43 protein-coding genes (2 of these 43 running past the window's edge) are annotated in these 57,671 nt (G+C 53.9%); 29 read left to right on the forward strand and 14 right to left on the reverse strand.

The features are described from left to right. Nucleotides 1–280, forward strand: the 3' end of a protein-coding gene (locus tag R3C20_08070; protein ID MEZ6040446.1) for a hypothetical protein. Its footprint begins 1,091 nt before the window's first position; the window shows 280 of its 1,371 coding nt (coding positions 1,092–1,371); its start codon lies beyond the left edge, outside the window; it ends in the stop codon at nucleotides 278–280. Between the two features lie 202 nt (nucleotides 281–482). Here the strand turns inward: R3C20_08070 and R3C20_08075 are convergent, their stop codons facing one another. Continuing rightward, complete coding sequence (locus tag R3C20_08075; protein MEZ6040447.1) at nucleotides 483–1,406, reverse strand: DUF1080 domain-containing protein; 924 nt, start codon at nucleotides 1,404–1,406, stop codon at nucleotides 483–485. A 191-nt stretch (nucleotides 1,407–1,597) separates the two neighbouring features. Between R3C20_08075 and R3C20_08080 the strand changes: the two genes are divergently transcribed. Further along, nucleotides 1,598–2,884, forward strand: a complete 1,287-nt coding sequence (locus R3C20_08080) for a hypothetical protein (protein MEZ6040448.1) — start codon at nucleotides 1,598–1,600, stop codon at nucleotides 2,882–2,884. 115 nt (nucleotides 2,885–2,999) lie between these two features. Here R3C20_08080 and R3C20_08085 read toward each other — a convergent pair whose 3' ends face one another. Next, the gene (locus R3C20_08085) at nucleotides 3,000–3,878 is read right to left on the reverse strand and encodes a ThuA domain-containing protein (GenBank protein ID MEZ6040449.1); all 879 of its coding nucleotides are present in this window, start codon (nucleotides 3,876–3,878) and stop codon (nucleotides 3,000–3,002) included. A 326-nt stretch (nucleotides 3,879–4,204) separates the two neighbouring features. On the opposite strand from R3C20_08085, the gene R3C20_08090 reads away from it, so the two are divergent. Further along, on the forward strand, nucleotides 4,205–5,533 hold the full coding sequence (locus tag R3C20_08090; protein MEZ6040450.1) for an alpha/beta hydrolase: 1,329 nt from the start codon (nucleotides 4,205–4,207) through the stop codon (nucleotides 5,531–5,533). A gap of 41 nt (nucleotides 5,534–5,574) precedes the next feature. Here R3C20_08090 and R3C20_08095 read toward each other — a convergent pair whose 3' ends face one another. The 4 genes from R3C20_08095 to R3C20_08110 all read right to left on the reverse strand — a co-directional run bounded on the left by R3C20_08095 (nucleotide 5,575) and on the right by R3C20_08110 (nucleotide 9,338). Next, on the reverse strand, nucleotides 5,575–5,946 hold the full coding sequence (locus R3C20_08095; protein ID MEZ6040451.1) for a hypothetical protein: 372 nt from the start codon (nucleotides 5,944–5,946) through the stop codon (nucleotides 5,575–5,577). A 257-nt stretch (nucleotides 5,947–6,203) separates the two neighbouring features. Next, complete coding sequence (locus R3C20_08100; GenBank protein ID MEZ6040452.1) at nucleotides 6,204–6,743, reverse strand: type 1 glutamine amidotransferase domain-containing protein; 540 nt, start codon at nucleotides 6,741–6,743, stop codon at nucleotides 6,204–6,206. A 377-nt stretch (nucleotides 6,744–7,120) separates the two neighbouring features. Continuing rightward, the gene (locus tag R3C20_08105) at nucleotides 7,121–7,987 is read right to left on the reverse strand and encodes a hypothetical protein (protein MEZ6040453.1); all 867 of its coding nucleotides are present in this window, start codon (nucleotides 7,985–7,987) and stop codon (nucleotides 7,121–7,123) included. A 217-nt stretch (nucleotides 7,988–8,204) separates the two neighbouring features. Further along, entirely contained in the window at nucleotides 8,205–9,338 is a 1,134-nt protein-coding gene (locus R3C20_08110) for a glycosyltransferase family 4 protein (GenBank protein ID MEZ6040454.1), read from the reverse strand. A 290-nt stretch (nucleotides 9,339–9,628) separates the two neighbouring features. Here R3C20_08110 and R3C20_08115 point away from each other — a divergent pair, with 290 nt between their 5' ends. The 4 genes from R3C20_08115 to R3C20_08130 all read left to right on the forward strand — a co-directional run bounded on the left by R3C20_08115 (nucleotide 9,629) and on the right by R3C20_08130 (nucleotide 14,565). Further along, complete coding sequence (locus R3C20_08115; protein MEZ6040455.1) at nucleotides 9,629–11,620, forward strand: ABC transporter ATP-binding protein; 1,992 nt, start codon at nucleotides 9,629–9,631, stop codon at nucleotides 11,618–11,620. A gap of 130 nt (nucleotides 11,621–11,750) precedes the next feature. Beyond that, entirely contained in the window at nucleotides 11,751–12,785 is a 1,035-nt protein-coding gene (locus R3C20_08120; protein MEZ6040456.1) for an ELM1/GtrOC1 family putative glycosyltransferase, read from the forward strand. Then, nucleotides 12,755–13,687, forward strand: a complete 933-nt coding sequence (locus R3C20_08125) for a PmoA family protein (protein ID MEZ6040457.1) — start codon at nucleotides 12,755–12,757, stop codon at nucleotides 13,685–13,687. The genes R3C20_08120 and R3C20_08125 overlap by 31 nt, the downstream gene beginning before the upstream one ends. Then, on the forward strand, nucleotides 13,684–14,565 hold the full coding sequence (locus tag R3C20_08130; protein ID MEZ6040458.1) for an alpha-1,2-fucosyltransferase: 882 nt from the start codon (nucleotides 13,684–13,686) through the stop codon (nucleotides 14,563–14,565). The genes R3C20_08125 and R3C20_08130 overlap by 4 nt, the downstream gene beginning before the upstream one ends. A 40-nt stretch (nucleotides 14,566–14,605) precedes the next feature. On the opposite strand, the gene R3C20_08135 is transcribed toward R3C20_08130, so the two are convergent. Then, nucleotides 14,606–15,829: a class I SAM-dependent RNA methyltransferase gene (locus R3C20_08135; GenBank protein MEZ6040459.1), complete on the reverse strand. Its 1,224-nt coding sequence runs from the start codon at nucleotides 15,827–15,829 to the stop codon at nucleotides 14,606–14,608. 211 nt (nucleotides 15,830–16,040) lie between these two features. Here R3C20_08135 and R3C20_08140 point away from each other — a divergent pair, with 211 nt between their 5' ends. The 15 genes from R3C20_08140 to R3C20_08210 all read left to right on the forward strand — a co-directional run bounded on the left by R3C20_08140 (nucleotide 16,041) and on the right by R3C20_08210 (nucleotide 36,296). Then, nucleotides 16,041–17,522, forward strand: a complete 1,482-nt coding sequence (locus R3C20_08140; GenBank protein ID MEZ6040460.1) for an efflux RND transporter periplasmic adaptor subunit — start codon at nucleotides 16,041–16,043, stop codon at nucleotides 17,520–17,522. After that, nucleotides 17,519–21,013 (forward strand): efflux RND transporter permease subunit, encoded by a 3,495-nt coding sequence (locus R3C20_08145; protein MEZ6040461.1) that lies wholly within the window; start codon nucleotides 17,519–17,521, stop codon nucleotides 21,011–21,013. The genes R3C20_08140 and R3C20_08145 overlap by 4 nt, the downstream gene beginning before the upstream one ends. Before the next feature lie 386 nt (nucleotides 21,014–21,399). Continuing rightward, nucleotides 21,400–21,777 (forward strand): ribosome-associated translation inhibitor RaiA, encoded by a 378-nt coding sequence (gene raiA / locus R3C20_08150; GenBank protein ID MEZ6040462.1) that lies wholly within the window; start codon nucleotides 21,400–21,402, stop codon nucleotides 21,775–21,777. Between the two features lie 205 nt (nucleotides 21,778–21,982). Continuing rightward, nucleotides 21,983–22,456, forward strand: coding sequence for a PTS sugar transporter subunit IIA (locus R3C20_08155; GenBank protein ID MEZ6040463.1), 474 nt, complete (start codon nucleotides 21,983–21,985; stop codon nucleotides 22,454–22,456). A 72-nt stretch (nucleotides 22,457–22,528) separates the two neighbouring features. Beyond that, nucleotides 22,529–22,843, forward strand: coding sequence for an HPr family phosphocarrier protein (locus R3C20_08160; protein MEZ6040464.1), 315 nt, complete (start codon nucleotides 22,529–22,531; stop codon nucleotides 22,841–22,843). Nucleotides 22,844–23,065: 222 nt separating this feature from the next. Continuing rightward, nucleotides 23,066–24,814 (forward strand): phosphoenolpyruvate--protein phosphotransferase, encoded by a 1,749-nt coding sequence (gene ptsP / locus R3C20_08165; GenBank protein MEZ6040465.1) that lies wholly within the window; start codon nucleotides 23,066–23,068, stop codon nucleotides 24,812–24,814. Between the two features lie 103 nt (nucleotides 24,815–24,917). Then, nucleotides 24,918–26,501 carry an Rne/Rng family ribonuclease gene (locus tag R3C20_08170; protein ID MEZ6040466.1) on the forward strand — a complete coding sequence of 528 codons (1,584 nt, stop codon included), beginning with the start codon at nucleotides 24,918–24,920 and terminating at the stop codon, nucleotides 26,499–26,501. Between the two features lie 199 nt (nucleotides 26,502–26,700). Beyond that, a complete protein-coding gene (gene rplU / locus R3C20_08175) occupies nucleotides 26,701–27,054 on the forward strand; it encodes a 50S ribosomal protein L21 (protein ID MEZ6040467.1) in 354 nt (117 codons plus the stop codon). A gap of 198 nt (nucleotides 27,055–27,252) precedes the next feature. Beyond that, nucleotides 27,253–28,002: a glycosyltransferase family 2 protein gene (locus R3C20_08180; protein MEZ6040468.1), complete on the forward strand. Its 750-nt coding sequence runs from the start codon at nucleotides 27,253–27,255 to the stop codon at nucleotides 28,000–28,002. 212 nt (nucleotides 28,003–28,214) lie between these two features. Continuing rightward, a complete protein-coding gene (locus R3C20_08185) occupies nucleotides 28,215–29,270 on the forward strand; it encodes a DUF1559 domain-containing protein (GenBank protein ID MEZ6040469.1) in 1,056 nt (351 codons plus the stop codon). 87 nt (nucleotides 29,271–29,357) lie between these two features. Further along, nucleotides 29,358–29,840 (forward strand): hypothetical protein, encoded by a 483-nt coding sequence (locus tag R3C20_08190; protein MEZ6040470.1) that lies wholly within the window; start codon nucleotides 29,358–29,360, stop codon nucleotides 29,838–29,840. Between the two features lie 107 nt (nucleotides 29,841–29,947). Further along, the gene (locus R3C20_08195; protein ID MEZ6040471.1) at nucleotides 29,948–31,615 is read left to right on the forward strand and encodes a CRTAC1 family protein; all 1,668 of its coding nucleotides are present in this window, start codon (nucleotides 29,948–29,950) and stop codon (nucleotides 31,613–31,615) included. Next, nucleotides 31,612–32,931, forward strand: coding sequence for a tetratricopeptide repeat protein (locus tag R3C20_08200; GenBank protein MEZ6040472.1), 1,320 nt, complete (start codon nucleotides 31,612–31,614; stop codon nucleotides 32,929–32,931). Before R3C20_08195 ends, R3C20_08200 begins: the two co-directional genes overlap by 4 nt. A gap of 106 nt (nucleotides 32,932–33,037) precedes the next feature. Next, nucleotides 33,038–34,921 (forward strand): CRTAC1 family protein, encoded by a 1,884-nt coding sequence (locus R3C20_08205; protein MEZ6040473.1) that lies wholly within the window; start codon nucleotides 33,038–33,040, stop codon nucleotides 34,919–34,921. A 58-nt stretch (nucleotides 34,922–34,979) separates the two neighbouring features. Further along, on the forward strand, nucleotides 34,980–36,296 hold the full coding sequence (locus R3C20_08210) for a hypothetical protein (protein ID MEZ6040474.1): 1,317 nt from the start codon (nucleotides 34,980–34,982) through the stop codon (nucleotides 36,294–36,296). Between the two features lie 100 nt (nucleotides 36,297–36,396). On the opposite strand, the gene R3C20_08215 is transcribed toward R3C20_08210, so the two are convergent. The 7 genes from R3C20_08215 to R3C20_08245 all read right to left on the reverse strand — a co-directional run bounded on the left by R3C20_08215 (nucleotide 36,397) and on the right by R3C20_08245 (nucleotide 51,492). After that, complete coding sequence (locus R3C20_08215) at nucleotides 36,397–39,372, reverse strand: FG-GAP-like repeat-containing protein (GenBank protein ID MEZ6040475.1); 2,976 nt, start codon at nucleotides 39,370–39,372, stop codon at nucleotides 36,397–36,399. Between the two features lie 68 nt (nucleotides 39,373–39,440). Next, nucleotides 39,441–41,882, reverse strand: coding sequence for a prenyltransferase/squalene oxidase repeat-containing protein (locus R3C20_08220; GenBank protein MEZ6040476.1), 2,442 nt, complete (start codon nucleotides 41,880–41,882; stop codon nucleotides 39,441–39,443). Further along, nucleotides 41,879–42,304, reverse strand: coding sequence for a biopolymer transporter ExbD (locus R3C20_08225; GenBank protein ID MEZ6040477.1), 426 nt, complete (start codon nucleotides 42,302–42,304; stop codon nucleotides 41,879–41,881). Before R3C20_08225 ends, R3C20_08220 begins: the two co-directional genes overlap by 4 nt. A gap of 4 nt (nucleotides 42,305–42,308) precedes the next feature. Beyond that, nucleotides 42,309–42,542, reverse strand: a complete 234-nt coding sequence (locus tag R3C20_08230) for a hypothetical protein (GenBank protein MEZ6040478.1) — start codon at nucleotides 42,540–42,542, stop codon at nucleotides 42,309–42,311. Between the two features lie 72 nt (nucleotides 42,543–42,614). Then, nucleotides 42,615–43,448 (reverse strand): YebC/PmpR family DNA-binding transcriptional regulator, encoded by an 834-nt coding sequence (locus tag R3C20_08235; protein MEZ6040479.1) that lies wholly within the window; start codon nucleotides 43,446–43,448, stop codon nucleotides 42,615–42,617. Between the two features lie 136 nt (nucleotides 43,449–43,584). After that, on the reverse strand, nucleotides 43,585–46,398 hold the full coding sequence (locus R3C20_08240; GenBank protein ID MEZ6040480.1) for a PQQ-dependent sugar dehydrogenase: 2,814 nt from the start codon (nucleotides 46,396–46,398) through the stop codon (nucleotides 43,585–43,587). 243 nt (nucleotides 46,399–46,641) lie between these two features. Further along, nucleotides 46,642–51,492 (reverse strand): sulfatase-like hydrolase/transferase, encoded by a 4,851-nt coding sequence (locus tag R3C20_08245; GenBank protein MEZ6040481.1) that lies wholly within the window; start codon nucleotides 51,490–51,492, stop codon nucleotides 46,642–46,644. A 313-nt stretch (nucleotides 51,493–51,805) separates the two neighbouring features. Between R3C20_08245 and R3C20_08250 the strand changes: the two genes are divergently transcribed. The 7 genes from R3C20_08250 to rfbC all read left to right on the forward strand — a co-directional run. Next, nucleotides 51,806–52,345, forward strand: coding sequence for an FkbM family methyltransferase (locus R3C20_08250; protein ID MEZ6040482.1), 540 nt, complete (start codon nucleotides 51,806–51,808; stop codon nucleotides 52,343–52,345). Next, on the forward strand, nucleotides 52,332–53,264 hold the full coding sequence (locus R3C20_08255) for a glycosyltransferase family 10 (protein MEZ6040483.1): 933 nt from the start codon (nucleotides 52,332–52,334) through the stop codon (nucleotides 53,262–53,264). Before R3C20_08250 ends, R3C20_08255 begins: the two co-directional genes overlap by 14 nt. A 29-nt stretch (nucleotides 53,265–53,293) precedes the next feature. Then, complete coding sequence (locus tag R3C20_08260; GenBank protein MEZ6040484.1) at nucleotides 53,294–54,055, forward strand: glycosyltransferase family 25 protein; 762 nt, start codon at nucleotides 53,294–53,296, stop codon at nucleotides 54,053–54,055. 314 nt (nucleotides 54,056–54,369) lie between these two features. After that, nucleotides 54,370–55,188, forward strand: coding sequence for a glucose-1-phosphate cytidylyltransferase (gene rfbF / locus R3C20_08265; GenBank protein ID MEZ6040485.1), 819 nt, complete (start codon nucleotides 54,370–54,372; stop codon nucleotides 55,186–55,188). A 100-nt stretch (nucleotides 55,189–55,288) separates the two neighbouring features. After that, nucleotides 55,289–56,329, forward strand: a complete 1,041-nt coding sequence (locus R3C20_08270) for a GDP-mannose 4,6-dehydratase (protein MEZ6040486.1) — start codon at nucleotides 55,289–55,291, stop codon at nucleotides 56,327–56,329. Beyond that, the gene (locus tag R3C20_08275) at nucleotides 56,251–57,513 is read left to right on the forward strand and encodes a class I SAM-dependent methyltransferase (GenBank protein MEZ6040487.1); all 1,263 of its coding nucleotides are present in this window, start codon (nucleotides 56,251–56,253) and stop codon (nucleotides 57,511–57,513) included. Before R3C20_08270 ends, R3C20_08275 begins: the two co-directional genes overlap by 79 nt. An 11-nt stretch (nucleotides 57,514–57,524) precedes the next feature. Further along, nucleotides 57,525–57,671, forward strand: partial view of a dTDP-4-dehydrorhamnose 3,5-epimerase gene (gene rfbC / locus R3C20_08280; protein MEZ6040488.1) — the 5' portion only. Its footprint extends 399 nt past the window's final position; 147 of the gene's 546 nt are visible here — the first part of the coding sequence; its start codon is at nucleotides 57,525–57,527; its stop codon lies off the right edge, out of view.

Genomic DNA, 57,671 nt, shown 5'->3' on the forward strand with positions numbered 1-57,671 from the left:
TGTGCGTTCGGCTGAGGTTGCAGAATTGCTTCCTTCTGTTGTTGGCATTCGTCCGGAGGACGCCACAGAGATTCTTCAGCAGCTGTCTGACATGAAGGAGTGGCTGGACGTCGTTGGCGGACAGACGGAGCGAAATTCCGGCCGACCAACGTACGAATCCACATCCGAAAACAAGGTCGAATGCTATGTGGATCAGGATGGTTTCATCATCAGCTGGCCACCGGAGACGAATGCTCGCAGGGTGATTCGGGAAGAGCTCGAACGACGTACCGCCGTGTGAATTCAGGCCGTGTCGCAACTGAAACCAGAAACCTCAGCCGGGTGTACTTTGGTGGTGTACGGAGGTTGGGATTCAACGTGTCTTCGAATTCGGTGGCTCCAGGGGCAGGCGAGCAGCGAAGTGATTATGTCCCGCTGCTCGCTGAGCCCTGACTTTACCATTCCTGTTGACGACTGCCATGACGACAGCCATGGTCGCCGAATTATGGTGCTGGCGCGTCCGCTTTTTTCGCTTCAGTCCTGGGAGCTTCGGCCGGCTTGATCTCCGGGTTCTTTGCTTCTGGTTTGTCGGCAGGTTCTTCTTTGGTGTCGTCCTTCTTTTCCTCAGTCTTCTTTTCTTCAGCCTTTGGTTTGTCCCTTTTCTTCGGCTGGATGTTGAATGGTGGTCCCATTCGCTTGCCGACTGGTGGTTTGAGTTCCCGCACCCAGATGTTGCGGAATTTCACAGGATCGCCATGGAACTGAAGACTGATGGGGCCTTCTTCTGCATGGGGAGTGTATTGTGGCGCAGTGGTGTATCCGGTTGGCCCCATGAGTTCGAAGTGGTTCAGCGCGAGGACGCCGTTGTGCACGACGGTCACGTAACCTGGTGTCTCAAGTTGGCCGTTGCCTTTAAATTTGGGGACGGTGAAGAAGATGTCGTAGTAGTTCCATTCGCCTGGCTTGCGCATAGCATTGGCCATGGGAGGAGTCTGTTTGTAGATCGAAGCGGCCTGGCCGTCGAAGTATGTTTTGTTTTCGTATGAGTCCAGGACCTGCACTTCGTACAGGTTCATCAGAAAGATTCCGCTGTTGCCACGCCCCTGACCTTCACCCCGTATTTCGGTGGGTGCGGACCATTCGACGTGAAGTTGCATGTCGCCGAAGTGCTGCTTTGAGACAATCTGGGTCTGCCGAGGAATCGCGACCCCGTCCTGAATCAGCCATTTGTCTCCGCCTTCCCAGGCTTCGAGGCTGGTTCCATCGAACAGCACTGTTGCATCGGATGGTGGAGCATTGTTGGTTTCGCCCGGAGTTACGACGGGCGGTTCCTGCCATTCCACGCCGCTCTTCCATTCCTGAGCGGAAGATGCAGAGATTGAAAAGGCCACAACCGTGGCAGTCAGGCTGGCAAATCTTTGGACCATGCCTGAATAATTCTGACTGAAAGGCATAAGAATCTGACTCCGACAAACGAATGAGTTCAAACGACCAGATTTCTGGCGGCGACACTGTCGAGTTGCTTGCGAAAGCGTCGCGACCACTGGAAATTAACGAATGGATCATCTTATCGAGGTCTTTGGGCCAGCGAAATCATTCGTTCCGGACAAATCGAATCATGAAACGTATTGCTGTTCAGTTGCTGATTACGGCGAGTTTCCTCGCACTGTTCTGCGCCATGAATCCGGTGAAGACGGAAGCTTCCATGCAGTCTGCGGAAGCTGATTCCGTCGAACAAGTTGACGGCAATGGACACGCTGCATCGGGGCGGTCTGACCTGATCACCGGGTTGGGGAACGTATTACAGGGGGCTGTCGATGATCCCGCCGTTTCGCCTGATGGAAAGACGTGGACAAACGGTGATATTGTTGCCGCTCAACAATTCGGGAGTCATCTTTCGATTGCTGAATGGCTTGGCCCTATGGCTCCGGTAGCGTTGTCGCCGTTTTTCGGAATCACATGCCTGAGCGCAATGGCGTTGTTCGGTGGTGACTGGCTCTCGAACACAAATCCTTTGCTGGGCGATCATTCACCTCTTCATAACTCCGCCGTGTTCTGGACCTTTCTGGGGCTGACACTTCTGACCTCACTGCCGCGGTTGACCAAAGTGAGTAAACCGTTTGCACAGGCGGTCGATCAACTGGAAGCATGGTCCGGGATCGTCACGATGATTCTGATGCGGGTACTGATGTCATCCGGTGATATCCCGGCGGAAGCAGAGGTTGTTCAACTGGGAATCCTGAGTGCATCTGCAGACGTGTTGATGATGATTGCCGCCGCAGTGAACATTCTGGTGATCAATACGGTCAAGTTCTTTTTTGAAATGCTGATCTGGATTACGCCCGTACCATTTCTGGACGCTGCTTTTGAGTTTGCAAACAAGTCTGTATGCGCTTTATTGATGGCGATCTATGCGTGGAGTCCGTTTGTGGCGACAACGATCAATCTGGCATTGTTTCTTGTGTGTGCTCTGGCGTTTGGATGGATCTATCGACGCGAGGTCTTCTTTCGCACGATGCTGGTTGATGCGATTTGCGCGACGCTTTGGAAACAGACCGCTTGTTCTCCGATAGTCGTGTTTCCCCGAAATGCCATTAACGCTATCAAGGTTCGCAGTCGGTGTTTGCTGACTCCCACGGATGGCGGCTGGAGACTGGTTCAGCCCCGAATGTTTCGCAGTGACCTGGTTGTTGAGATTCCTCGTCAGGGTGCGATCATCAGGAAAGGGCTGTTCTGCAATTCCATGACATTTGAAGTGCTGAAAGCGGATGTCACTTTCAGTCGAAGATTCAACGACGACCTGATGACTCTGGCAGATGCTTTCTGCGCGAAGGTGGCTTCAGAAGAAGCCTCAACCAGCCAGGCTGAAAAGAGGACGACGATTCTACGTTCCGAATTGAGTTGAGTGGTGCAGGAATTCGGGGTGGTTCCTTTGAAAGCAGAAACGCGAGCCCGTGGTTGTCGAGCTCGCGTTTCGTGATGACATACTGATGGAGGGCAGACGCCCCGGACCCTGTGAATCAATTTGCTGGTTTGCGACTGCGGGTTTGGTCGGCTGTCGGAAAGTCGTCCGGAATTGGAATCGTGACTTTGCCGGTCGCAGCCCATTCGGTCCCACGCAGCAGCGTGGTGATGAAGCCGACACATTCCTGCGAATACTCGGCATGGCCCATGGGTGTGTGAAAGATTCGGCCATTGCCGTAGCGAATGGTGAACATCATGGGTTCGTGGCGGTGCGTGACCTGTGATTCGGCGGTGGCGAGAATCTGCATGTTCACGGCGGGCCCGCGCAGCTGGTCGTATAGCTCATCCTTTGTGTGCAACCATTCGCGAGGCATCCCTTTGGTGATGGGATGTTCGGTGTCGCGAATGACCACTGGAAATTCCCATTGCGCGCCGTGGTTGCCGCCTTTCCCTTCGGTTGTGTCGCGAACCAGGTCGCCATTGTCATTGACATAGACGTACGGACCACTCTTTTGATTTCGTCCGCCCCAGCCACCAAGGCCAATCATTTCGTTGTATGCGGGCCATTCCGGAAATGAATTGTCTGCCGCATGGATCACGACGAAACCACCGCCGTTCTGAACGAATTGTTCAAAGGACTTCTGAGTTTCCGCAGGCCAGGGGGCTGCTCCGTGTCCGAAGTTACTGATCACAACGTTGAACTTTGAGAAGTCCGGATGGAAATTCGGGTCGGTTCCCCTGGGAGCAGCGGTGGCGATTTCAACCGTGAACAGTTTCGATTCTTCCAGATAGGACTTCATCATTTGAGTCGTCTGTGGCCACACAGCGTGGTTATTCTGCCCGTCAACGATCAGTGCCCTGATGGGTTCGGCTGCGGGTGAAGAAGGCGTGAGCAGTAACAGGAAGGAGAAGAGTGCCGCTGTTATTCGGTTCATTGTTTGGGGCTCTCAGTGAGAAAAGTTCCGGTGGAGTGTGGGACCTGGAATCCAGAGCAATTGAGACCGAACTTCCAGGGTGCGAACGGTCGAGCTTTGTTCACAACGTAACCGCGGTAGCAGCGTGTTGTCTATCGTTCGGCAGATTTGGCCACCCGGCACCCCCGGCAACGCGTTTCATTCTTTGGTGAGGCCCTGGGGGTTCGATTGGACGACGTTCCCCTCTGGAAACGAATGTCCCGATTCCGGAAACTTCTACGCAGATCAATGGCAACAGTAGCGAAGCGATTTGCCGCATGTGAACTGGAAACGGAGTGTCCAACGACATGGGCCATCAGCGATTTGTTTTGTCTTCCCGGATCCCGGTCTTGTTCCGGCTCTGCGGTGCTCTTGTCCTGGCCGGGTGCAACATGCCGGATGCCCCGATACTCACGGAACCGAGGATTGGCATTCATTACGATACCAGCTACGAAAAGATGGCCTCTTCCGGCAGGACGTTGCCACTTCTGGAAGGTGTCTGGGAGCCATATTACGAGACGCTGGCGGAACCGGTTTGCGTTCAGTCATGGAAGGATTCGCATTCGACATGGGAGATTCTGTTCGCGACGAATCGAGGCAGGGCGAGGTCCCAGGCAACTGGTCATTATGGCAATGATGTTCTGACACGCCCGGACTTTGGCGTATCGTCAGTTCAGCTTCCTCATCGGAAGCGTGGAAAAGAGCCAGCGAGAAACCCCGGGAAGCTGAGTTTCGCATCTTTAATTCGTAAGGATGCGAAGCGGGAGGAGCATTTGGCGGTTGTGGAGCGAGCAGAATCAATTTCCAGTTCGGAATTCGATCGGAAACTCCATGAACAAATCGCTCGATCACGTCAGAAGGACGTTCTTTTATTTGTGCATGGTTTCAATGTCGATTTTGATTCCAGCCTGATTCGAACCGCGCAGTTGGGACTGGATATCCCTTTCAACGGCGCTTTGGTTGCTTACAGCTGGCCGACGCAGGGCGGTGTCCTGAATTATGAAGGCGATGAAAGTATTAACGAAGCGTCTGTCGCGCCGTTCACAGAGTTCCTGTCCCGAATGATTGAACGACTGCCGGAAGATGCTCGGCTGAAGATCATCGTCCACAGCATGGGGAATCGGATTGTTCTGAAGGGAGTGAGCCAGCTGGCGGCAGCGAACAGATCGTCTGGCCGGCGTAAGCCAATCCAGACATTGTGTCTTTGTGCTCCGGATGTCGGTGTTTCAGACTACCGCGATCTGATCCCTGCTGTGAATCAATGTTGCGACCGCGTCGTACTCTACGCCAATGGTGGTGATGGCGCGCTGAAGATCTCTCGAAGTCTGCATCTCGAACAGCGGTCAGGGGATGCTGAAGTTCCCGCTGCCATCAGCGGAGTTGATCTGATCGATTGTTCGGCCGTGGATTTCAGTTTTCTTGGCCACAGTTACTTCAGCGGCAACGTGAGTGTGCTGGCGGATCTGTTCTGTGTTCTGAAGGAGAACAAGTCTCCATCACAATGTCCGCATCTGAAACAAAAACAAACCAGCAGCGGTGATGAATACTGGGTGTTTGACCAACATCCGCACCGCGTCCTGTGGTCGTGGCACTTTGAAGATCCGGCGGAAGATCCGTTTAAGGATCAGGCGGAATAGTTGGCCAGTGGTCCCGGGGCTTGTTGCCCGAGGGCTGCGGGTCATTCACCGGGTAGTGTTTCCCGCGAAGGCCGTGTTTCCCGAAAAGACGCTGGTTCCTGAATCGAAGGCCCAATGCGGTGATGCAGGGTGTAGATGGTTGCGCCGATGATGATTCCGGGTGGACCCTCTGTGAAGGTCCATGCGTATGGCATTCCTGCATGCCAGTCGATTCCGAACAGTACGATGCCCGCGATTCCTGCCGCCTGACCCCATATTCCGACAAGGGGTTTGTATTGCCGAAGGTTTCCGGCGATCCCCAGTGTGAACAAGGCAAAGATAAAGTACAGCAACGACAGGGATCGCGTCAGGTAGCTGACGATCGGGGCCTCCGGCAACGTGCCTAACCCCAGCCAGTCGTGCGCTGAATTCATCCACGCATGCGGGAGGAACACTGCGAAACCTGCGAAGCAGGCTGAGATACCCACGAAGCGCAGAATGAAGAGGATGATCTTTTCAGCTTGATTGAATGGTGGTGAGCAATGGGATTTCCGAGCATCCGTGTGCAAGGCGACAGGCTCCCCCTCAGGCGGACTGATGAAATGCTGGACGACGGACCTGCATCGCAGTTTTTGTACTGCAACAAACTGATGTTCGCATGCCCGTCGCCGCTATGAAGTTGAATGATGCGTCACGATGCAAAATGCTGGATGATTGCCCGGCAGAAATCCGGAAGGTCATCCGGACGTCGGCTACTGATGAAATGCCGATCAATGACAACGCTGGCATCTTCAAAAATCGCTCCGGCGTTGATCAGGTCATCTTTAATTCCAGGCGAACCTGTGACTTTGATACCCTGATAGACCTTTGCAGAAATCGGCATCCACCCGCCGTGACAAACGGCCGCGACGACTTTGTCTGCTTCAGCGAACTCGCGGACAATTCGCAGCACTTCCTGGTCACGCCGAAGTTTGTCCGGCATCCATCCACCGGCACAAATGAGTCCGTCATAGAAGGACGTGTCGATGCCATGGATTGCGATGTCAGAACGGCAGGGATATCCGTGTTTGCCATGGTAAACATGATCTGCCTCATGGCCGGCACAGATGAATTGCGCACCTGCTTCGATAAGGCGAAGTTTTGGATACCAGACTTCCAGGTCTTCGTAGTCGTCGCCAACGAAACAGAGAAATGATCGATTTGAAAGTGGGAGCGCTGGTTGACCGGACATGTGCGGGACTTTCGTGAGACGATATCTGGAAGTGTCGATGGAATGCCTGTGGAGTGTTCGTTGGTGAAAACGAACAAAGAGACAGCGCCGTGAGTTTAGCGGGCCTTGTCACCGGACTGCAGCCACCCGTCATCGATTTGTATGGGCGCCGGATGATATTTGCCCACGGATCGAACAGTTCCCCTGATATTCGATGCGGCATGGTCGTCCCTGGCAACGTCGCTCAGACGGCACGCAAGCTGGCATCAGCGCATCCGGAGGAATGCGATGAGCAAATCCCCGGCTTAACCTGGAACATTTCCGACCCATGCGATTGGGATCATGCGCTGGACACGACCATGATGGTTGGGCAGAGCAGTGGGCGTCCGATGCTTTGCTCAGGCGACTCGTTTTGACTCGGTCGGCTGAGGTTGTTCTGCATGGGGCGCGGCTGGGGCTTTCGCTGCGCTGTCGGTCTTTCCTGCGTAACGATTCCAGTATTCCTGAACCCAGCGAATGGGCCCGAAGCCATATCGCCATTTTGTTCCCCATCGATAATGACCGTCAGCGACCACGTCGGTCGGATTCGGGCAACCATGGAATGCCAGCAGTTTTCCGCGTCGCGGTTTGCGGATCGTTCGGCTCAGCAGGTTTAATGGCCAGTGGGGGACGCAGGACCGTCGAAAGCTCAGGCACCACGTGTGTGGCCAATAGCGTCTCCTGTTTGCTGTTTCTGTGATATAGACCTGGTCGATCCGGTAATCACTGTCGACTTCGTATGGGTTCTGTTCGAAAGTATCGAACAGGTTGTATTGCTCTTTCGCGATGAAACCAATCGCAGAACCGTTACCGCCACGGTCGGGCCGAGCCCAGATGGGAAGCAGGTTCCAGATGTCCGGATTCCATTCGCGAATGATGCGGAGTCCGCCGTCTGTGTTCAGGATTTCGATGAATGGATCGAGTGACTGCGTGACCATCAGGTCAACGTCCAGATACAGCACAATGGTCTCGGGATCGAACATACCCTGTTTGAAGATGGCAAGCTTGGGCCAGAATCCTGTATTCCACTTCGCTCGCTCGATAGGGATTTCCGGAAGTGGCATCACTTCAACGTCTGAGGACAATCCCTCCGGGGCGTCGGTGATGCAGACGAACCGATGGTTGAAGGACAGGTTGTCCTTGACGGCAGCCGCAAGCACGTTGACATATTCTGGCGGGTAAGGGTGTCCCCATTTCAGGCAGGCAACAACAACGGGACGATTCATCGGAAGGGAACCCTGATTGGCGGTAAGGACCTGATAAGACGGATTGGAAGATCGCTGATTCTGCGGCGTCGGTGATTCTTTCACTTCGCTGACTGATTGACTTCAAAGATTTGATCACTCGGGAGTCGTCCTTCTGCTTTCCTGATTGCAGAATGTGTGCTGTGTGTGAATTGCAGCAGCCGAGTCGCTTTGAACAACCGATTTGTACGAATAATTTCTATGCTGCATTCTCCCACAGCTGGCGGTAGACCTCGTTAATTCGTGCCGCCTCCAGTTTTGCGGAGTAGTTCTGTTCCACTTGAATTCGACCCACCTGGCCCATTTGGTCGAGTCGGTCAGGATTTGCCATCAATGAATTCAGTGCCTGAATCAGTGCGGGAAGATCGTCGCAGGGGACGAGCTCTCCCGTTACCTGCGGTACGATCACGTCACTGTAGCAACCCGTTCGTGAAGCAACGACTGGCACACCACAGGCCATGGCTTCAAGCGGTACCAGTCCGAAACCTTCGTAGCGGGCCGGCGCGACACAAAGCGACATGGCGGAGTGAAATCCAGCCATCTGGTCGTAGGGCACTTCTCCTGCCCAGACGAATCGATCTGTCAGACCAGCTTTTTCGATTCGCGATTTCAGATGACGCAGAAAGGCTTCGTGTTCCACTGTCGCTCGACCTGCGATACACGCCGTAAAGTCCGGGAATTGAGGTAGCAGCGCGATCATCGCATCGACAAACAGGTCGGTTCCTTTTTCCGGCCGAATCCTTCCGGCAATCGAAATACCGCGCTGACCGGGGAAGTTCAACTGTCGAAAGGCCGCGAGTCGATCTTCGGCTGGTTGAAACCGATCACAGTCGACTCCGTGGGGGATTGTTGCGACAACGTTGCGAACGTAGCTGGCTGCCTCATCGCTGGTTGCAATAATTGCGTCCATGGAACCCAGTAACTGGCGGGGAAACCAGGAATGTCGCCGCAGGGCGCATGACGTCATTACCAGACGAATTCTTCCTCGAAACAAATGCTTGATCAGAAGGCCCAGCAGCATTTCCTTGTTTCTGCGGGCGTGCCAGATGCGGAATGGTCGATCCACTGGTTTCTTCAGACACGCGGCGATCGCTCCAATGATTCCGGTTCTTGGAATGCCACTGACTGTTCGCGGGGAGACCATCATCATGGGTTCGAGCGAATGAATGTGCGGGGCAAGTGTTCTGATTGTGGATCCGACGCCGGTAATCCGTGGATGAATATCCGTCACAATCAGGTTGGCATCATCATTCGACCGGACGGCAACAGGTTGCTGGTCCGAATCGGAATGGATTTTGAGATGCGTGGCTAAGCTGGATCCATCCTGGCTCAAAAGTTTTCTCCGGGTGTCCTTCCGTTGAGATTCTGACGGGAAATTCAGTTCCAGGCGGAAACGCTGCCGTCGCTCGTTGCTTTCCATTGCTTTGTTCAGCTGCCACGGACTTTAGATTCGAAAGTGAATTTGCGTCAACACCAGAAATGGCATGAGTTTACGCCGTCGCATACCAGGTCTCCGAAGCGCGAGAGCAATTTGACTGACCTTGACCTCAGCGGCAATTCTGGCCTATCAACCGGGGAGTTTCCGGGGAGTGTCGTTGTTGTCTGTTCTGGACAGGTTTCGAAATGCAGCAGTTGATTCGCATCAGCGCTTATGCGTGGCCATATCGTCGTCGCGTTGTTTTGTCGATTTTGTGCGCGCTATTCGTTTCCGCATTCTGGTCCCTGAACCTGTCGATCACCTTTCCGATTGTCCGGGTCCTGTTTGAGGGAGACAATCTGCATGAAAACGTCGACAAAGAGATCGCGGAGTTGAAGACAGAGATTTCCGGATATGAAGGTATCCTGGGAAATCTTTCCGAGAGCCAGATTGCAGAACGCGCCAGGTATCAGCGGAAACTGAACGATGCCTCGCAGGTGCTTCTGATGCGGCAATGGGTGAAGGATCTGATCCTTCCGTTCGTCCCCAGCGACCGATTTCAGACAGTGATGCTGATTCTCGCGTTGATTGTCTTTGCCTCGCTGATGAAAGGGGTCTTCGTCTACATACAGGAGATTCTGGTTGGTGGCCTGGTGAATGCAGCCAGTAACGACATCCGGTCCGATGTGTTCTCCAGCGCGGTGCGACTGGACACGCAAACGCTGGGGGCGTTGGGGACGGCAAACTTAACATCGCGTTTGACCAACGATGTGACGGAAGTCAGCCTTGGGCTGCGGTTATTCGGTGCCGATCTGATCCGTGAACCATTGAAGGCACTTGTTTGTGTTGCGGTCGCTTTCTACTTCAACTGGCGATTGACTCTGGTTGGAATGCTGGTACTTCCGTTGATTGGGGTCCTGTTTCATAAGTCGGGCAAGTCTCTTCGCAAATCTTCAAAGCAATCGCTGGAAACGATGTCGGGAATCTATCGCTGCATCAGCGAAACATTCGATTCCATTCGTGTGGTACTGGCGTTTGGCGGCGAAAAGAAACACATCGATCAACTGCATGAGGCAAACACAGAGTATTACGACCGGTCCATGAAACTGGTACGGGTTACGGCTCTTGTGCGCCCTGCGACGGAGTTGCTTGGAATCATCGCGTTTATTTCCATTCTGATCCCCGGTGCCTATATGGTGCTGAATCAGACCGACGAAATTGCCGGCGTCAAACTGGCATCACGTCCGCTGGAACTTGCTGAACTTGCAACGCTTTATGCGCTCCTGGCCGGGATTCTGGATCCGCTTCGAAAGATGTCCGGCATTTTGCCTATCATGCGACGTTCGATTGCGGCTTCAGAACGGGTGTTTGAAGTGATCGACATGAAGACGAACGTGCCGGAACCCCAGTCTCCGCTGGTTGCGGTTCGTCATTCCGAATCCATTTCGTTTGAAGACCTGTCATTCCACTATCAGACCGCGGATCTCTCTTCACCACATGCACTGGCTCTGCAGGCTGTCAATCTGAAAGTCCGGTTTGGTGAGGTGGTTGCTGTTGTCGGAAGCAATGGCTGTGGCAAATCGACTCTCACCAGCCTGATTCCCCGACTCATGGATCCCACCGAAGGTGCTGTCCGTATCGATGGTGTGGATGTTCGTCAGTTTTCGCTGCATGACCTGCGAGCACAGATTGGTGTCGTGACTCAGGATACGATGCTGTTCGACGATACGGTCTACAACAATATTCGCTACGGAAATCCGGATGCGGATCATCATGCCATTGAAGATGCGATTCGGCTTTCGCACGCCGCAGATTTTCTTTCTCTGCTGCCGGAAGGCATGAATACGCGCGTTGGAGCAAAGGGCCAGCGACTTTCTGGTGGGCAAAAGCAGCGTATTTCGCTGGCTCGTGCGATCGTGCGGGATCCTTCGATCCTCATTCTTGACGAAGCGACATCTGCGATTGATGCTGAAAGTGAAACACTGATCTACAAAGCCCTTCGTCAGTTCACTCGAGGTCGAACGACCTTCATTATTTCACACGTTCTGAATCACCATTTTCTGGATCTGATTGATCGAGTTGTCGTGATGGACAAGGGGCGAATTGTTGCCGTGGGATCTCACGAAGAACTTTCTGATTCGTGTCCCGAATACAGTCGGCTCCTTCAGGATAAACCCACGGGCAGGCGCGCTGCCTGACGGTTGGAAATTTCGCTGCCATTAACTGTTGATGATTTCGAACTGACTTCCCGGACATTATGGTCAGATAACGAAACGCGTTTCGTTTGACGTGCCTGTCTTCCTTACTTCCGACACCGCGAGCAAAGTCATGTCTGACTCCAGGCCGATTGTCATCTGGAAGATTGGTGATGGCCGACCAGGGCACGAAAACCAGGTGGCTGGTTTGGTTGATGCGCTGGCTCGACGAATTTCGTGTGTGGACTATCGCATCGATGTCGACAATGGTTTACGAGGACTGCGCAGTCTGCTGCCAGGTTCCCTGACAAAGCTGGCGGATCTGCCAGCTCCCGATGTTCTGATCGGTGCCGGGCATGCAACACATCTGACCATACTGGCCTGCCAGCGACGGTTTGGCGGCCGATCGGTAGTCGTGATGAAACCCAGTCTTCCAGTGGGCATCTTCGATTGCTGTCTGATTCCTGCTCACGATCATGTGCGCGTCACTTCAAGGCGCGTCATTCGATTCGAAGGGGCTTTGAATCGAATACAGCCGGAGAAGTTGCAGGATGATGGCCGCGGACTGATACTGATCGGCGGACATTCGAGACATTTTCGCTGGGCTCAGAATCATCTGTTCGGGCAGCTGGATCGAATTCTTGCCGGGGATTCACAGATCTGCTGGACCATTGCAACGTCACAGAGGACGCCACCGGATTTCGTTCGCAATTGCCGGCTCAGGTATCCTTCGCATGCCGTTGTTGCCCCGGACGAACGCGTGGGTACGTGGCTTTCGGTTCAGCTTCAGACGGCGGGGACAGTCTGGGTGACCTGCGACAGTGTTTCGATGCTGTACGAGGCCGCGACAGCAGGTGCGCGTGTTGGTATGCTGGAGCTTCCGGCCAACGGTCGGAACAGAGTTGCTGCAGAAATGCGGCGAGTCTGCCAGAGGGGCAGGGCAACGGCCTGGAGCGAATGGATACGCGGTGTGGAACTGAAAAAGCCGGAGCAGTCATTTTGCGAAGCAGATCGCTGTGCGGAAGAATTGATTGGTCGTCTGCTTCCGCATGCACAACGGTCCTGTCGATTCGAACGTTCGCCTGTCCTGCTTCAAAAAGACGTACCGGTTGATACTTTGACAGAAGAGATCGCAGAATGGCAACTCCACCCGCTCGATGTCAGGTGATACCTCAGGCTGGTCGTCAGGTTAGTTTTTGTGTTGACGATCGTGAAGTCCTGCGGTGGCATGAAGGTCTAGACTATCCGCGGCCTTATTTCTTTCCACTAGTCGCACCATCCGGCAGATCGTTGACAAGGATGGGGCATCCGGGCGCCCCGAATCACGATCACCATCAATCGATCTGGTTTGCTCATCACAAAGTGATGGGGATTGATTTCTGGGGCAATGCTTCCGGTGCAACGATTCGCCAGTTGCAATGGCTGGCCTACGAGGATGGTGACGATGCCTGCCGCATGGCTGTCCTGCTGGGTTGGTATGATGGTCATGATCCGGCGGCGTTGATGCAGCAGGAAATGGTTTGCGAGGTTCGACCTGTCGGAAGCGAGCGTGAGTTTGTTGTTGAGGTTCAGTCTCGCTTTACGCCATCAGCAGATTCACTGGAATTGCAGCAGACAAACTTTGGTGTGCTGGCGGTTCGAGTTGCTCGCGGCATTTCCGGGCACTTTGGTGGCGGGACGTTGACCAACAGCGAATCAGCGATTGGAGAGCGGGCGATTTTCGGAAAACCTGCCACCTGGGTGGACTACAGTGGAGCCACAGATCGAAACGCACAACAAATCGAAGGTATTACTTACATGGATCATCCTTCGAATCCGGGGCAGCCAACGGGTTGGCATGTTCGCGAAGATGGCTGGATGTGTGCGTCGCCGACGATGAATGCTTCGATTGTGATTGAAAAAAGTCAACCGTTGATTCTGCGGTATCAGTTGTTCGTGCATAGTGGTGGCGTCGCACCCGATCGAATCGCAGAACTCGCTAAGACATTTGATGGGTCTTCTGGCTGGGTTGTCAGCAAGAGTAAGCGACCGCATATTGCCTGGACAATTGATCGAATGGAAGCAAAGTGATCATCTGCAGGTTTCTGGGTGGATTAGGAAATCAACTTTTTCAGTATGCGGCAGCAAGAAGTCTGGCGAACCGATGCCGCAGTGAAGTTGTTGCGGACAGTCGATTGTTTGCCAGCTACAAACTGCATTCCTATCTGATTGATCGGTTTCCGGTGCGGATGGTTGATGCGTCTTCGGCTGACCTCAGGGGAATGATACTTCCGCCGGAAAAGCGAGGACCGGTGAACTGGTTGTACTGGTCTGTTCGGAATCGTGGCCGATTAAACGTGTTTCGGGAAAAGAGCCTGCGATATCAGCCACAGTTCGAAGACTTAGCCGACAACACATACTTATGGGGATACTGGCAGTCGGAGAAGTATTTTCGGTCGATTGAACCATTGCTGCGTGAAGAGCTTGCCATTCCTGAGCCTGCAGATGAAGCGAATCAGGAGGCCCTGAAGCAGATTCGATCGGAATGGTCTGTTTCGTTGCACATTCGCCGCGGTGACTATGTTTCGAATTCAAAGACCAATCAAATCCATGGAACGTGCTCGCTCGACTATTATCAGGAAGCCGCTCGTTTCATGGCGGATCAAGCCGGTGAACCTCCGGTGTTCTTTGTGTTTTCGGATGACTCCGTCTGGACGCGGGAGAATCTGAAGCTGCCGTTCCCGATGAAGTTCATGTCGCACAATCCGGTCGATGTCCCACTGGCGGATTTAAAACTGATGAGCAGTTGCAGGCACCACGTGATCGCCAACAGCAGCTTCAGCTGGTGGGGAGCGTGGCTGAATCCATCGCCCGAAAAAACAGTCGTTGCGTGTCGGACCTGGTTTGCTGATCCCGGACGGGATGATCGCGACATTGTGCCGGATTCCTGGCACAGAATCGGCCCGTAAGGCTCTTCAGGAGCGTTTGACTGGAGGGTTGCAGGTTGAGTCAGTCAGGATTCGTTGAGCCGGGAGCCTCGGATTCGGGGCGGGCGGATTCGGGTTCTGAAGTGCCGACGGCATCCGATTCGGGCCTCGGGTCCTGTCCTGGCGGTGGACCAGGATACTGGTAATACTGACATTCCAGTCGGCCGTTGTAGAGTTTTCGCCGTCGAGGTGCGCGACGTCCGAAGTGTTTTTCGAACCATCGGTTGGACGTCAGCACGTAGATACTCCACGTTTCAAGTGGCGCGAAGACTCGCCCCATCTCCCGATAAACGGCTTCAACTTCCTGCGCGTCTCCCAGACGTTCGCCGTAGGGAGGGTTACAAATGATGCAGCCAAATTCACGGGTAAACGAAAGGTCGCTGATTTCCTGTTCCCTGAATCGAATGTCTCCCAGCACACCTGCTTCGCTTGCGTGACGTTCAGCCAGGCGGATGGCTCCGGGATCGTGATCGAACGCGATCACGGGATCGGGCATACGTGGCTGACGCAGGGCTTTGGCTTCGTTGCGACATTCTCTCCAGAGGCTTCTGGGCATCCAGGGGAATTCTTCTGAAATGAAGGATCTGCTCAGGCCGGGAGCAATATTGCGTCCGATCATCGCGGCTTCGATCGGAATCGTTCCGCTCCCGCAAAACGGGTCAACCAGAAGTCGTTCGCGATTCCAGTAGCTCAGCTGGATTAGTCCGGCGGCCATCGTTTCCCGGAGAGGTGCTGCACCAACTACCGCTCGGTAGCCTCGTTTATGCAGACCATCGCCGCTTGTATCGATCGTGAGCGTTGCGACGTCGTGGTGCAAAGAAACCTCAATCGGGAACTCTGCGCCCGTTTCATCAAACCGAAAGCGGTTATACTTTCGCTTCATGTTCTCGACAATGGCCTTTTTTACCGCTCCCTGAACTTTGGGAACTGCTGTCAGCCTGGATCGAACGCTACGTCCTGCAACCGGGAATTTTGCGTCGACCGGAAGCAGCTCGTTCCAGGGTAATTCCATCGTCTGGTCGAACAGCTGATCAAAATTCTCAGCGTGAAATTCTCCTAAACGGATGAGCAGTCGATCGGCCGTGCGGAGCCACAAATTGAGGCGGGCGATGTCTTTTTCGTCACCAGAGAAGTCGACACGGCCGTCTGATGTTCTAAGGTCCACATAGCCCAGCGAAGAAAGTTCGCGGGCGACGACGGATTCCATTCCGAAGGTCGTAGTGGCAATCAGATCAAAACAGGGCATCGTGGAAGACTGTTTCTGGCGAGATGTCAAAGGGCAATGGTATTGTTTCGGGTGGGCGGATTGAACGGTGGATGTCCGTCAGTGTCAATCATCTGTCTTATCAGATGTCAGGTTTTAGTAATCAGTGTAATCCATTCGATTTACTGGTAATTTATTTTTCTTTGCGACGTCAGGCGGACAGTCCCTGCCTTGTATTCTTCTGAGGAACATCGTGGCCAGAATCAACAGCTCTCCTTCATTTCGCTCCGTTTGGTTGGCGATTTCCGCTTGTCTGGCGTTTTGTTCTGCGGTGCTGAGCGGCTGTGCGAAGTCCGGCGATCCTGTGGACGGTGATTTGCAGGCCGCGAAACCGCCGGCTCAGCCCCCCGCACTTGTGGTGGTGCAGCCGGCGGAACAGCGAGACATCCGGCCAAAACTGGTCGCAATCGGTACTGTGCGAGCCAAACATACCAGCGTCGTCGCTTCCGGGGCGGACGGAGTCGTCTCCAGTTACAAGGTGGAAAGAGGCGATTATGTGAAAGAGGACGCGGTGCTGTCGGAATTACGAATGCGCTCAACGGATTTGAACCTGGAGTCTGAGCGAAAGATTCTTGCCGAACGACAGGCGGAATATCAGGAAGTTCTGACGCCACGAGATGAAGACGTTGCAGAATCAATGGCACGGTTGCAGGCGGCCGAAATTGCAGTGGCCAATGCCCGTCGTCAACTCGATGAACTCAAGTCGCTGGGGCAGCGGGGCGCGGCGAATGCTTCGGCAATTCGGGATGCTGAAGACAATTACGATGAACGACAGCAGTTGCGTCTTGCAGCCAAGGCGGCCCATGATCGCGTCGCTGCCGGTGTTCGCGAAGAGAGAAAGGCCCAGGCGCTGGCTCGGCTTGAATCTCAGCGAGCCCACGTCGCTTACCTGGAATCAGAACGAGAAAAACGAATCACCGCCGCTCCGTTTGCTGGTTTTGTGGTCGAGGAACACAGCTACGTTGGCGAATGGCTGTCGAAAGGTGATCCAGTCGTAACACTGGCTGATCTCAGTGAAGTGGAGGTCGAGGTTCAGGTGGATCAGACATTCATATCCCAGGTGAAACCCGGCAACATCGTGGAAGTTCGTATTCCCGGGGCACTCAATCCCGGATCGATGACGGAACGATGGGAGGGCACGGTGGATGCTATCGTACTTCGCAGCAACTGGGAGGAAGGTTCCCGGAGTTTCCCGGTGATCGTTCGAATCAAAAATGAAGTCGACGCGTCTGCTCAGGCCGCAAGTGCCCACCCAGCCTTGCCAGTGCTGCGAGACGGGATGATGGCCGAAGTTCAGTTTGAAGGAACGGCTGTGAACGCGCTTGTTGTTCCCAAGGACTCGCTTGTGAGATCAAATCGCGGTGTCTTTGTGTTTGCTGTTGATCCCCCTGCGGATCAAAAACCACCAGTGGCGCGGCAGGTGGAGGTTGTGCCGGGCATCAGCGACCAGGGCTGGATTCAGGTGCAATTCCCGCAAGCTGAAGCAGGGCAGGTGATAATTGCGGGGACACCCGTCGTGACGGTCGGCGGTGAACGCCTTCGTCCGTTCCAGACACTCATGATTCAGGATTCCGATACGGTGAAAACAGCGGAGAGCGCGTCTGCTGGTGCGCCAGCAGGCAAGGCCGGCAATTCCTCGAACAGGGACAACGCCGGGCAGGAGGCAAAGCGATGAACTTTATCCGCTTCTCCATTGACAATCCCGTCAAGGTTACTGTGGGTGTGATTCTGATGGTGCTGTTTGGCGGAATTGCCTACATCAGCACGCCCGTCCAGCTGACACCGGATGTCGTCGAACCGGAAATTACCATTACCACCATGTGGCCCGGGGCGAGTGCTCAGGAGGTTGAACGCGAAATCATTGAAGCTCAGGAAGAGCAGCTTAAGTCGGTGGAAGGGCTGGAGGAATTCACCAGTGAGAGCAGTGATTCGATGGGGTCAATCACGCTTCAGTTTCCGGTGGGCACAGACCTGTCGGATGCACGAGCGCGGGTGGCGGAAAAACTGAATCAGGTGCCGGAGTATCCTGACGATGCACGCGAACCGGTAATTTCGACGGTCAATGCCAATACCAATGCGATTGCCTGGTTCATCATGAAACCGCTTCCTCCTTCGAAGGAGGATCTGACGAATCTGGTGGCCGCCCATCCGGAACTCAGCGAAGCATTGCGGCCGATTTTCGATGCACCTGAACCTGTGGATCTCACCAGGCTGAATATGCTTCGGCCCGAATTTCCCGTTCTGGACGATTTTGTCAAAGGCCGCAACGATCCTGCGCTGTTGAAGAAATTCGCTGAGGATTTTATCGAAGCGGAGTTCGAACGTGTTCCGGGGATTGCCAATGCGAATGTCTTCGGTGGCCAGGAACAGGAATTTCGGGTTGTCGTGCAGCCCGCTCGTCTGGCGTCGCTTGGCCTGAGCATTTCTGATATGCGAACGGCATTGATGCAGCAAAACCAGAACACATCCGCGGGGGATATCCAGGAAGGCAAGCAACGCAACGTGGTGCGGACTCTGGGACAATTCCAGACACCGGAGCAGGTTGAAGAAACCATCATCACGTATCGAGATGGTTCGCCCGTCAGAGTTCGGGATGTGGCGACGGTTGGGGTGAGTTATAAGAAACCCGATGGCGTTGTGCGGCAACAGGGACTCAGCGCGCTGGCTGTCAATGCACAGCAGGCACCCAATACAAATCTGAAAGAGATCATGGGCCCGCCGCGCACCGCACTGGATCTGGATCATGACGGACAGATTACGGGGCTCGAACTCGCCGAATGTGAACGCATCTACGGTAAGTGTCTGCGAATCTCAGTTGAAGAGCTCAACAATGGCATCCTGAAGCAGAAAGGCGTTTATCTGGATCAGGTGTATGATCAGACCGAGTACCTTGATTCTGCCACGGATCTGGTTCGAAGCAACGTCTATGTGGGTGGGGCTCTGGCGGTCGCGGTCCTGCTTCTTTTTCTTCGAAGTATCCGGTCTGTTCTGATCGTGGGTATTTCGATACCGATCAGCATTGTCGCCACATGTTTGTTTGTACGCTTGTTTGATCGCAGTATTAACGTGATCAGCCTGGCTGGGATGGCTTTCGCAGTTGGTATGGTTGTCGACAATGCCATCGTTGTGCTTGAGAATATCTACCGACACTATCAGATGGGGAAATCTCCTCGCGATGCCGCCCTTGTCGGGACGCAGGAAGTTTGGGGAGCCGTACTGGCTTCGACCCTGACGACCCTGGCCGTGTTCGTGCCGGTGATTTTTGTTCAGGGACAGGCAGGGCAACTTTTCCGCGACATTGCCATCGCCATCAGTTGTGCCGTAGGGTTGTCGCTGATCGTGAGCATCACGGTGATTCCGACCGCCGCCTGCCGATTGCTTCGAGGTGAAAGATCCGCTTCGGTTGAGCGGGACACAGGTTTTGGACCATCTGGATTGTTCGGTTTAGTGCGTCTGGGCGCATTTCTGAACACGCTGTTCGTGAAGCTCATGCAGACGTCGCTGTCTGTAAAAGGAAGCTGGCTGATCCGGTTGCTTGTCGTTGCCGGATTTGTCATCGGATCTCTGACTCTCAGCCGCACGCTGATGCCGGATACAGAGTATCTGCCTTCGGGCAATCGTAATCTGGTGATCGCCATCCTTCTTCCCCCGCCTGGTTACAGTGTGAATCAGATGATTCAGCTGGGAGAGAATATGGAGCGGCAGCTTGCGCCATACTGGCTTGGTGAGGCTGCTCCCGGGGCACCGCGAATCAAGAATTTCTTTTTCGTGGCTCGAGGCCGCAGTCTCTTCATGGGGGCTCGCGCAGAGGATGAGCTTCGGGCAGCCGAATTGATTCCTGTTCTGTCGCAAGTGGCAGCGTCGCAGCCCGGGGTGATCCCGATTGTCAGTCAGGCGAGCCTGTTTGATAGTGGGCTGAGTGGTGGCCGGACGATTGATATTGAAATTACGGGGCCGGATCTTGAGGTACTTGTTGATAAAGCAAGAACGGCCTTTGGAATGTGTATGGGAGAATTTCCAACGCCGCCACTGGGCGGAAATCAATTGCGCCCGATACCGGGACTGGACCTTTCCAGTCCGGAGTTACACGTGATTCCACGTATCGAACGATCGTCGCAGCTGGGGTTATCGACATCGGAGATTGGTTACGCCGTAAATGCTCTTGTCGATGGTGCGTACGCCGGGGACTACTGGCACGAGGGTCGCCGCGTCGATCTTGTCATCTATGGCGATGATGAGTACGCCAGCCGATCACAGGATCTGAACAATCTGCCCATCCAGACACCGTCGGGATTCAATGTCCAGCTGGATTCAGTGGCAGATGTCGAACTCACGCGTGGGCCGGAGCAGGTAAATCATGTGGAGCGTTTGCGGTCGATCACCATCCAATTGAAGCCGGCGGAGGGAATGGCTTTGGAGGCCGCCCTGCGGACGGTGGACGAAAAGATTCGCAAACCTTTGATGCAGGACCCGGATTTTCAAAGTGGACTTTATCAGATCCGGCTGGCTGGGACGTCGGACAAGCTGGCAGATACCTGGTTCGAATTGCGATGGAATCTGGCATTGGCCGTTGTGTTGACGTATTTGCTGATGGCGGCCCTGTTCGAGTCGTTTGTCTATCCCGTCGTGATCATGACCAGTGTCGCACTGGCCCTGGTGGGAGGATTGCTTGGGCTGGCTCTCCTGAATCGTTTTACCTTCCAGGCGCTTGACATTCTGACAATGCTGGGCTTTGTGATTTTGATCGGAACCGTGGTCAACAATGCGATTCTGATTGTTCATCAGGCGTTGAACCTGATCCGCGACGAAGGGATGGAGTCGGTGGCTGCGGTCTGCGAAAGCGTACGAACTCGCATGCGGCCTATTTTTATGAGTACGTTGACGACAGTTCTCGGCATGTTACCTCTTGTGGTTCCAATTCCTGGTCGCGTTGATGGTCGATGGGAATGGGTTGCCGGCGCGGGAAGTGAGTTGTATCGGGGTTTGGGGAGCGTTGTGCTGGGTGGCCTGATTGTTTCGACGGTGTTTACGCTGGTGCTTGTTCCGTCTGCATTCAGCCTGGTCATGGACGCCCAGATTCAGGTGGGGCGGCTGGCTGATTGGCTTCGAAAACGAGCCGGTTCGTCGTCGCCACCGGTAGGGGATATCCCGAAGGGGATTGTTTAGCAGCCCGCTGAAAAACGGGACTGGCTCGAACAGGAAACCTGACAACTCGATGGTTTCCTGCCGTCCTGCGTCTCCGTCCCGATTTTTCAACCTACAGTTAGGGCTGGATCGCTTTATGCGAATTCCGGGCAGATGTCGGCGGTTACGTTGGTGCAGACCAAAAAAACGACTGAATACGTCTGCGGCAGTAAATCGTTGGTGTTGCTTTCCCAGATGTCATGCTCTGGTTAGAATCGCGTTAAAGTTCGTAGTGATTCGACTGGGAAAGCCGATTTTCTTTCGGGTTACGGAGGCCGAACGGACGATTTTCGTAGTCTGTTTCAGACAGATGACACGGACAGGCGGCCATGTCGCCAAACTCACTTGTTTTAGCGAAGGGACATTGAATGCAGGTCGCAATTACCTGCCGACACGGCAGCATCAGACAGGATCTCCACGAATATATTACTCGAAAGTCCGAGAAGCTGGTGCGATACCTGGATCAGGTGAGTGAGATTGATGTAACGATTGAATTCGAAGGGAATCGAGTCAGCGTAGAAATGCTTGTTGAAATCGAGGGGTACCACAGCATCGTGGCCCATGTGGAAGGGGAGGACGTTGGAGCAACGTTCGACAAAACGCTCCACAAGATGGAGCACCAGGTTCATAAGTACAAGGAAAAGCAGCGAGACCACCGGAGAGATAAGCCACTGAATGCGGCAATTGAGGCTGCAGAGCAGGCTGCTGCGTCCGAATCGGAAGAATCGGATGAAAGTGCGTCCTGATAACGTTGAATGGTAAAGGTTGGCGGACGACGCTGTGTCGTTTCTCCGGCCCCGGACGGCTCCGGCCCCGGAAGGCTCAGGGCTCAATCTCTTTCACATCGTCATTTCGGTCGATGCTCCGTCCAGACAGGGCGGATCGTTCTCCGGAGTGGATTTCGGTAGCATAGTTTCAGTTCGAATTGCATTAGAAGAAGTAGTGTCGCAAATGAAGCTCACAGATTTTGTGGTTCGCGAAGCCATCGTTCCATCGTTGACATCCACCACCAAGGAAGAAGTAATCCGTGAAATCGTTGCCAGCCTGAAGTCGACGGGCGTTTTTCGCGCGGAAGACGAGGAAGCGGTTGTTGCGGCAATTATGAAGCGTGAGGAGCTGGGTTCAACGGGCATCGGTAACGGCGTTGCTGTTCCGCATACCAAGCATCCTTCCGTGGAAAAGCTCTCTGCGGCTGTCGCTATTTCTCGCACCGGAGTGGATTTTGCCAGTCTCGACGGGGAAGACGTTTTCATTCTTTTCCTGCTGGTGTCGCCGCCGGATCGCCCGGGCGACCATCTTCGGGGCCTGGAGAACATCTCACGCCATCTGCGAAGCCAGGACTTCTGTAACTTCCTTCGACAGTCGACTACGGAAGTTGACATCTGGGACCTGCTTGTCGAAGCGGATGATGGTGATCGGGAGTAGTTTCGGAGTCTGTCCGAATGCCGATCGGAGGGACTGGAGGTTCTGATCGGCTGAGGCGTGAATGAGCGGTCGATGTTGGCCGCTAATCCGGGAGGGCGTTACATGGGCGATCAGGAAGTCGTGAGCGCGGTGGTCGAGTTGACCGTGCCGAATGGGCTGCATCTGACGCCAATTTCTCAGATCGTCAGTTGTGCAAGTCCCTTTCAGGCATCGGTGACTCTTGGCTTTGACGGCAAGACTGCCGACGCCAAATCCATCTACGACCTGATGCTGTTGGCGGCGCCATGTGGTGCAAAGCTGCAGGTAGATGCTCGAGGTACCGATGCGGGGCCAGCGATTGAGGCAATGAAATCCCTCTTTTGTGGCGGTTTTATTATTGCCGATTGAGAACGCACCAGTGGATGCTCGACCGGACGTTCATCCATAAGACGCTGAGTTCCGGCCTGCCAGGCTGGATCGTCCTCATTGCTGGTAGTTCAGCATGGGATTCATTAGTCTGCTGGCTCTGGCGTCGTTCTGTGCGGCGACTGTCGATTGGTGGTTGGCGTTCCGCTCCGGAATCGCCCGTGCCCCAAGGGGTTGATGAAGATCGGAGCGTCTTGAGGCGTTATGCAGGTTCGAAGCGGAATTGCGGTTTCACCAGGAGTTGTGACGGGTCCGGCACTTGTGCTGGGTTCCGAGAACTTTCGTATCCCCCGAAAGTACGTCACTCAGGACGCAGTTGACACGGAATTGCATCGTTTTCATACCGCACTGGATATTGTATGCGGACAGATCAAGGGCAACGAGCAGCTGGTTTCCAGCCAGTTGGGCGCCCAGTATGGGGCAATTTTCACCGCACATCTTCAGATGGCGCGCGATCCAAAACTGATCGCTGAAATCGAGAAGCTGATTCGGGAACAGTCACATTCACCTGAATACGCGGTCAGCCGGATTCTGCGGAAATTTGCATCCCAGCTTGAAGCGTTGGGTGACCGTTACTTGTCCGAACGGGCAATGGATATTTTCGATCTGGAGAAGCGATTGCTTCGCCAGTTGCTTGGTGAAAGTCGCGAAGAACTTTCGAGTCTGACTGAGCCTGTTGTGATTCTCGCTCACGATTTGACGCCTGGCGAGACGGCAACCCTGGATACAAAGTACGTTTTGGGATTCGCTACGGAAGTCGGCGGTCATACAAGTCACACCGCAATTCTCGCGGGCGCCCTGGAAATTCCTGCCGTCGTTGGGTTAGGCCGCTGTCTTGCGGGAGTATCTGGTGGTGAAACGGTCATTCTGGATGGTGATCACGGACAGGTGATCATCGAGCCGGATGACGCAACAGTCACCCGATTTCATGCATCGCGAGCCAGAAACCTCAGGGTCACTGAGCGGCTGGAACAGCTGGAGAATCTGCCTGCTGAAACGTCTGACGGGGAACAGGTGACTTTGCTCGGAAACATCGAGTTTCCGGAAGAAGTGCAGCAATGCATAAAACGCGGGGCTGATGGCATTGGTTTGTATCGGACCGAATTCCTCTACCTGAGTGGTAATAAGGAGCCAACGGAAGAGGATCACTATTCGGCCTACTGCCGTGTGCTGGAAGCATGTGGAGATTTGCCTGTCGTTGTGAGAACGCTGGATATCGGTGCGGACAAAGTGCCGGGCCCTCTCCAGAAGCAGTTTTCTGAAAGCCTGAATCCAATGCTCGGGTTACGCAGCATTCGGCTGAGCCTTCGGAATACCCCGCTCTTTAAGACACAGTTGAGGGCCATTCTTCGCGCTTCGGTTCATGGAAATGTGCGAGTCATGTTTCCACTGGTCTCGACGTTACTCGAGTTTCGGCAGGCTCGAATGATTTTGATGGATGTCATGGAGGATCTGGAGGACGAAGGTATTCCATTCAAACGGGATATCCCGATTGGCATGATGATGGAAGTGCCGTCGGCAGTGTTACTGGCGGAAGAGTTTGCGCGAGAGGTTGATTTCTTCTCAATTGGTACAAACGATTTGATCCAATACACTCTTGCGTGTGATCGTTCCGATCCGTCTGTTGCCAGTCTTTATCGTTCCGGGGACCCATCTCTGCTCCGTTTGATACAGATGGTTGTGAAGGCAGCCGAAAAACACTCCAGACCCGTGTCTGTTTGTGGACAAATGAGCTCCGATCCAAGATTCATTCCATTGCTTCTCGGTTTAGGGCTGCGGACTCTGAGCGTCACACCACATGCAATTCCTCGTTTGAAAGAAGTGATTCGAAACCTTTCGATCACGGAAGCAGAGCGAATTGCGACTCATGCGTGCGAGCTCGATCTGGCTCGCGATGTCGAACATTTTCTGCTTGGCGAACTGTCTCGGATTTGCCCCGATCTGGTCGTTTAGCAGCTACGAATACAAAGATTGTTGCGAGGTTTGCTCGCAGGGATTCACCGAAAACACCCGCCGATCTCACCATCGGCAAGAGTAGATTGTTGAGAAGTTCACTATGAAAAAAGAAATGCTGATCAATGTTTTGCAGCCCGAAGAAAGTCGGATTGCAATCGTTGAAGATGGCGTGCTCGAAGAACTGTACGTCGAACGCAGCAGTGCCGAAAACTACGTCGGAAACATCTACAAAGGCCGCGTGGTTAATATTGAGCCCAGTATTCAGGCCGCATTCGTCGACTTTGGAGTCGGGCGAAATGGTTTCCTGCATGTCAGCGATGTGGAGTTTCAGTACTACAAACATCTGCTGAAGGACGGCGAGAATGCAGAGGAAGACGAAGAGGAAGATGACAATCGAGGGCGTTCCCGCCGTCCACCTCGTCATTTGAACGAACGGAATGTGCGTAATAAGCCACCGATTCAGAAGATTTTTCAGCGAGGCAGCGAAGTTCTCGTTCAGGTGATCAAAGAGGGAATCGGAAATAAGGGGCCAACCCTCTCGACGTACATCTCAATTCCCGGTCGCTACCTGGTGCTGATGCCAGGGCTGCAGCGAGTCGGTGTCAGTCGGAAAATTGGTGACGAAAAGACCAGACGCCAGTTGCGACAAACAATGAAAAACATCCAGCCTCCCAACGGGTTGGGTTTCATTATTCGGACAGCGGGCATCGATCGCGAAGAAGCGGATTTGCGCCGCGACCTGAACTACCTGTTGCGACTGTGGGGCACGATTGTTCGCCGACTGAAAGACACCCCTGCGCCGGCAGGGATCTACGAAGAAAGCGACATGATCATTCGTACGATTCGCGATATCTACAACGGCGAAATTGACAGCGTCGTGATCGACGAAGATGCCGCCTGCGAACGTGCCCGTGAATTCATGAAGATTGTCATGCCCGGCCAGGTGAATCGGATTGAACGCTACGAAGGTACTGAGCCGCTCTTCAACAAGTATGATATTGAAGACGAAATTGCTCGGATTCAGGACCGTCATGTACCTTTGCAGGGCGGCGGATCACTGGTGATCGACCAGACGGAAGCACTGGTGGCGATCGACGTCAACAGCGGAAGTTTCCGCGCGGACAATGATCCGGAGGAAAGCGCATACCAGATGAATTTGCGTGCAGCCGAAGCGATTGCACGGCAGATTCGCCTCCGGGATCTGGGTGGCGTTATCGTCAACGACTTTATCGACATGCGGCAGGAAAGACATCGTCGCGGTGTCGAACGAGCCATGCGTGACGCGGTGAAGCGGGATCGCGCCCGAACGCGTGTCTTAAGAATCAGTCCCTTTGGTCTGATTGAAATGACTCGCCAGCGTATCCGCCCGTCGCTGCGAAGAAGCGTCTACGAGAACTGCCCGGCCTGCAACGGTGTTGGTCAGGTCAAGACGGCAGAAAGTCTGTCAATCGAAGTGATGCGACTGGTGATGGCGGGTTCCGCTCATGAAGATGTGAGCAAGATTGTGATTGAAGTTCACGATCGAGTCGGGCACTACCTGAACAACAAGAAACGCAAGGACATTACGAGAATTGAAGACGAGAACGATCTGCTGATTCAGATTGTTGCAAGGTCGGATGTATCGTTTGAGCATTTTACGTTTCGGTGTGAAGACGACCACGGCAAGGAAGTTCAGGCAGTCTGACAGCAGGTTGTGTTCTCCCCAGTGCCGGAAATCTGAGTACCAAGTGTGAAACAACCTGCATTTACCGCTCGAACATTCCGAATGTGATCGCTACAATCCGCGATTCGCAACCGGAACCAAAGTTCCTTACTGTATTTCTGTTCAGTTTTTTCGATGTGCTTGTTCGGTCTCTTGGCCGACGTACTGAGGTAGTGTCTCGATGTTTGCTGTGATTGAAAACGGAAGCCGTCAGCATCGCGTTCAGGAAGGCGATTTCCTTTCGATGGATTATCAGGCAGATCTCCAGGCAGGAGCATCGGTGACCTTTGACAAGGTGTTTCTGGCGAATGCCGGAGCCTCAAGTGTCATTGGTCGTCCGACCATCGAAGGCGCGACAGTTGTCGGTGAGGTTGTAATCGCCGAGGAGAAGGGGCCGAAGCTGGAAATTCAGAAGCTTCGCCGCCGAAAGAATTCACGTCGCCATACCGGGCATCGACAGAAATATACCCGCGTGCAGATTAAATCGATCAGCGTCCCGGGACTTCAGGTGGCAGAACAGCCTGCGGCTGAATAGCCCGCATTGATTATGCTGCCTGCGTAGGGAATATCACGAAACGAGGTCAGTCTGCCACGGCAGACTCGCCTCGTTTTTCATGCGCGCAGGGAATTGTTTCGGCAGGATTTGCGGGTCCCTGATGGTCGACACTAAGGGTAAACCGGCGACACAACTCCATTGCGCCTCCGTTAGTCCCATCGAATTGAATCCTTTGCCATGACCGATGACAAGCCCCGAGTAATCGCCGTAATGCCAGCATACAATGCGGCAAGCACGCTTGAGCGGACTCTGAAGGATATTCCAGAGGGTGCGGTTGACGAAGTGATCCTGGTGGATGATTGCAGTCGGGACAATACCGTGGAGGTTGCGGAATCGCTGGGGATCACGGTCATTCGCCATGAAAAAAACACGGGCTACGGTGGGAATCAGAAGACGTGTTATACGCACGCAATGCAAAAGGGGGCCGATATCGTTGTGATGATCCATCCGGATTATCAATACGACAGTCGAGTGATTTCTGTGGCGGCGGAACTTATCCGTCTGGGGAACTGCGATGTCATTCTGGGCTCTCGGATTCGGACCCGAGCCGAGGCGCTTGAAGGCGGGATGCCGGGGTGGAAGTACATTGCCAACCGATGCTTAACAATTACGGAAAACGTGGCTCTGGGGCAGAATCTGGGAGACTTCCATAGTGGTTTCCGGGCGTACCGTCGCGAGGTTCTGGAGACGGTGCCGTGGCAGGAGAACTCCGACGACTTCGTCTTTGACACTCAGTTTCTCGCCCAGGCAGTCGCTTTTGGATTTCGACTCGGGGATATCCCCGTCCCGGTTCGTTACTTCGCCGAGGCCTCCAGTATCAATTTCCGACGCAGTACACGCTACGGTCTGTTGACTCTCTGGGTGATGGCGCTGTTCTGGCTCAACAAGCTGGGACTTTATCGTTCCCGCATCTTCAGAAAGCGATGATCTCAGGGTCTGACTGTACAAAGACATATCTCCGCTTGACAATGCTCCCTGCAAGCGTTAGAGTTCAAGAGGAATTTTCACTATCGGGAACATGATTCTCTGAGTTTGTTAGTGAGAGTTCGCAGGGCAGAGCGTCAATCCGAAGCTGGGGATCTCAGCTTTGGCATCTGTTTGAGTGAGGTTCTCGTCTTTTTTTCGTCCTGGAGGTGATCATGGTCAATCGTTTGTTTCGCCCGTTCCGTCGTCGGGCATTTACTTTGATTGAGCTGCTGGTGGTGATTGCAATCATTGCAATTCTCATCGCTTTACTGCTGCCCGCGGTACAGCAGGCTCGAGAAGCGGCTCGACGAACACAGTGCCGCAACAACATGAAGCAGCTCGGACTTGCGCTTCATAATTACCACGATGTACACAACACATTTCCGCCCACTCAGATTTTCACCTACTTCACCGCAGCACCTGGTGGCGCGGGAGTTCCAAGGAACCATACCTGGATTTCATTGATCCTTCCGTATCTGGAACAGGCAAATCTCTACAGCTCGATCAATTTTTCTGAGCCAATGTTTAATCCGAGCACTGGTCAGTTTCAGCAATTGGCAAACGGACAGACCATTGTGTCTCAGCAGTTGCCTACTTTGCAGTGTCCATCGGATCCCGGATTCAGCGGCAACACGGGGATCTCTCACGGCCTTTCGCATACGAACTATGCAGGCACGATGGGTTGGGACTGGTGGTACCGCCAGAACCATCCGATTTCAGGTGCGTTCCAGAATCTTGGGAACACCCGTATCCGGGACATCGTGAAAGGAACATCATCAACAATTCTTGTTGGCGAATGTTCGACACAGGGATTCGAGCCACCGGCTGGCATTCCTGGTCACTTGCGAAGTGGCGGCGGTCGCTTGCGTGGCGGTGGTGGCGGCAATGCCGTTTTCCGCGCTGCTTTGATTGCTCCCGGTACAAATTCGGACGTGATGACGAGCTATAACCTGACTCGGGCAGATGGCGCACAGGGAGCAGGGTTTTGGTGGAAGGGTGCACCTTACGCGTGTCAGCCAACGTATCTGTCGTGTTTCGGTATGAACAACAACTGGCCTGGTCCAAGCAGCGTCCACATTGGAGGGGCTCAGTACCTGTTCGCTGATGGATCGGTTCACTTCATTTCCGAAAACATTCAACACAGTGGTGCATGGGATACGAACAGCTTGTGGCAGTCACTGAATAGTGTCACACTCCAGGCTGGCATGGTTATTCCGAGCGAATTCTAAATTGATTTGTTGGATTTCCTGGGGGGTAACGCTGCGTGCGTTGCTCCCCTTGTTTTTTGAATCTTCACTTTTTTTGAGGGAGCTCCGATGTTTGGTCGTCTGATCTGTGTCGCTGCGATAACAGTTTGTCTCGGTGGCTGCGGCGGGCAGGGATCCGGTCAACTGCCAGTTGTTCGAGTCAAAGGGACGGTGCTGCTCGATGATAAGCCACATGGGCCGGGCACTTTGACCTTGACTCCCAAGAGCAGTGGGACGGGCGATACGCGCCCCGTGATCGGTGGAACCATCAAAGACGATGGCAGCTTTGTGCTTACGACATATAACACTGGCGATGGTGCCCCTGTTGGGGAATACAGCGCCGTCCTGGGAGATGGCAAGGCAGCCAATGCAGGCTCAACCGACCCTGCTGAAATGATGGCGGCTGTAACAGGCTCTGCTGCTCAAACGGATGAAATTAAGGTGACGGTCCCGGAGGGAGGCACGGAAACACTGGAAATGCGATTCACTACTGTGAAGAAAGCTCAGAAGAACGTTCCTGCTAATACACCACTGGGTACCACGCCGAACTGACGAAGGTGATCTCCTTGTCGCAAGCCATCAGATCTGTCGGGTTTCTTGCTTGCCTTTTCTGCACGCTGGTTACGGGGTGCCGGGATCGCTCAGAAGACGTTGGGGGAATGACTGTCGATGAAGCTGAAACAGTGATTCCCTGGCTGGAGGATGTGACGGAAAAGTCAGGAATCTGTTTCCGTCACAACCCGGGGGATCTGTCGGCTTGCGAGATGACATCGATCATGGGTTCCGGTGTCGCGGTGGTCGATTTTGACCTCGACGGCATGAATGATCTCTACTTCGTGAATGGGGCGGTTCAGCCGAATGAGTATCGCGAGGATCAACTTCTTCGCCAGTTTCCTCCCGGCGTTTTTACGGAAACAAGTCCACCGGAACTGGCGAAGTCTCCGGGATTCGGCATGGGAGCCTGGTGGGGAGACTACGATGCAGACGGTTTCCCTGACCTGTACCTCACCAATGCCGGTGTCAATCAATTACTGCACAATTGCGGCGACGGTACCCTGAAATTGGTTGCAGGCGAACTGCAGCGTGATCCGGCTGTTTGGAGTACAGCTGCTACGTGGGCAGATTCGAACTCTGATGGACTGCTTGACCTGGTGGTCGTCAATTATGTCGACTATGTCCCGGGGCAATACTGCGAAGGTGCCGATGGAAAGCGCGATTTCTGCGGCCCTTCTACCTACGAGGGTACAGTTGACCGACTTTGGATCAACCTCGGTTTTGATTCTGAGAACGGGCTTTTTCGCGATGAGACGGTTCAGTCCCAGTTGGGGGACGTGGTGGGTAAAGGATTGGGGGTCGTGGCGGATGACTTCAATCAGGATGGATTGATTGACTTTTATATCGCTAACGATATGGAACCCAATCGCCTGTGGCTTCAGCAGGAGAACGGCGAGTTCCACGACGAAGCTGTATTGCGAGGTGTGGCACGAAATGGCTTTGGGCACTCAGAAGCCAGCATGGGTGTCCTGACTTCCGATTGGAACGAAGATGGGCACCCGGACCTGCTGTTGGCGCATCTCACGGGAGAGACAAACACACTTTTCCTTTCAGATTCGGGGGGGTTTTGGAGCGACCAGAGTTCATCTTCGCGGCTGGGCCCATCGAGCTTGCCGGATACAAGTTTTGGTCTTTGTCAGGGTGATCTGGACTGCGATGGTATTCCGGAATTACTTGTCGCAAACGGTGGTGTCAGAAGAGTTTCCTCGGAGAATTACGGGGACGAGCCTCTGGCAGCTTATATTCAGGCGAACAGAATGTATTCAAGGGATAAGACCAGCCTTACATTCGTTGATTCCAGCAGATTGGGCGGAGAGTTCAGCACACAATTGGAAGCCAGTCGAGGTCTGGTGGCTGCGGATTTGAATCGGGACGGTCATCTGGAAGTGATCGTTTCGAATTGTGCCGGAGACGCTCATGTCTTTGAAAGTACGGCGGGCGCCGGCAATAACTGGGTCGCATTCCGGCTTTTTGATTCGTCGTCGAAGGGGAACCGGGAAGCTATTGGTGCGGTGCTGCGAATGAGATCCAGTCGAGGGGAACGTATTCATCGGATCAATCCATATCAGGGATACTTGTCGCAACAGGATATCTGGTGTCATCTGGGCGTTGCGGGGGATGTCGAGTTTCAGTCCATCGAAGTGACGTGGGCCGATGGAGTCAGAGAGAGTTTTCCGGGCGGTGCCACAAACACGTGTTGGGCGCTGGTTCGAGGGGGACGACTGGTTAGAGTTCCGGTTGGTGCCTGTGACCAGTCTGAGGATTTCAAATGAAACGCTGGCTTATGATGTCAGGCGTTTTCGTTGTCCTGCTTTTCGCAGTCTGGCTGGCAGGCAAGCGAAGCGACGTTGCAACTGCGTCTATTCCGGCTGTGGACATCAGCCACCTTCATCCGTTGGTCGCAAAAGCAGTTGATGCATCGCGTGCGGAGGTTCAGGCCAATCCGTCTTCGGGCGAATCATGGGGGCGATATGGGATGGTGCTCCTGGCTCATGAATTCAGGACGGCAGCTCGAGAGTGTTTTGGTCAGGCTGCAAAACTAGAGCCGGACAATCTTCGATGGCCTTACTTCACTGGATTTTCATTCGAGGACTCAGATTACAAAGCAGCCTTCGACTCTTACCGTCGGGCCATTGAAATCGACACAACGTATGTGCCGCTGCTGCTGCGCTGCAGCTATGTCTGCATGCAGTTGGGGGAACTGCCGAACGCGGAACGGTTCCTTTTACTGGCCAAACAGTTAGAACCGGGTAATCCTTTCGTGCTGGTCGCGCAGGGGCATTACCTCCAGATGCTTGGGAAGCCGGAAGAAGCCGAACGGAGCTTTGAATCGGCATTGGAAATCAAAGGATGGATAGCCACCCCTGCATTACTTGAATTGACTAAACTGGCCGTACGTCGGGGAGATTTTTCACAGGCACTGAATTATCAGCGGAGACTGAAAGAGTACCCGGAAACAGCAAGAGTTGAGTCCCCGGACCCGGTTCTCGCAGGAATTCGAGAGTTTGAGGGGTTGTCCAAGGATCTTGCTGAACGAGCAGACACTGCATTGGCCCGAGGTGATGTTGCCTCCGCAATTCGTGACTACGAGAAGTTCCTGATGGAACGGCCGGATATGCCTACCGCAAGAACAAATCTGGCCAGAGCCTATTTTGTAGCCGGGAGGCTCGATGACGCGATGCGAGAATATCAAATCGTTCTTGAACGCTTTGGCGACGTTGTGGCTGCCATGTTTGGGGTAGCTGCCGTCTATGAGCAGACCGGCGAGATTGAATCCGGCATCGAACAGTACAGGAAGATTCTCAGCGTCAAGCCTGATGAGGAGCGGGCGTGGTTTGAGTTGGGACTGCTGCAACAGAAGCAGGGCCGGAACGAAGATGCGATGCAGTCTTTTCGGATGGCTGTCAGCTCGAACCCTGGTTTTCCTCAGGCTCAATTGTCTTTGGGCATATTGTTGACTGAGCTTGGGGACTATCAACAGGCAGAAGAGTGTTTTCAGCGGGCGGCGAAACTTGTTCCCGGTGACCCGATTCCGTTGCAGTACCTGCAGCAGGTGAGAAAACTGAGCGAGGATGATTCCACCAACTAGGTTGAGATGGTCTTTAAAGAGTTCATGATTACCGGCAGTTGCAGGAAATTGTAGACGTCATTTCGCTGGACGTCGTTTCCGGCAACGCGATTTGAAGATTGACTTGATGAGTGCAAATTCCCGGACCCTTTCAAGCTGGATTAGTCTGGTCAGTTTATTTGCCCTGCTGGCTTGCGTTGCCATTTGGGAAGTAAAGCGGCAAAGCAGTTTGGAACGGACTGCTCCGACTCCAGCCGCGAAGGGGCTGGTTGATTGTCCGGAGCATCTCCCGCAGCCCGATATTCGCCCTGTTGGCATTGGTCTAAAGGATGTCACCACACAATTGGGCGTTCATTTTCATCACGTAATTGGGCCGCTCGGCACTTATTTCATGCCAGAGTCGATTGGTTGCGGCGGTGCGCTGGCAGACTTCAATGGAGATGGAAGTCTGGATTTGTTTTTAGTGAATGCCGGACAGTCGCCCAAAGCTGTTTCTCCGCTGGATTCGATTCCCGGAAACCAAATCTGGTTGCAAACGAACGACGGAATGTTTGTGGAATCGACTGTGCAGTCAGCTCTTGGAGACAAAGGATATGGTTCAGGATGTGCAGTGGGGGATGTAAACAACGATAATGCACTGGATGTCTTCGTGTCGAACTATGGTTGCGACCAGCTTTACCTGAATGATGGAACAGGACGATTCGAAAATGTTACTGAGTCGGTCGGTATTGCTGAAAGTGCCTGGGGTACCTGTGCCGCGTTCTTTGACTATGATCGCGATGGCTGGCTGGACCTGATTGTAATTAATTACACGCACGACCCTGAATACGATCATAGTATTGCATGTGGGTTCAGGGCGGGGCTGGTTAGCTATTGTGGTCCGCATAAGTTTCAGCCAACGGTTGATTGTCTTTATCATAACGATGGGTATGTCGAACAAAGCGATGGTTCAATGACACTTCGGTTTACAGACGTGACTGAAGCTGCGGGGCTGAGCGAGTGTCGCTCATATGGATTCGGAGTCTTGGTTGCGGACTACACCCGGGATGGCTGGCCGGATATTTTTGTCGCAAATGATGGTGCGGCAAACCTGTTGTGGGTCAATCAAAAGGACGGGACATTCATCGAAGAAGGCGTAGAGCGGGGTGTTGCCTACAATGAACGTGGGAACGCTGAAGCCGGAATGGGCACGGCTCTGGGAGACGTGAACGGCGATGGGACTCTTGACCTTGTCGTCTCACATTTATCGACTGAATCAACGACTCTTTACCTGGGCGGTGCAGACGGAAGTTTTGTCGATTCCACCAAATCGCATTCTCTGGATGGCCCCACGATGCAGCACACTGGTTGGGGCGTCGCGTTAGTTGATCTCAATCACGACGGATTTCTGGACTGCCCCATGGTGAATGGACTTGTTGTTCCATGTCATTCCGGTTTTCCGTTTCATGGTGAAGATGAGTTTCAGGTACGACATGATCAAATCGACGACCCTCAGGCCTATTGGCTGGACTACGCTGACCGTAATGTTCTGATGATGGGGCATTCTTTGAAGCAAATGGAGAGTCGCCCGGAATTGGGCGGCGACTTTTGTGCAGCAATCGGTTCCGGGAGATCCCTTATTCACGGAGACATAGATTCTGATGGCGATGTTGATCTGGTTGTGACCAATTGTGGTGGTCCGGCGAAGATTTATCGTAATGAACTTGTCAGAGAAGGTCACTGGTTGATCATCAGCGCGTGGGACCCGGTGTTGAAGCGGGATGCTTATGGCGCTGAGATTACTCTCGAGGGGTCAGGCAAAACTCTGGTTGGATTGCTGAATCCGGCCGGTAGCTATCTGGCGAGCAATGAGCCTGTTGTGCACTTCGGGCTGGGTGAAATGGTGCAGTATGATCGAATTCGCGTTCGATGGCCGGATGGGCCGGTGGAGACGTCGTTGGAGGAGTTTGATGGCGGCGTCGCCGATCGCCGTTTGCGATTGATTCGCGGGGAAGGTCGATTGCTTCCCTGAGATGTGTTGCATGCCTTGCCAGTGTGTCTGTCGTTGACTTCGTTGCAAAGAGTTTCTGATGCCGACGGAATGGGTAAGTGAGTTTCAGCCAGCGGACCTGATCTGGGTTTGCCTGAACATTGTTGTGATCAGTGCGTTGTACGTACCCGGTATGCTTGCCGCAAGCACGGCTGATCCTCCTGGGAGAAACTTCGTGTTCCGGACGGCCTTAGCCGTTGGTGTTCTGTGTGTCGGCTGGTGTCTCTTCGGCTACACCCTTGCGTTCTCTCCATCGGCCGGGACGGTTCCGAATACATCAACGACTTCTGAATCGGCGATGAAGGACATGCAGGCAATGATGGAATTCGAGCATGCGCGGCCTGATCTGACCCGCGATATGGGTAAAGGAGGACTCATCGGTAATGGCGACGCGGTTGGTATGCTGGGCACTGGTCCTTCCGGAGATAATGAAGTTGTCAACTATCCCGTTCGTCTGCCATATCCGCATTTGCCACAGTCATCTGTCGCGATTTGTCATATGTCCATCATGATCGCTTTTGCATCCCTGTGGCTATCCAATGCAGCAAGCCGTTTTGGCACATCCCATCTCGTCATTTGCTCGCTGTTATGGCAGTTGATTGTCTATTGTCCGGTTGCTCACTGGATCTGGGGAAACGGGTGGTTTTCCCACTCGGGTGGCTGGGATGGTGGCGGAGCACTGATTCTTCTTGGAGCATCGTTGTCTTGCGTCGCTGCATGTTCGTTGACGGGACGGCGTTTTGACGCAGAAGAGAGCTTTGGCTGTACCCGGCGGATCGTGGGAATGACTTGTTGTGTGCTGGGGGCCTTATTTGTCAATGCCGCGTATTCGTTGTCTATCTCACCGCTGATCACCATTATCTGGATGAACACTTTGGTGTCAGTGGCATCCGGTGCGCTTGTTTCTGTGTTCATGAAACAACGGCTCACTGGCACATCCGATTTGGAATCGATGATCCTTGGCATGGTGAGCGGAATGGCAGCAATTGCGTCAGGAGCGGGAGTACTCAGCGTTCAGGCCGCATTTATTGTCGGTGGAGTTGCCGGAGGATTGGTTCCATTGACAAGCATCCTTTTGCACAGAAACGCTTCTCAAATGGTTGTATTGTTCGGAGTGGCAGCTGCGGTGGGCATGTTGCTGACTGGTGTCTTTGCTTCTTCGATTAATGGTCCGGTACAGCCTGGCGGACGCCTGGTGACAGGGTGGATTGAAAGTGGCAATTTCGAGCTGCTGCTGATGCAGGCGAAAGGGATTGGTGCGACCGTCTTACTTTCGTTGGTTACTGCTTTTCTGATATCAGGCCTTGTTCTGCTGACTGGAGGAATGAAGGCAGTACCTGAATGTCAACCTGAATAGCTATCTGTCCGTTGAAACACCGGACAGGCACGCAGGACGACTGGAAACTGTCGTGTTTTAAGGTCTCCAGCTTAAGCCAGTCCCGTTTTTTAACAGGCTGCTATTCCGGTATTTCGAAGAGTCTCCCACTTGCTTCCAATGCAACCAGCCTTGTGGATCTACCCCCGCTTTTCAGCAGGTAGCTGGAGTGAAGGCCCGAGGGCCAGCGGATTTGTATTGTCGCTTCATCTGCGGAATCAAACAGGATTCTGCGACTGTTTGCTGCCAGATATCCGCCGTCCGAATTCACAAAGAATGTTGTCAGATGCCCTTGTTCCGTGATATCAATCCGGGTGCCAACCGCATTTCGATTGGACGAAGTACCGATCAGATCCAGTGAACAGCGGTGCGTTTGGGTTGCACTGGAATTGTTCTTCAGAATGGCTGCCTCCTGATCCTGATGAACGATGACAACATCCGGCATCAGGTCCATGTTGTAGTCAAGTATCGCGACGGCCCTGCCAAGCGTTGGTTTCATGAAATAGGGGCCTGCTTTGGCGGACGTTTCGGTGAATTGCCCCGGCTTTTCTTGAGAATACAGCTGAGCTGTCATCTTCCATGGCTGAAGTCCCGTGTTGTCTTCGTAAATGTGGCCATTGGCGACGATGATGTCGAGCAGACCGTCTGCATTGAAGTCCGAACACTGTGCCCCGAACCCAAGTTTGTCCAGACTTGGTGTCATGAGGTTGGTACGCTGGCCTGATTCAATAAATGAGAGCTCACCTGAATTCTCATAATACGAATTCGGTTCCTGAAAGAAGTTTGTGACATAGAGATCGATTCTCGCATCACGATTCATGTCACCAACAGCTATGCCCATGCCAGCCTGAGATCGGCCCGATGCGTCAAGAGCCGTCCCGGATATCAGCCCCACTTCATCAAATACCGGACAGCGACCGCCGTCGTCAGAAATGTTGTGAAACAGGAAGTTTGGGACTCCATCGTTAGCAACATAGATATCCATTCTTCCGTCGTTGTCGAAGTCAGCAGCGACCACTCCAAGTCCCCTTGATGCGGGTCTTATGATACCTGATGGTTCGGAGTCATCCGTGAATGAATCATCTGCGTTGTTCGTCCAGATTCTGTCTGGTTGCCCTTCAAATACTGCCGGGTCGCATACGACGAAGCTCAACTGCCCGTTACGACAGGTTCGCATTTCCTCCAGATAGTTAGTCGAGTAGATATCGCAGAATCCATCAGAATTAAAGTCTGCGGTCGCGATCGATGTGGTCATTTCGTTTGGCAGAGAGAATTCAGATTGCAAAGGCGTGAATGTGCCATCGCCGTTGTTCTTCAGAATATCATTCGCTCCAAGGTTGCTGACAATGACATCATCAAATCCATCGTTATCGAAGTCTACGACCGCTCCGCCAAGGCTATAATTCGAAATTCCCATGCCGGACGCCTGCGTTGCTTCTTTGAAAACTCCTGATACGTGGTTTCTGAAATACGGATTCTCGACAGCAGTCGATGCTATGGAGCCATTTTCATTGAGAGGACTTCCTTGCAGGAAATAAAGATCGGGCCGACAATCCTTGTCCGCGTCGACGACAAGTACTCCCCCACCCATGCTTTCGATGAGGTAATGCTGGCCGGAGGCACCATTGTTGAACTGAAAATGAACATTGATGGAAGCATGGACGTCGTCGAAAACAATTTCGCTTCCGGTTGAATCTGGTTGCACCGGGAGATGCTCGCCGGGTTGTTCGGCAGGACTGCTGCCGGATTGGGCCAGTCTCTCGGGCAGGGTATCAAGGACGTCAAGGCACAATGACGTTGATGTGAATTCGGTTCCCTGCAGTTGATTCCGAAGGTTGCTGAGTGCTGCGTGATTCGGGGTGTAGAGCAATGCCAGATTCAGCCAGACCACTGCTTCATCGATGCGGCGAAGCCGTACCAAATGCTCCGCAGCAGTTCTTGCGATTTCGCTGAGTTGGTTGTGGTTGTCTGTGTTTTCATTTGTCGCCCGAATACAGAGCTTTTCCAAAGCATCAAGTTCGACTGAATATTCCAGTAACTGCCTCGATTGTTCAGGTTGATTCAGCTTCGATAAACAGAGTCCAAGAAGGTAACAGGATTCATAATGATAGGGGTGGGTCCGGACGTATGGGATCAGCCACCTCGCGGCCTCGTGCCAGTGCTGCGTTTGATATTCCAGCTTGCCGCTGGCAAATCGAAGAAGGGACTCTGCCGGTATTGCCTCCATTTCAAGTTGCTCAACAATTGCAATTGCTTCGGCCTTCTCGTTCAGCAAAAACATGCTCAACAGGTTTTCGCCGAGCAGGTCGAATTCGCCTTCTTCCGCGGCAAGTTGCTGGAGAGACTTCTCCGGCTGACCACTTTCCCGCAATGCTGCTGCCAAAGCTACTCGAACTTTTTCATGATGGCTCTCGAGGGTTATGGCTTGCTGGAGCGTCTGAATTGTTTGAGAAGGGGGGTAGCCGCTGGCTTCAGGGATGGTGCGATACACAAGCTCATTCAGATCCAGAGGTCTCCGTTCGCGGATTTGCTCGATTTGTTCAAGCATTGATTTGTAATCGTTCAGCATTCGGTAAATGGCGATGAGACGTTCTCGGGCGTCCATATATTCCGGGTTCAATTCCAGTGCGCGAAGAAAATGGTTCCGGCTGCTGATGATGTCAGATTGTTCAATCGACAGTGAGCCCAGCAGGAACTGTGAAGTTGCAAGTTCCTCGCGCGATCCGGAATCGATCGATTTCCAGAGTTCTTCTGCTTTCCGTGTTTCACCAGCTTCGCGAAACAATTGGCCAAGGTAGAGCTTTGGAAGGGCTTCATCTGGTGCAGCTTTAATTCTTTCTTCCAGGCGATTCCTCGCACGAAACACCTGCCCAAGTTCCAGGGCCTTGTCGACATCAGTCTGCCAGTCCTGGGCTAAATTCGCTGACGCAGCGGATCGGGAATCATCGACAGTACGGGACTCCGATGTTCGATACAGAAAGTAGAAAAAGAGCGATGCAGATGCGATAGCGATGGCAGCAATGAAGGTCTTATTTGTCAGGAGATGAACAACCTTCATGATTCAGCCGTTGAACGCAGTGGCGGCCTCAGGTGGCCATGGAATGTTATGGTCTCACAAAGCGGATCCTACGGTTGAGGATCAGAATCCGTGGCTTCGTTCATGCGATAGAGAGGAAGCAGACGGTAGTAGACTTCCAGAGTCAGTGTCGCGAGTGCGGTGGAATAAAGTCGACCACCGTAGCGGCCCCAGGGGTCTTTGGGGTCCCAGCTGCCGGCATTCGGCCCGTCAGAGCGTTGCTCACTGATCAACAAATCGCGAATCGCATTGTTCCAGTCTTCCCACGGCGTTCCTCCGTATTGGTACATTGCAAGTGTTCCGTAGTACCAATAGTAATAGTTGATTTCCGAGAGCCTGGGAAGATTCCGAAGGAGCAGGTCGACTGATTCCCTGCTGGAGTTCGTATCACGGGGATAGCCAAGCATTTGCTGGCAGAAAAGAGCTTCCGCAGTCATGACGGGAGTGACAGGTTCCGTGTCCTGATCTCCCTGTCGAATGTTTCTTCGATATCCGAACAGTCCGCCAGATTTACCCTGGCGGACACTATTCAGGAACTTCTGCATTCGTTCCCGGACACGACTATCGATTGTGACCCCTGCAATCTCAGCACTTTTCAATGACATCATTTGCCAGCCGAACATGCTGACGTCGCCTTCCTGTCCGATCTTGTATCGCCATCCTCCACTTCGAGCATCCTGTTGACTCAGGGTAAAGTTGACAGCTTTGGCTAGCGCTGTTCGCAACCGAATATCGTCGACCTTGCGAAGCGAATACGCCATCGATTCAGCAGTTATGGACATTTCGGCATGGATTCGTGGAATTGTCAGGATGGCTTGCCCGGTGATTTGATAGCAAAGGATATTGCTTGCCATCTCGGTCAGCTGGACCGGCGTGCTGATAGTGGATGGATCGATGATCGGGCCGAGCAGAGTCTGCTTCTGCATTCCGTAGGCTTCGGCAAGTGCGTAGGTGCCCATGGCATGGCAATAATTGCGGGCGAAGTGCGAGGCGTTGCCGTAGAGGTTGCCGTCGTCAGCCTGATGGCTGATGAGCCAGTCGAGGCTTTGGTCGACCACCAGTGCGTACCGCCCGTTCTCGTGTGTATATCCAGCGCCGAGGAATGAAAGGGTAACGAGTGCGGTGAGTCCGGAATCGGCTTCTCGGCCGGCGTAGTCGCGATCAATGCCGTATTCATCGATTTTTACCTGACCTGCTCCGTGGTCGGAGGCATCCCAGTGTCCATCCGGCGACTGATGGGAAGCCATCCATCGAAGACTTGCCTCTACGGCTGCTTCAGATTGCTGTGTGCCACCAAATCTTCTTGCGGCGTTTCGTCGTTGTTCGACGTTTCGCAATTGGTAGGTCATCGGTGGGTTTTCGCGTCGACGAATGGTTGGCAGATCCGTACTGACCAATTCCGCGCCACTGGTGATGGCTTCGCTGAATTCTGGTGCCATCAGTCCAATTCGTACGTCATCGTAGTTACTGGTGAGTGGGATGGGCGTTTGGGCGATCGGTGGAGATTCTCGTTGAGCAAGCGGTGAGGGATTCCTGTCCGGCATCGCTCGTGACGGTCGGGGAACACGCGACTGGAAGGTGCGAGCAGGCCCGGGACGGATGTCTGTAACCCTGACGGATTGACCATCTGACTCGATTGGTTGCGGCTGTGTTGTGGGAGCTCGTTTCTGTTCGATCGTATCCGATATGTCGTCCGGGGCGAGGGGAACAGGGACCGAGTCCGGCGATTCGATGGCTGACACCGCGACGGCTATGTCGTTTGGATTCGACTGAAACTGAAAGTTGGGTGCCGATTGCTGCGGCATTGCTGCCAAAGGGTTGAGTTGCAAATCCACGTCGGCTCCGCGTTGTGGTCTGGTGCGTTCAATCTGCATGGTTGCCACATCCGCCAGATTCTTTTCGACGGAAGTATCGAGATCAGCAATAGGATCTTCGACTGCAGCCTTGCGCGGACCCTCGGCGCCAAAATCATTTGCCAGTGACATTTCCGGAGTGTCCTGTTTTTCGAACTGGCTGATATCTTCAGCACTTGTTGAAAGCGACTCGAGATCATCCGGTTGTTTCTGTGGGACATCGGGTTCCTGAATTTCGGGAGCCGGGTTTTCACTTCGAAGCAGCGGCGTATCCGGCGATGAAAACTGATCTGCCATGGCCGTGTTACCGGAATCGCCCATCAGGAACTCCTGGTCGCTCTGTACCAGAATTTCAACTTCGAATTCCTGTTGAGGCGGTTTATAGACATCTGCAATGGCGACCGTTGTCGCCAGCGGTTCAAACACCTCAAGGCTCAGGAAGCCAACACTGTGAATGAGCAGTGATGCTATCAGCGATTTGAAGGCTATGTGGCGATCTCCCCACCGTGTCACGAGCATGGTCACCAAATGGCAGGTCGATGCGACCAGCGTCGTCAGGAGAAAGAATGCAATCAGGTCGTCGCCGTTGAGAGGGCTGCCATCGACAAGTTTTGTCAATAACTGTCGCAAAGGATTCATGGTGCCGACTCTTCACCCGCAGGCTGAAATGCCAGTGAAAAGCGTTTGATTTCCGCTTCGTGGCAAAGATTCATCACATCCACAATGGCCTGATAGGTTCCTTCACCGTCTCCACGAATCAAAACCGGCTGGTCGGCCCATGCGGCTTTTGCATCTTTGAGCTGCTGACGGACCTCATTGAGGTTTAGTTGCTGCCCGTTGATAGAGATATCTCCGGCGCGAGCAACATTGATGACCAGCGGATCAGGCTCCCTGCTGAGGGATTTCATCGGAGCGGCCGTTGGCAGCTGAATGTCAAACTTCTGTTCAATCTCAGAGAACCGAGTACCAACCATGAAGAAAATGATCAACAGGAACACGATGTCAATCATCGGTGTCAGGTTCAGCGATGGTTCTTCCAGGGAATCGGTTCGGAGCGGCATGAGTTCAGTTTACCGGAAAAAGAGCCGTGACGTTGATTCTGTTCTGGGCCGAAGCCACCGCTCCAGCGTGGGCTTCTGCAGTTGTTTTTGCTTTCAGCACATGACGCATGGCAAGTGTCGCAGGAACGGGGACGCCTGGAATGACAGGCAAGTCCAGTGTCCCACCAAAAATACCTCGATCAGCAGGGCTCAGGGGTGAAGTGCCCTGAACGCCAGCCAGTCGAGGTATTATCGTCATTTGCGGAGACTGTGGGAAGCAGAATTCCTGCCGCTGCCTTGTCGCGGGAATTTTCGGGCGTTTTGAATTTGGCTACCCTGGCAGGATTGCGTTGTGGTAGATGTCCTGGACGTCATCGCAATCGTTAAGCAGGTTCATGAATTTTTCAAACATTGGCAGGTCTTCTTCGCTGATTGCCTTGTGAGCCTGCGGATGGAATGTGATCTCCTGAACTTCCAGTTCAAGGTCCGGGAACGCATCGTGAAGCGCGGTTTTGGCCTTATAGAATTCATTGGCCGGAGCGAACAGTGTGACGTATCCGTCTTTAGTTTCGACATCGTCGACGTCGACATCGGCCTCCAGCATTGCTTCCAGAATCTTATCGCCGTCTTCACCCCTGAACGAAAAAATGGCCAGGTGGTCGAAAGAGTGCGAGACCGAACCTGTCGGACCAAGTTTGGATCCGGTTTTCGTGAAACAGTTGCGGACGTCTGTAATAGTGCGGTTATTGTTGTCTGTCAGGCAGTCGACGATGACTGTGCAGCCACCGGGACCAAAGCCCTCATAACGAACTGTTGTGAAATCTTCTCCGCCGGCCCCTGCAGCCTTCTCAATCGCTTTTTCGATGACATGGCTGGGGACCTGATCTCGTTTCGCTTTCTCGATCAGAATTCTCAGGGCGGGGTTACTCTCCGGATCGGGTACTCCGTTCTTTGCTGTCACATACAGTTGTTTGCCATACTTGGAGTACAGCTTGGATTTTTGTCCAGCCGTCTTAAAAATAGAGGCCTTGCGGTTCTCGAAACTTCGTCCCATGACACTTGCCAATTGAATTGAAAAATACGGACCGGAAACAATTTCCGGTGAACCAATCGAAGAATGCATGCTATCAAATGTCGTCCATGTCGCCTCTCGATATCGCAACAAATTGCAGTCTTCGCTTCCCAGTTGGTGCGGTTGACCGTTTAAGAACCTGAAATACCCGGCCGGGAAATCGACTGTCGCCGTAGCCCCGAGTCGACGAGCGTATCATCGAAATCGACGTTTGCGTGTGCAGCCACCTCTATGGCTTCCTGGCGACCGGGGTCGACTGCTGATTGACGAGGAACTCCAGCAGCGAAGCAATCTCATGATCGCTGAGTTCTTCAAGCAGTCGTTCAGGCATCATTGACACGGCTTGCCGATTCATTTCTTCAATCTCGATCTGCGGTATCTCATGTATCTCTGATTTTGCATCTCGCAGGACCAGTGTTGCATCCGTTCGTGAGACGATGATTCCGGTGAAGGCTCTGCCGTCTTTAGTGATGGAGGTCCATGTTTCGAACTCTGGTTCGATGTGTCGGGATGGTTCCAGAAGGCTCTCCAGAATCTTTTGACGCGTCAGTCTCTTTCCAACATCGTCCAGTGCCGGGCCTACCGTCCCTCCGTCGCCGTGCAGCTGATGGCAGGACTTGCACTGCAACCGTTTGTGTGCGAACAGCATCTGCCCATTCTCCGGATTTCCGTTGAGTGTGAGTATCTGATCGGGAGAGATCCGGTGGCGAACTTTGATGCGGAATTCTGCCGGCTGCAGGTGATCGAACAGACCTCTGATTTCCGGCGATGCTTCGCGTGCGACTTTCAGGATTCTGTCTCGCTGCGGGAGGTCGACTGATCCATCTTCGATAGCCATCAGTAGTTGTATTGCCTGACTGGTGTCCTTCAATTCTACCGCTCGCCGGATTTCTTCAGGATTGTATTTTTCGATATGCCGGGGCTCATTCTCCAGGGATTCAATCCAGGTTCGCACCAGTCGGATCCCCTCGACATCAGGCCGCGTTGATCCGATATGCGGCATGTGGCCTCGACCTGTGACGGCAAGCCTGTACAGCAACACGGATGATGCTGGCTGGCCAGGTCGAATCAATGCCGGGTTTGTTAACCCAAACGTCCCCTGAGCAGGTGGAGAATCGATGAGCCCCATGCGGTCGACGGCGATATCCTGACGAAGATCAATTGTTGCCGTTCCGCCCGCTCCGTTCTGGTGACAGTGGGCGCAGTTGACGTCCAGGTAGCTTCGGGCAGCTTTCATAACACCGGGCACGCTGTTCGGTTCGAGTCCGCGGTCCTGATTCAAAAGGCGGCCCTGCGCCCGGTGCAGTCGATGAGAAGACTCGCTTTCAGGAATGTCCCCTGTAAGCCACCCCAGTTCCTTCAGGGTCTGCAACTGATGCGCGGGTTTGTCTGTGTTCAGTTGCGGAATTGTGAAGGCAAGGAGCCCGCCGATCCACTGATTGTGACACCGCTGACACTCACCACGGGAATGCACAGGCCAGTTCTGACGGTCTGAGAAGTTGCCATAATCCCTGAGTTTGATCAGTGTTCCTTCTGCAGGAGAAAGGATGGCGTCCGTTTGCTGCGGATTCCAGACATACGAATACCCTTTCCAGTCATGTCCGTCGAAATGCAGCACCTGAGTTTCCAGTCGGATGTCCCGTCCGGAATCATCCGTGAGCGTGATGGTCTTCGCCAGTACCGAATCTGTTGCGAAACGCATCCGTTCTCGAAGCATCCAGTTGTCCCGGCGGACAGGGTTACGAAGCACCTGAATGGGCTCTGTGCCGGGAACGGCGAGCAGCCGACTTGATTGTGCCCCGTCTGCCCATTCCGGCAACTGGATCTCGAACGGCAGCACACCATCTGCAGGAGTCAGTGACCGTGTGTCGTCAAAGATACCGGTCTGTGTCAGGCTTTGCGGGAATTCCGTGTTGGCATCCCGGGAGGGATTTCGCCTGAACTCATGCAGTGTTCCATCGTCGTAGTCGAGCAACAGGAGTTCACCGGAGGCATCTTCGGCAAAAGCAACCAGTCGCAGCGACGGAGCAACCAGGTCCGTGAGCGTGACCATTTTTCTGCCGTCAAATTCTGCGCTCCAGATTCGCCGAGTCTCAAAATCACCGAAGATATAAGTCCCCGTGAGTTCCGGAAACCGATGGCCTCGGTAAACGTAGCCACCGGTAACGGAAGCTGCATCCGTGTGAGGAAGTGCTATGGCCGGCGGCAGGATTTCGGTTGGTCCGCGACGAGCATCCGGTCTTACAGGCTGCGGTCCCTCCATGATGCTCCATCCGAAATTGCCCCCACGTTGGACGCGATAGACCATTTCGTATAGTTCCCAGCCGACGTCGCCGACCCACAATTCGCCATCCGGAGCGAACGTCATCTTCCAGGGATTTCGAAATCCATAAGACCAGATTTCGCCTCGCGCTCCGGCCACATCAACGAATGGATTGTCCGGGGGAATTGTGTACAACGGATGCCCCGATCCGTCTTCTGTCGAAACCTGTATTCGCATGATTGTCGAAAGAAGGTTTGAAATGTCCTGACCTGCGTCACGCGGGTCAGGCGGGTTGGGAACTTCTCCGTCGCCAGCGGAGATGTACAGGCAACTATCGGGACCGAATTCCAGACACGCACCGTTGTGACCGCCCTGAAGCCATGTCAGCAGAAGTTGTTCGCTGGTGGGATCACAGCGCGGAATTCCTTCACCATCGATTGTGACGCGGTAACGCACCAGACGCGTTCCGTCTTCAAGGTGATTGCCCGGTTGTTTTGATCGCAGTGTGTACGTCACCCAGCAGAACGGAACATCCGGGAACTTCGGATGAAATGCCAGTCCGTAAACATCCTGAATTCCCGCGGCTCCGGAGTGGGGAGTTAGTCTCGGCCATTCATCCCTCAGGTTCAGAAAGACATTAGGCTTGTCTGTCTTGTCGTCGTCCGGAAATGAGTAGATTCGGCCGCTCTGTTCTGCGACGTACAGCCGTTTAGCTTGCGGGTCGGTACGAACCAGCAGTGGACGTTCAAACTTCAGATGCGGAAACCGACGGGCAGTCATGAGGGGCGGGGCTGGATCAGGCGAACCGGTGATTCGAGACGTCGTCCATACAGACTGGGATCGTAAAGGAATTTGCAGGGCCGGTTCCTGCGAAGATGCGGTTGGGGAAATCAACCACTGCAAGAACAGGACGCACGCGATCGGTCGGAGGACTGAATTCACAATTGTCGGCTCCCAATACTTAATACTTATTCACCCGCGTTGAATGTCTGTCTTTGGGTATTGATTCTCCAGGGAGCTGGATCATCGAAGACTCTGCAGCCACGCCACAAGGTCTGCGATCTGCTGCGGAGTCAGAGTTTCATCAAGACCCTTGGGCATGATCGACACTGTCGACAGCACCAGTTCGTCCACGTCGCTGCGAGCCACCGTTACCGGATCGCCTGTGCTCTGCTGAATTGTGATTTCCTGTGCCGTGTCCTTGACCACCAGTCCGGAAAAACTGCGGCCGGACGTTGTCACCAGAGTATAAGGTTCATATTGCCTGACGATCGTAGCCGACGGAAACAGGATGGATTCCAGCAGGTCTTTCGGAGTTCGACTGGCGCCGATTTTGGTCAGATCCGGGCCGACGCGTTTGCCCAGCAGTTCGCCGTTGCCCTGCGTTCCCACCACATGACACGTGGCACACTTGGCTTTTTCGCCGAAAAATACTTCTCGGCCGGCAGCCGGATTACCATTCTTCAGCAGACCGACAACGGCATCCAGTTTCAATAACTTTTGTTGTTCAGCCGCTTCCATCCGATCCAGCAGCGCGTTGGCTCGCTCATGCAGTTCCGACGGAAAGCGTTTGACGATTTCCGATACTGTGAGCGCGGGAAGGCTGTTGAGCGACCTCGCGTTTTCGATGTTGTCCAGAAACGCAGTGGCCTGTGCGGGGGTCAGACTTCCGCTGAACAGTGAAACCAGGTCGTTGAGTTGCTGTGGCCCCGCATTAGGAAGCTGTCCTGTCAGGGCCTCCAGTTGAGCCGCGTTGACTCCGGAAGATGCCAGCAGTCTGGCCGCTTCAACCGAACCCGGACCACTGGCCGACAGGACGTCGACCACCAGGGCAAACGCATCGTCGGGCAAGCCACGAGCCTGACCTGCGGCTGCTGTTAAAGCCTGTGCTCGGATCAGCGGCGGGGTGTCTGGATCGCCAGCGAGTGTCGCCAGCACCTGCTTGATCCTGTCGCCGTTGATCCGCCGGGCGGAATTTAAGGCGAGAAGAAAATGTTCGCTGCTGAAGTCGCGGTCTGCCATCGCGGCTGCGACGGTGTCCTGCATTTGTGGGATGCTGGCAATCGCCGGAATGTCAGTGATCAGCGACAACAGAAACTGCTTAAATTCGGCCGGGCACTCGCGATCGCTCAGAGTAAAATTGATAGCAGATTGAACGTCGGCATCCGAGCCGAAATGTCGAAGAGCAAACTCAATGGCGGAGTGAACAGAATCAACTGTTGCACGATCAGTGTCTGACGTTTGCTTCAGCCACAACGGCAACTGTTGAGTCAGCTGTTTCTGAACCTGCTGTTGCAGCGTTGTATTCTGTTGCAGCTTCGCACGTGTCAGTACGCGGTTCAGTAGACTCACGGCGTGTGCTGAAAGACGCGGTTGCGTCAGGGCGGTGACGATCTGCTGAATCGTGGCCTTCGACGCCGAATTCTTCTCGACAAGGATGTTGATCAGGTCAAGTCGAATCCCGTCACTGCTGTCGGCTAGTTTCTGAATGGTGTCCGGTTCGGCCTGTTCGATTAAAGCATACTGGCGAGCATGATCTTCTTCTCGATCTGCTTCGCCGGGAAACGAAAATACACCCTGAGCCCAAAGCGCGGCTGTCATCTCGTCGCCTTCCACTTGCCCGGCCGCTACGGCCGCCTGACGTCTGACCGCGGGATGCGAATCGTTCAGACGATTTATCAACGCGTCTTTCGCGGAAGGATCGGGCAGCACCGAAAGCGCATAACACGCCGTCTGACGAATGCTCCCATCCCGATCCGACAACGCCGCGATGATTGCCTGCCGAGCAACACCCGCCGAAGCATTCGACAGGCCGCTGCTCATCGCATTGGACGTTAGAAGGTAGCCGTCACTTTCCGAGTGACGTGGCGTCGCGGGATTGGGCTGGGTGGTTCGATCGACATTGTCGTCCCGGACAGCTTTCGCAAGATCCAGACTTTGTTTATTGGCGGCTGAAGAGCCGGGTGTGGAATCGTGGTTCATTCGGGCGATCGTTCTGCGCGGCTCATCACCCGGTGCAATAATGGCTACTTTGGATTCGCCTCTTTGGCCCAGCAATCTGGTCAGTGCCCAGATTGCATTCTGTCGGGCCAGAATGTCGCCGTTCTTTGCCGTTGATGCCAATTGCGGAATCACCGCATCGCCTCGACGCACACATTCTTCAATGGCTTTTTCGCGAACGGCATAACGCGTGTCTTTCAAATCCTGAATCAGTTGAGCGACAGTGCGTTCTGCCCAGTCGATGCGGTTGCCACGCGGGTCGACCTGGGGTGTCATGCCGTTTCGGACAATGCGATAGATGCCGCCCCTGATGTCCGGCTTGGCAATCTGTGATGTCGGACAGCCTCGATAGAACCAGCCGCCGGTATCAACCACCAGAAGACTTCCGTCGGCGTCTTCCAGCACGTCGGTGGGATGGAAGTCGCGACTGTTGCAGGACAGAAATTCGCGTTCGGTGCAGGCATACGTGCTGCCGCTGCGTTCCAGTTCGACTCGCACGACTTTGCCCAGATTAAACTGCGTTGCAAAGAAGTTATCGCCCCAATTGTGATTCATGCCTCCGCTGCGGTAGCGCGTAGTCCCGGAAATTGCGACATGGCCGAACTTGTGAATCGGTCCCAGCAGATCGCCCGTGACTTTTAGTTCGTCCAGCACAGCTTCGCGATGAGGGTACGCTCCGCCGTATTGCCAGTGCACCAGGCAATCAATGCGCGGCCGCGTGTACAGGATGTTGACGGTGCCGATGATGTCGCCCTCGTCGGTGAAGTCGACTTCCACCGGGTTGTCCATGCCTCCGCCGCAATGAATGCGCACATCGCTTCCATCCGGCCAGCAACTGAAGATATACGATCCCTTGCGTTTGCTGGTGACGTTGCCGTCCTTGTCTTTGAATTCGTGACCATGGTAGCCGTCGCACCAGTAGATGCGTCCGCTGGGATGTTTGAAGCAACCATGAATGCTGGCCGCGTTGCCCGTGTAACCGAAGCTGTCAACAAGGATTTCTCGCTTGTCTGCCTTGCCGTCGCCGGTGGTATCTTCCAGTCGCCAGATGTTCGGCGGCGACGCAACATACAGCGCGCCGTCGTGCCAGGTTCCTCCCATCGGAAACGTCATCCTGTCTGCAAAGATCGTGGACTTGTCGAAGACTCCGTCTCCATCCTGATCTTCCAGCATGCGGATCTCGTTGGGCAGGTTCTTTTCGAGTTCCTCTGCCGACATATTGACTCCGGCACCATCGCACACGAATAGTCGGCCCCGGTCGTCAAAGCAGCCCATGGTCGGATGATTGACCAGCGGCGGACCGGCGATCAGCTGCGAAGAAAATCCTTCGGGCAGAGTGAATTGTTTGGTTTCGAAGTCGACGGGCACAGGTGGCGGCGGTGTGGGTTCGGCCTGGGCGATCTCTTCTTCGACTCCGTCGTAGATGATGCTCTGAGAACCACCGCCGTTGTAGAGATCGTATTTGGGGGATGCGTATTTGGCGAAGAAGACGTCCAGTCGCTGACGGAGCGAGTGCAGTACGTCGGCGTGTTCCGGATCTCGAATCAGATTGTTGAATTCCTGCGGATCGTTATGCAAATCGTAAAGCTCGTCAGGGCCATTGGGATGGCGGTAGGTGTACTTCCAGTCGTTTGTCCGAATGCAGCGCAGCGCTTCGAATTCGTAGAAGACGGCGTCTTCGCCATCGGTTTCGATTGAGGCCAATGCCGGTGGGTCGACGCGAAGTTCATTGACAAAACTCGTTCCCGGTGAGGCCGGTTCGTCAAGGGGCTTATCTGCCACAATACCCAGGTGATCAAGCAGAGTGTTGTAGATGTCATAGTTCGCGACCAGCTTGCTACTGCGTTTCCCGGCCGCGATTTTCCCTGGCTGCCGCACGATCAACGGAATCTTCATCATGCCATCAACAGCGGTCACCGGGCGAGTGTGATCGCCCATGCCGAAGAAGCCGCCGTGTCCGCCAACCCAGCCCTGATCGGCCATGAAGATCACGACCGTGTTGTCGTCCAGACCGTTGGCTTGTAGTGTCGCAATGATGGTACCGACGCCATCGTCGATGCCGCTCACTTCGGTGGCGACTCGCTGGATCGAAACCGGGTTGTTCTGGTAGTCGCGGTTGTGAAGCTGCCACGGATGAGGCTTCTCACGCGGAAACGAGGGCAGCTCTTTGCCGCGATAAAATTCCGCATGCCGATTCTGGCCTTCGCGCAGCAACAGCCGACTCAACGAATACGGGCCGTTGTAGGCCAGAAACAGAAAGAACGGTTTGTCGTTCTTCGCTTCAATGAACTTCACGGCGTGTTTTGTCCAGAAGTCCGTCAGGTATTCGGGCTCTTTGCGCTGCTTGCTGTCTTCGATAATCATGGCGTCGTAGAAGGTCGACGTTCCGCCGTGAGGCATCGTGATCCAGTAGTCATCAAAACCTTCCTGTGGCGATTCGTTTCCGCCCAGATGCCACTTTCCCACCAGTCCACAGCGATAACCTTCGCGCTTCAGCACTTCCGGCAGCGACGTGAATTCGTCCAGCGTGCATCTCGCTTCGGGCCCAGTTTGCAGTCGGCCTCCTCGAAGGAAACAATGAACACCGTGCTGAGACGGAATCAGGCCAGTCAGCGTGGTGGCTCGCGTGGGTGAACACACGGGGTTGCTGGCAAACGCGTTGTCAAACAGCGTACCTTCCGCGGCCAGTTGGTCGATGTTCGGCGTGCGAATGTCATTGTTGCCGTAGCATCCCAGAGTCCATGCTCCGTGGTTGTCGGTCATGATCAGCACGACGTTAGGGCGTTCAGAATTGTGCAGCTCGATGGATGATTCAACGGACGCTGTTGTGTTTGGTGCCAGAATCAGGGGCAGGAGGGGCAGCATGGAAAACATTCGTGGGTCCTCCGATGGCGGGAATTGATGAGGTCGTCGCATTCTGACGGTATGGATCGTGTTTCCGCAATCAACAGCGGCGGTGGAGTCGTCAGCACCGGCCACAAAGTTGGTCTTTTGAGATTTCAGCAACCGTGCTAGGCTGCGACGGTTTGTCATCAGCACTTGCCGCCGCACTGTTTCGAGTTGTTCCAATGAAGTACTTGCAGAAGGTACGCCGTTCGCCTGCAGAAACGATTCTTCCCAACAGAATGGGACCTTGTCATACGCGCTGGAAGTCCGACAAGGGTGACAGGACGCGCTGTCATATCCGTTGACGTCCCAGTCGGTCGTTCTTGATCTGGGTGGATACCGTGGAGACTGGGCTGATCAGATTCATCGCCAATACGGGTCTCAGGTGCATGTTTTTGAGCCCGTGAAATCCTTTGCCAGCGGTATTCGCGATCGTTTTGCATCGAACACGGCTATCCATGTTTACGATTTTGGTTTGGGTGCAAAAACACGTGACGAACAGATTTGTTTGTCGGCGGACGCCAGTTCGATCTTTCAGGGGGAAGGCGACAGCGAATCGATTCGGATTGTCGACATTGCTGAATGGATGCACGACCACGCCATTGGCCACGTCAGTTTGATGAAGGTGAACATCGAAGGCGGCGAGTACGAGTTGCTCGAACGAATTCTCGACAGTGGCCTGGAATCGAAGTTTGATGACATTCAGGTGCAGTTTCATCGTTTAGATGAAGCATGCGAAGAACGAATGGATCGAATCCTGGACCGTCTTGCAGGCACGCACGAACCGACGTTTCAGTACCGTTTTGTCTGGGAAAACTGGAGGCTTCGTGACTGTGCCTGAGTTGCCTCAAAATCGTACGCCGATCATTGCCTGCCTTCGCTACGGTGCATTAAAGAAGCATTTTACCAGGTTGTCGGAAGTCGAATTCAGTCAGGTCGACTGGCCCCTGGGTGCCCCCGCGATCGGACGTCGCCTTGCGGACCTCTCTGCGAATGATCACGTTCTTCTGCCTGCAAGCAGTCGAGCAGCAACTGTTAGTCGGGCTGGTTTGAGTTGTGGTGTCTCACTGATGCTGGCAGAACCGGAGTGCATAAAACCCAACTTTTATCGGCTGCTGCCAGCGTTTGCCCCACGGTTCGATCATGTACTGACTCACAGCACTCGTGTGTTGACGGGCTTGAGAAACGCCTTGTTTCTCGCGCATGGAGATTCGCTGGACTTGCCGTCACACGATATGCCTCGAACAGAAAAAAACGGCCGGATTTCAATCATTGCTTCCGGCAAGGCCTACACCGTTGGACAAAGACTGCGGCACCAGATTGTCGAGTGGGCAAAGTCGCACGTGAGCGACCTTAGCGTGTTCGGTCGTCAGTACCATCCAATCGATGACAAGTCGCAGGGGCTGTCACCGTTTATGTTTTCGGTGGCCATTGAGAATTCGCAGTCGCCCGGTTATTTCACGGAAAAACTCATCGATTGCCTGCTTTGCCACACCATCCCTGTGTATTGGGGCGCACCTGATATCTGTCATTTCTTCGATCCTCGCGGGCTGGTTATCTGTCGAACCGAGAAGGAACTTCGGGATGCCGTCGTTTCAGTTGACGAAGCCGAGTATCGGTCTCGGGAGCCGTGGCTTGAGATGAATCGGCAGCGAGCGTTGACCTATTTGAATTACCCAAAGCGGGCGGCAGAAATCATCGCCGGACTTCAGATGTCGGGCGGTGCAGTCAGTGCTGCAGAAACTCGAAACGCTGCCTGAGCAAAGGACCTGCCACACAGGGTTGAACCATGGCTGCCGAAGCATTCATTATCAGTCTCCAGCGTGCAACTGCCCGATTTGAGCATGCAGCGACGCTGCTGCCTTTATTACCCTTTGCCGGCAGTGTCTTGCCTGCCGTGGATGGTAAACTGCTCAACGATCAATTCGTTCAAACTGTGTATCGTCCCGGTCTTCGTGAACCAACCTATCCTTTTCGATTGAGCGCCGGGGAAATCGGGTGCTTCCTGAGCCATCGTGCTGCGTGGCAACAAATTGTTACTCGAAGGCTCGAAGGGGCGCTGGTTCTGGAAGATGATGTTGCTATCGATCCAAATCAACTCGCTCTGGCTGTGCAGGCAGCCCGAGAAGTTGCAGTTGCGGCCTACGTGCAGTTACCAGTTCGGCCGCTTCCCGTGGCCTCGGCATTGATCCACAGCACTCCACATTGCGAGATCGTGCGTCCGGTCATTACGCCGTTGAGAACCTCGGGGCAGTGGGTGTCAAATGAAGCGGCAGTTCAACTATTGGATGTAACCTCCACGTTTGATCGACCTGTGGATACAACCCTTCAGATGCACTGGGAAACCGGGGTTCAACTGTTGGCAGTGACGCCGTCCGGAATCCGGGATCAGACACAACAGCTGGGCGGCAGTACAATTGGAGCCGGGCGGAAAAATCGATCGTTGTGGGATCGCCTTTCCCGTGAATACAGACGGACGGCATATCGGGCTCGAATTGCGAGGCTTTCTCGCCGGCATTCTTCAGAAGTCAGCGACGCGCGGGCGGCATAGCATAGCAGCCTGTTGAAGAACGGGACTGGCTCGAGCGGGAGACCTCAAAACACGACAGTTGACAGTCGTCCAGCCTGCCTGTGCTCTGGTTATGTTTCAGTTGATGTCTGGCGGCACCCAAAGTTGCTGCAGAATGCAGCTTCCGGATTTCCGATCCCGAATGAGAATCCCGTCCGGAACCGGATTTCAATTCATATTGCGACGTTTTTCAGGAGTGATTAAGGTTCGTCCGGATGCCGTCCGAGCGACAACACGCGCGGTGACGCTGGCGATTCAGGAGTTGTGAAGGGCGGAGCCCGCACAGAGGTAAAGACATGCATGTTGCAATTCTCGCTGGCGGAATGGGGACCAGACTGCAGGAAGAGACTTCCACCCGTCCAAAGCCAATGGTGGAAATCGGTGGGCATCCAATCCTGTGGCACATCATGAAGCATTTTGCTCATCATGATCAGAAGAGCTTCTTCGTCGCCTGCGGTTATATGGGTGACTTCATCAAGAACTATTTCCTTGATCAGTACAATCTTCGTGGAAATCTGCGCATCGACTTCGCCAATGGGTCCGTTCAACGTGAAAAGGTTGATAACGAGGACTGGGTGATCAACATGATCGATACCGGTCTGATGACGAATACGGGTGGGCGAATCCGACGTTTGAAGCCATGGCTTCAGGACGAACCTTTTCTGGTGACGTATGGAGATGGCGTCAGCGATGTCGACATTCCAAAGCTCATTGCCTTCCACAAGCAGCAGGGAAAAATCGCAACTGTGTCTGCAGTTCGGCCTCCGGCACGTTTTGGCGGATTAGTGATTGATGGTCCCAGGGTGACTCGATTCACGGAAAAGCCTGTTTCGGGCGAAGGGTGGATCAATGGAGGGTTCATGGTGCTTGAACCGGCCATCTTTGATTACCTCGATTCCGATTCCTGCAGTCTTGAAGCAGACGCTCTAGAACGCGTGGCGGCTGATGGTCAGTTGAATGCATTTCGCCACGATGGTTTCTGGCATTGCATGGATACCCTGAGAGATCGCCAGTCCCTTCAGAAAATGTGGGAAATGAATCAGGCTCCGTGGAAAACCTGGGATCAGTCCCCGGGCCCCAGACTGCGCGTGGTCCCTGAACGCCGGGTCGCATGACGGGTGGCTTGTACTGAGATCTGCTGAGACAGGTCTCTCCGATTGAAACTCAACACTGTTGCAGCAGCATACTCCCCAACAATCAGGAATGGACGCAGGAATGGATTCCGGCTTCGACAAGAACTTCTGGCAGGATCGCCGCGTTTTCGTGACGGGTGCGACGGGACTCGTCGGTGCCTGGCTCGTCAAGCGCCTGCTGCAGGCGAATGCGGATGTTGTATGTCTGATTCGGGACTGGACACCACAGTCTGAATTGGTCCGAAGCGGAGACGTCAACCGCGTGATCACCGTACGTGGGGACATCTGCGATCAGGAGTGCCTGGAGCGAGCGATTGGTGAGTACGAAGTCGAAACGGTCATTCACCTTGCCGCTCAGACCATTGTCGGCATCGCAAATCGCAATCCTGTCTCCACTTTCGAAGCCAACATCGGCGGCACATGGAAATTGCTGGAGGCCTGCCGTCGCAGCCCGCGTGTGAAACAGGTTGTGATGGCTTCCTCCGATAAAGCCTATGGCGAAGCGAAAGTGCTTCCGTACACAGAAGAAACTCCTTTGAACGGTCAGCATCCGTACGACGTTAGCAAGTCGTGCAGTGATCTTCTGGCACAAACCTACGCTCACAGTTACCAGCTTCCCGTGTGCATCACACGATGCGGCAACTTCTACGGAGGCGGAGACCTGAACTGGAATCGCATTGTCCCGGGGACCATTCGCTCGGTTCTGCGGGGCCAGGCACCTGTGATTCGTTCCGATGGTAGTTTCGTTCGGGATTATTTCTACGTCGAAGACGGGGCAGCAGCCTACATGCATCTGGCGGAGCAAATGGAGCTACGTCCGGAACTCGCCGGCGAAGCCTTCAATCTTTCCACCGAGATTCAGGTTTCGGTGCTGGATCTCGTCAATCGGGTACTGAAGGCGATGGGCAGTTCGCTTGAGCCTGTCGTGCTCGGCGAAGCTTTCAATGAAATCAAACATCAATATCTGGACGCAAGCAGGGCTCGTAATGTCCTTGGTTGGAGTCCGTTGTTTTCCCTGGACGAAGGATTGACCAGGACAGTCGCATGGTACACCAACTATTTTCTCCAGCAGAACCAACCGCCTCTTCGTGTTCATGCCGATCATGTGGGCAAGGCAGCCTGATCCCGGTACTTTCGCTTGGGGCGACACCTCTTGCGAATGCACTACTGGATGTTGATCAGCTGAATCAGCCGGAATCACGATGGCCGCTTGAGCTTGTGCGCTGCCCGGATTGTTCCCTGATACAGATCACAGAAACTGTGCCGCCGGAGACGCTCTTCAGGCACTACTCCTACATGTCGTCGTTCTCGGACACGATGGTGGCCCACGCGCGAACCATTGCCGAACGACTCATCACCGACCGCGATTTATCACCAGAAAGCCTGGTGGTCGAAGTCGCAAGCAATGACGGTTACCTGTTGCAGTGGTACCACAAGCAGGGAATCCCGGTTCTGGGCATAGAGCCCGCTCAGAACATCGCTGTCGTGGCAGAAAGCGAACGTGGCGTTCGGACCATTTCTGAGTTCTTCGGGGTCGAGCTGGCTAACCAACTCGTCTCAGATGGAACTTCTGCAGACATTATCCATGCCAACAATGTTCTTGCTCATGTCGCTGATCTGAACGGATTTGTCGAAGGCTTTGCCCGGCTGCTCAAACCAGATGGCAGAGTTATTGTTGAAGCGCCTTATCTTCATGAACTTCTGGAGAAAGTGGAATTCGATACGATCTATCACGAGCACCTCTGCTATTTCTCCCTGACCTCGCTCTGCCAGTTGTTTCGTCGACATGATCTGGAAATTGTGGATGTCGAACGACTTCCCATTCATGGTGGGTCGCTGAGGATTTCTGCGGCCCACGCAGGCAAGTCGCCTGTCAGTGAAGCTGTCACTAATCTTCTGAAGCAGGAAGAATCGTGGGTAGACGACGCAGGTGCCTATGAGCAGTTTGCAGTACGCGTACACAAACTGCGCGACAGCCTTGTGGCTCATCTCAGGGAATTGAAGCTGGCAGGAAAGAGAGTGGTCGTCTATGGAGCATCTGCCAAAGGCAGCACGCTCATGAACTTCTTCGGTATCGATCGTTCGCTTGTTGAATATGTCGTCGATCGAAGTACGGTGAAACAGGGACGATACACGCCCGGTAATCATCTGCGTATTTTCGATCCGGACCACCTGGCCGCGGACTCTCCCGACTACTGTCTGCTGCTGACGTGGAATTTTGAAGAGGAAATTCTGAAGCAACAGCAGGCTTACAGAAGCTCAGGCGGCAAATTCATTATTCCAGTTCCGGAAGTGCGGATCGCCTAGAGAGTGTAGCTGTGAAGTTCACGGAGACCCCTGTTCATGGAGTCTGGCTGGTTGAGCCGGAGCGGCACGAGGATAACCGTGGCTTCTTTGCGCGAACCTGGTGCGCGCGGGAGTTCGAACAGCGTGGACTGGATCACCGGCTGGTCCAGTGCAATGTC

The sequence above is a fragment of the Planctomycetaceae bacterium genome (assembly GCA_041398825.1).
Classification (GTDB): Bacteria; Planctomycetota; Planctomycetia; order Planctomycetales; family Planctomycetaceae; genus F1-80-MAGs062.

What these genes read in the sequence shown, in the direction of transcription:
- R3C20_08075 (MEZ6040447.1), bottom strand. Translation starts at nt 1,406, where the DNA reads ATGGTCCAAAGATTTGCCAGCCTGACTGCCACGGTTGTGGCCTTTTCA.
- R3C20_08080 (MEZ6040448.1), top strand. Translation starts at nt 1,598, where the DNA reads ATGAAACGTATTGCTGTTCAGTTGCTGATTACGGCGAGTTTCCTCGCA.
- R3C20_08085 (MEZ6040449.1), bottom strand. Translation starts at nt 3,878, where the DNA reads ATGAACCGAATAACAGCGGCACTCTTCTCCTTCCTGTTACTGCTCACG.
- R3C20_08090 (MEZ6040450.1), top strand. Translation starts at nt 4,205, where the DNA reads ATGGGCCATCAGCGATTTGTTTTGTCTTCCCGGATCCCGGTCTTGTTC.
- R3C20_08095 (MEZ6040451.1), bottom strand. Translation starts at nt 5,946, where the DNA reads ATGAATTCAGCGCACGACTGGCTGGGGTTAGGCACGTTGCCGGAGGCC.
- R3C20_08100 (MEZ6040452.1), bottom strand. Translation starts at nt 6,743, where the DNA reads ATGTCCGGTCAACCAGCGCTCCCACTTTCAAATCGATCATTTCTCTGT.
- R3C20_08105 (MEZ6040453.1), bottom strand. Translation starts at nt 7,987, where the DNA reads ATGAATCGTCCCGTTGTTGTTGCCTGCCTGAAATGGGGACACCCTTAC.
- R3C20_08115 (MEZ6040455.1), top strand. Translation starts at nt 9,629, where the DNA reads ATGCAGCAGTTGATTCGCATCAGCGCTTATGCGTGGCCATATCGTCGT.
- R3C20_08120 (MEZ6040456.1), top strand. Translation starts at nt 11,751, where the DNA reads ATGTCTGACTCCAGGCCGATTGTCATCTGGAAGATTGGTGATGGCCGA.
- R3C20_08125 (MEZ6040457.1), top strand. Translation starts at nt 12,755, where the DNA reads ATGGCAACTCCACCCGCTCGATGTCAGGTGATACCTCAGGCTGGTCGT.
- R3C20_08135 (MEZ6040459.1), bottom strand. Translation starts at nt 15,829, where the DNA reads ATGCCCTGTTTTGATCTGATTGCCACTACGACCTTCGGAATGGAATCC.
- R3C20_08145 (MEZ6040461.1), top strand. Translation starts at nt 17,519, where the DNA reads ATGAACTTTATCCGCTTCTCCATTGACAATCCCGTCAAGGTTACTGTG.
- raiA (MEZ6040462.1), top strand. Translation starts at nt 21,400, where the DNA reads ATGCAGGTCGCAATTACCTGCCGACACGGCAGCATCAGACAGGATCTC.
- R3C20_08155 (MEZ6040463.1), top strand. Translation starts at nt 21,983, where the DNA reads ATGAAGCTCACAGATTTTGTGGTTCGCGAAGCCATCGTTCCATCGTTG.
- R3C20_08160 (MEZ6040464.1), top strand. Translation starts at nt 22,529, where the DNA reads ATGTTGGCCGCTAATCCGGGAGGGCGTTACATGGGCGATCAGGAAGTC.
- ptsP (MEZ6040465.1), top strand. Translation starts at nt 23,066, where the DNA reads ATGCAGGTTCGAAGCGGAATTGCGGTTTCACCAGGAGTTGTGACGGGT.
- R3C20_08170 (MEZ6040466.1), top strand. Translation starts at nt 24,918, where the DNA reads ATGAAAAAAGAAATGCTGATCAATGTTTTGCAGCCCGAAGAAAGTCGG.
- rplU (MEZ6040467.1), top strand. Translation starts at nt 26,701, where the DNA reads ATGTTTGCTGTGATTGAAAACGGAAGCCGTCAGCATCGCGTTCAGGAA.
- R3C20_08180 (MEZ6040468.1), top strand. Translation starts at nt 27,253, where the DNA reads ATGACCGATGACAAGCCCCGAGTAATCGCCGTAATGCCAGCATACAAT.
- R3C20_08185 (MEZ6040469.1), top strand. Translation starts at nt 28,215, where the DNA reads ATGGTCAATCGTTTGTTTCGCCCGTTCCGTCGTCGGGCATTTACTTTG.
- R3C20_08190 (MEZ6040470.1), top strand. Translation starts at nt 29,358, where the DNA reads ATGTTTGGTCGTCTGATCTGTGTCGCTGCGATAACAGTTTGTCTCGGT.
- R3C20_08195 (MEZ6040471.1), top strand. Translation starts at nt 29,948, where the DNA reads ATGACTGTCGATGAAGCTGAAACAGTGATTCCCTGGCTGGAGGATGTG.
- R3C20_08200 (MEZ6040472.1), top strand. Translation starts at nt 31,612, where the DNA reads ATGAAACGCTGGCTTATGATGTCAGGCGTTTTCGTTGTCCTGCTTTTC.
- R3C20_08205 (MEZ6040473.1), top strand. Translation starts at nt 33,038, where the DNA reads ATGAGTGCAAATTCCCGGACCCTTTCAAGCTGGATTAGTCTGGTCAGT.
- R3C20_08210 (MEZ6040474.1), top strand. Translation starts at nt 34,980, where the DNA reads ATGCCGACGGAATGGGTAAGTGAGTTTCAGCCAGCGGACCTGATCTGG.
- R3C20_08215 (MEZ6040475.1), bottom strand. Translation starts at nt 39,372, where the DNA reads ATGAAGGTTGTTCATCTCCTGACAAATAAGACCTTCATTGCTGCCATC.
- R3C20_08220 (MEZ6040476.1), bottom strand. Translation starts at nt 41,882, where the DNA reads ATGAATCCTTTGCGACAGTTATTGACAAAACTTGTCGATGGCAGCCCT.
- R3C20_08225 (MEZ6040477.1), bottom strand. Translation starts at nt 42,304, where the DNA reads ATGCCGCTCCGAACCGATTCCCTGGAAGAACCATCGCTGAACCTGACA.
- R3C20_08230 (MEZ6040478.1), bottom strand. Translation starts at nt 42,542, where the DNA reads ATGACGATAATACCTCGACTGGCTGGCGTTCAGGGCACTTCACCCCTG.
- R3C20_08240 (MEZ6040480.1), bottom strand. Translation starts at nt 46,398, where the DNA reads ATGACTGCCCGTCGGTTTCCGCATCTGAAGTTTGAACGTCCACTGCTG.
- R3C20_08245 (MEZ6040481.1), bottom strand. Translation starts at nt 51,492, where the DNA reads ATGTTTTCCATGCTGCCCCTCCTGCCCCTGATTCTGGCACCAAACACA.
- R3C20_08260 (MEZ6040484.1), top strand. Translation starts at nt 53,294, where the DNA reads ATGGCTGCCGAAGCATTCATTATCAGTCTCCAGCGTGCAACTGCCCGA.
- rfbF (MEZ6040485.1), top strand. Translation starts at nt 54,370, where the DNA reads ATGCATGTTGCAATTCTCGCTGGCGGAATGGGGACCAGACTGCAGGAA.
- R3C20_08270 (MEZ6040486.1), top strand. Translation starts at nt 55,289, where the DNA reads ATGGATTCCGGCTTCGACAAGAACTTCTGGCAGGATCGCCGCGTTTTC.
- R3C20_08275 (MEZ6040487.1), top strand. Translation starts at nt 56,251, where the DNA reads ATGGTACACCAACTATTTTCTCCAGCAGAACCAACCGCCTCTTCGTGT.